Origin of the sequence: Bradyrhizobium centrosematis, assembly GCF_045571495.1 — a bacterium.
Taxonomy (GTDB): Bacteria; Pseudomonadota; Alphaproteobacteria; order Rhizobiales; family Xanthobacteraceae; genus Bradyrhizobium; species Bradyrhizobium centrosematis.
This window is the reverse complement of the sequence record NZ_CP120703.1, coordinates 2,745,273-2,802,361: the sequence shown is the minus strand read 5'-3', so window position 1 is coordinate 2,802,361 and position 57,089 is coordinate 2,745,273. Positions and strand designations below refer to the sequence as shown.

The following is a 57,089-nucleotide window of genomic DNA, read 5'->3' as shown; positions in this document are numbered from 1 at the left end:
CTGACGGTGACCGTGAACATCACCGACAAGGCCAACCTCTCCAACGAGACCCAGCGCAGCCGCACCAACAAGGAAGATTCCGGGATTACCGACTTCATCGGCTCGCAGACCATTACGCAGGCGAACAAGATCCTGCCCGGCCGCATCCTCACCGCCGACGCCACCGCCTCCAGCGACGGCAAGGGCTCGGTCAACCGCCAGGAAGCGTTGCAGACCAACGTCGCCGCGGTCGTCACCCAGGTGCTGCCGAACGGCAACCTCGTGGTCGAAGGCAAGCAGGAGATCCGCGTCAATTACGAGATCCGCGAGCTCGTGGTCGCCGGCATCGTCCGCCCCGAAGACATCCAGAGCGACAACACCATCGATTCCAGCAAGATCGCGCAGGCCCGCATCGCCTATGGCGGCCGCGGCCAGATCATGGACGTGCAGCAGCCGCGCTACGGCCAGCAGGTCATGGACGTGCTGCTGCCCTTCTAAGCCCCTTCAAGAGCTCCCACATCGTGTTCGCGAACCTAGGCGCGAACGACGGTGTACGACGCGGCCCTCGCTAGCTCCCCTGGCGAGGGCCGCATGTATTTTTGGATCACGGTTTAGGGCGATCGCCTACAATGATTCACATCCGCACAATTGTAGCGACGCCGCTGCCCCAAACTCCGTCATTGCGAGCGAAGCGAAGCAATCCAGAGATGCATCCGCGGAACGACTCTGGATTGCTTCGTCGCAAGAACTCCTCGCAATGACGGTGGGCGTCGCTGCGCTATGCACCCCTCACGTAAACTCCGCCTCCACCGCGCCCAGCCCGTCCAGCTCCATCCGCACCTTGTCGCCGGCCTTCAGCCACAGCGTCTTCACCAGGCTGCCGGTGAGAACCAGCTGCCCGGCATGCAGCCCCTTGCCCTCGGCGGCGAGGTGGTTGGCGAGCCAGGCGAGCGCGTTGTGGGGGTGGCCGAGCACGTCGGCGCCGGTGCCGTGACTGACCTCCTCGCCGTTGAGAATCGCGCGGCCCTTGACCGATTTCAGGTCCGGCGCCGACGAGCGCGGAACCGACGCCCCCAGCACGCAGCCGGCGGCGAAGAAATCATCGGCGATCAGCGTCGGCGCGCCCATCGTCTCCCACTTTACATAGCGGTCGTCGACGATCTCGATCGCGGGGTGGTAGGCCTCGACCGCCTCGCCGACCCATTCGGCCGTGAACGGCGCCTCGCCGGCGGCGAGGTCCCGCTTCAGCCGCACCGCGATCTCGCATTCGACGCCGACCCGGACATAGTTGGAGGCGGCAAGCTTGCCTCCGCTGTCATGCACCCCCTTCTGGAACACCCCGCCGCCGCAGGGATGCGGGATACCGATATAGTCCTGCATGACTTGGCTGGTGCAGCCGATCTTGTAGCCGACCAGCGGCCCCACATGCGCCAGCAGCAGATCGTGCAGCGCGCGCTGCACCTGATAACCTTCGGCCTCATCGGCGGGCGGACGTTCCAGCGCCGCGAGCGGCGCATGGTTGCGGCGCGCCAGCGCGATCGCCTTTGCGGCTGCGAGAATCTTGTCCATCGGCGCCGCCTCCCACGCTACGCATTCAGGGGCGACACTTCAGCATCCCCGCCCGGACGTGACAAGCGCGGGTGACGTTTGCCCCTCAGCCCTTGACGAGGCCGAGGCGGATCAGGCTCTCGGCGGTGGCGAGGATCGCCTCGTCGTTGGACCGGGGCTGCCAGCCCAGCACCGACCTTGCCTTGGCGCTGGTGGAATGCCGCACCCTTCCGAGCATCGGCACGACGGCACGCAGCAGCGGAATACGGCGCGCAGCCAGCCGGACCAGCCAGTCCGGCGCCTGGAGCCGCGGAACCCGCCGCGCCCTCGGTCCCAGTTCCCCCCGCAGCACCCTGCCGATGTCGAGGATCGACATCGCCTCGCCGGAGACGGCGATGAAGCGCTCGCCTCTCGCCTCCGGCGCCGTCATCGCCCGCAAATGGAGGTCGGCGACGTCGCGCACGTCGACAACGCCGAAATAGACCCGCGGCACCGCCGGCATGGCACCATCGAGCAGCGATTTGACGATCTCGATGGAGCCGGAGAAGTCCGGCCCCAGCACGGGCCCGAAAATGCCGGCGGGATTGACCACCGACAGCTCCAGCCCGCCCCCCTCGCGCGCGATGAAATCCCAGGCCGCCCGCTCGGCCAGCGTCTTGGACTTGATGTAGGGCTGCACGTCGCTGCCGGCGAGATTGGTCCAGTCGGTCTCGTCGAACGGCTTTTCCCGGGGCGGATGGCCGTAGCCGATCGCGCCCAGTGACGAGGTGATGACGACCCGTTTTACGCTGGCATCGCGCGCAGCCCGGAGCACCCGAAGCGTCCCGTCGCGGGCCGGGATGATCATCTCGTTCTCATCCTTGGGGACACTGGTCGACAGCGGCGAGGCGACATGGAGCACATAGTCGCAGCCCGTGACCGCCTCACGCCAGCCATCGTCCGCGGTGAGATCAGCCGTAAAGAAGCACAGGCTTTCGGGCGAGACCGCCCCGCCCTCACGCAGCATCGCCTGCACATCGGCCTGCCGGTCCGGCCGGCGCACCGTCGTTCGCACCCGATGGCCGGCAGCAAGAAGCTGCAGGATGACATGGATGCCGACGAAGCCGGACCCGCCGGTGACCAGAACAGTGCTCATTGCCGTTTTCCTTGCGTTGCGCAGGTCCACGAATTGGTTCCGCCACCCTGCTCAAGGCCGCATCTGGTCACTATCTGCATCCGCACAAGTAGAATGGATTTCGAGACCGGTATGGAAAACCTGACCAGTGTTTGCGGCGGCGACTGCGATTGCAGTCCCGATCCCGCCCTGCTCGCCGATTTCAAGCGCGCCATCCATGCGCTCGGCGGCAAGTGGAAGCTGGAGATTCTGTTTGCGCTGATGAACGGCCCGGTTCGTTTCGGCGCCTTGCGGCGATCGATCGGCGGCATCACCCAGCACATGCTGACCACGCAGCTGCGCGAGCTCGAACAGGATGGTCTGGTGTCGCGCACCGCCTTCGCGGAGAAACCGTTGAGGATCGAATACGAGCTGACCGATGCGGCCTACGGCCTGCTCCCGGCGTTTAAGGAAATATTGAGCTGGTCGAGGCTTTATGGGGATGCGCGCCTGGCAGTGTTGCAGGAAGCCTGATTGCAGCGATGCTTGATGCCGCTGCTTCGGTGTCTCACCATCCGACCAGATCTCGTTGATGCGACTCGTAAAACTTCGCCGCACCTGAAGTGAAGGCTGTTTCTCATGTGAACTCACGTGAGCGCAGAGGATTTGACTCTAGCGCATTGATCGCGATTCATTTTTCGTGGTCCGCGAGGGTCAGTCTCGCACGACATCGGCGTTGTAGCGAGGAACCCGCCACAACGCCGAGTGCAATGGCATCGCCTGCGTCAAACGCGTCCAAGCGCGGCGCGGATGGCGACCTCGACCGGCGAGTAGTCCCCGTCCATCCGCTCCAGCCGGTACGGCTCGGCGAGATGCAGCGGCGGCTGCGCCAGGAATCGCGGACGCTGTCCCCGATGCTTCTGCGCGGCATGGACCAGGAAGGGATGGCAGAGATAGACCGTGCCGGCCGCACCGGTCGCGAGCGCAACCGGACAGTCGGCTCCCATCTGCTCCAGCATCATGTGCGCCCGGCCCGCATCGCCAGCCGGCGCCAAATAGCGCGCCATCGGCAGGTGCGAGCCGACCCGGATCCGCGTTGGCGCATCGTCCTCACCGATGTCGGAGAACAGGAACAGCAGCAGCAGCGCCCGCCCCCGCGAGGTGATGTTGACGCGCCAAGCCGAGTGATCCCGCGCTTCGTCCAGGTTGTAATCCTCGCCGGGAAAGCTGAGATCGACATGCCAGCCCGCATCGCCGGGGTCGTCCGGATGCGGAAAGCGCACCGGAAAGGTGCCGATGTCGCGCCGCGGCCGCCATCGCCCCTGCCCGACGATCTGGTCGAAGGCGGCATGGAGCACTGGGGTGTTGATGGCATCCCGGAACGGCGGGTCACCATAATAAGGCAACCGCACCACGGGCCGGGTCCAACTGGCGGGGTCGTGCTCGCTGCAGGGCAGATCGCGCCACATGATGACGCGGGCTGCCTCGGCAAGCTCACGGGGGAAGGCATTGTCGATCCGGACAAAGCCGTCGCGGACGAATTGCTGGATTTGCGCGTCGTCCAACGCGCGGGGATAGGCAGTCATGATGATCTCTCAATTGCTCGCCAGCCCTCGTCGTCGGCTCGCTGCGGAACCGGCTGGCTCAATCGGTTGGGAAACCGCAAGTTGAACTTGCGGGACGCGATGCCTCCGCGGCGGAGGCGTCTGCGCTCAGCCCAGGAAGAAAACCGATGCGATGTTGAGGGTGCAAATCATCATGGCGGCGCAAATCTACGCGCGGGACCAGCGGCGTTCAAGCGACGCCGTGAGCCAAAAACAAAAGAGCCGCACGTGGCGGCTCCGTCTCTATTCGTCGCGATAGACCTTCTCGCGTTTCTCGTGGCGCTCCTGCGCTTCCACCGAGAGCGTCGCGATGGGCCGGGCTTCGAGCCGCTTCAGAGAGATGGGCTCGCCGGTTTCCTCGCAATAGCCGTAGGTGTTGTCCTCGATGCGCTGGAGCGCGGCGTCGATCTTGGCGATCAACTTGCGCTGGCGGTCGCGGGCGCGGAGCTCGATGGCGCGGTCGGTTTCGGACGATGCCCGATCGGCGAGATCGGGGTGGTTGACGTTCTCCTCCTGCAGGGCCTGCAGCGTCAGCTTGGACTCTTTGAGGATCTCATCTTTCCAGGCGAGGAGCTTCAAACGGAAGTACTCCTTCTGCCGGTCGTTCATGAAAGGCTCTTTGTCGGTCGGTCGGTAGTTTTTCAACTTTTCCAAGGGCGGCCTATCTGTCTAAGCAACGACTCGCAACGGAAACAGGGTCCGTTGAGCCGGGCCTTATATAGTGGCCTCCTGTGACAGACAATATTTCCCTGAGGCGCCGGCTGGCACCCCCAAACCCTTGCACAGGAAGGTTTATCCTGGAGGGCCTGGGGGCGGCTTCGGATCTAGTAGCCGACCGTGAAGCGCTGTCTCACATGGGCCGGGCGCTCGATCTCATCGGCGAGCGCAATGGCGTAATCAGCGAAGGTGATCCAGCTTTTGCCGTTCGCATCTGCGAGAAGCTGATCGGTCCCGAGCCGGAACTTGCCGGTGCGCTCGCCCTCGACGAACAGGGCGGACGGCGAAATGAAGGTCCAATTCAGCTCCTTTTCCTGCCGCAACAGGTCGAGAAAGGCCGAGCCCGCCTCCGCTTCCGCCTTGTATTGGGCCGGAAAATTAGGCGTCGTGACCAGCTTCACGCCCGGCGCGACCTCGAGGCTGCCGGCGCCGCCGACGACGAGGTAACGAGCAACGTTGGCGTCCTTCGCCGCGCCGATCAGCTTGCGCGCATCGCTGGCCAGGAAGTGCACGGAACTCACGGCGACGTCGTGGCCGGCCCACAGTCTGGCGAGGCCGGCCTGGTCGAGCACGTCCCCCTTGATCGGCGTGACGTTCGGCAGGACCGCGATCTTCTCGGGGTTCCGGGCGATGGCTGTGACCGCGTGGCCGCGGCGGGACAGTTCCTTTGTGATCTCCGATCCGGCCCGGCCCGAGGCGCCGGCGACTGCGATTTTCATGGAAGGCTCCTTAGCTCATATAGTAACCAATGGAGACTAGATATCGCAAAGACTGCTGGTGTTAAGAGAGCACTTTGTGCTTACCTGATTACGCGAGGGTAACCCTCCGCGCACCGCAAGCCACGACCCACGGATTCCCGAGGACCGACGATGAAACCCAACGTCTATGCAGCGAACTGCCCCACCCGCCAAATCCTCGACCGTGTCGGCGACAAATGGGCGGTGTTGATCCTGTTGCTGCTGCGCGAGGAGCCGATGCGCTTCAATCAGTTGCGCCGCACGATTGAAGGCATTTCGCAGAAGATGCTGAGTCAGGTTCTGAAGTCACTCGAACGCGACGGGCTGATCAGGCGTCGCGCCATCGCGACCGTTCCGGTGACGGTGGAGTATTCGATCACGCAGCTCGGGGTGACGCTCGCTGGCGCCGTCGATCCATTGCGCGATTGGGCCGAGCAGAATCTGAAAGACGTTCTCGCTGCCCAGCGCCGCTATGATGCGCAGTTGAAGGAAGAGGCGGCGTAGGCGCGCAAAGAAGCGTCAATGGGATTACCGTCATCTCCATTGCACGGAGCTGACGGGCGAGCCTTACCCCCGCCCGGCCTTTGCCAGCTCGACCTCGACGCGCAGCTCGATCTCCGAGAGCACGGAGTCCAGTCCGGGATCACCTGAGGACGACTTCAAATTCGCCGCGGCATCGCGCAGCCGCATCACCGTCGAGGCGTCGAGATTGCCGGACAGGAGCCCCATCTTGAGCTCGTCGAGCACGTCGAGCGCGGTGCGGCCGCGGGCCACCGAGCGCTTGCGGCGCTCCACCGGATCCTCCTCGACACCTTGCAAGGCAAGCAGCCCGTCGATGTTGGCGGCGGCCTTCGGTGCGGCAGCGCTCCGCGTCTCCTGCGCCGACGAGGTGTCGGGCAACACGAAGGTGCCGGAGCTGGTCCGCCTGGCCTGGCTGGCCGGCGTTCCAAGCGTGGTGCCGTTCGGTCCGTAGATGCGCATCGGAAAGAATCCGGGTGATCGATGCCGTCACCTTCGCTGTCTTATGGTTAACGGTGCGTAAACGGCCCGGCAAAATCTGCCGACAGGCGGCAGTTTCGCTCCTCAGGGACAACACCGGCTGACACCGGTCGAAACAGATTTATTCAACCTATTCAGCGACCTAACCCTACCGCTCCGGTTTGGCACAGCGCTCGCAAGGACAGCGCCGGACCAGCTCGTCATGGGAGTGTCGCGCCTGGTCTTGTCGATTTGAGGAGGCTTGTGAGAGCCTTGGGGAGCAGACGATGCCAGGCGTTCGTTGGGTGAGGATGGTTGGGGTGGCCTGCGCCGCGCTGTCGGCGCTGGTGCTGTCGGTCGCACCGGCGGCTGCGACCTCGCGCATCAAGGACCTCGCCAACATCGAAGGCGTGCGGCAGAACCAACTCATCGGCTACGGCCTCGTCGTCGGCCTCAACGGCACCGGCGACACGCTCAACAACATCCCCTTCACCAAGCAGTCGCTGCAGGCGATGCTCGAGCGCATGGGCGTCAACATCCGCGGCGCCACCATCCGCACCGGCAACGTCGCCGCCGTGATGGTCACCGGCAACCTGCCGGCCTTCGCCACCCAAGGCACGCGCATGGACGTCACCGTCTCCGCGCTCGGTGATGCAAAGAACCTGCAGGGCGGCACCCTGCTCGTCACTCCCCTGCTCGGCGCCGACGGCAACGTCTATGCGGTGGCGCAAGGCTCGCTTGCGATCTCCGGCTTCCAGGCCGAGGGCGAGGCGGCCAAGATCGTGCGCGGCGTCCCCACCGTTGGTCGCATCGCCAATGGCGCCATCATCGAGCGCGAGATCGAGTTCGCGCTCAACCGGTTGCCGAACGTGCGCCTGGCGCTGCGCAATGCCGACTTCACCACGGCCAAGCGCATCGCGGCCGCCATCAACGACTATCTCGGCGTCAAGACCGCCGAACCGATCGACCCCTCCACGGTGCAGCTTTCGATCCCGCCCGAGTTCAAGGGCAATGTCGTCGCATTCCTGACCGAAATCGAGCAGCTCCAGGTCGACCCAGATCTCGCCGCCAAGATCATCATCGACGAACGGAGCGGCATCATTGTGATGGGCCGCGACGTCCGCGTCGCCACCGTCGCGGTGGCGCAGGGCAACCTCACCGTCACGATCTCGGAGAGCCCGCAGGTGAGCCAGCCCAACCCGCTGTCGCGCGGCCGCACCGTGGTCGCGCCGCGCAGCAGCGTCACGGTCACCGAGGACGGCAAGAAGCTGGCGCTCGTCAAGAACGGCGTCTCGCTCCAGCAGCTCGTCGACGGCCTCAACGGCCTCGGCATCGGCCCGCGCGACATGATCAGCATCCTGCAGGCGATCAAGGCCGCCGGCGCGATCGAAGCCGACATCGAGGTGATGTGATGCAGGCTGGCATGATCAACTCGCCTCGCGTCGCCAGCTCGTCGGCCTTTTCGGTCGAGAGCCGCAACGGCCGGCCGGATTTCGAGCTGGCCGCCGCGCTGCAAAAGGTCTCGCCGCAGCAGCAGGCCAGGGCGCAGAAGACGGCTACCGATTTCGAGGCGATGTTCCTCAACAGCATGTTCTCGCAGATGACCTCGGGCCTGAAGGGCGAAGGTCCGTTCGGCGACACGCCCGGCACCGGCGTGTGGCGCTCGATGCTGACCGAGCAATATTCCAAGAACTTCGCCAAGGCCGGCGGCGTCGGCGTCGCCACCGAGGTCTACCGCACCCTCATCATGCAGCAGGCGAAAACCACCCGCACGGCATAAGGTCAAACGAGATGAACCATTTCAGCGCCTCACGTCAGCCGATGCAGGCCCAGCGTCCGAACACCGCGCCCGGCAGCACCGAGGCGCGCAAGCTCGCCGAAGACCTGATGGACGCAATGAGCGCCCTGCTCGGACTGATCGAGCGCGAGACCGAGCTCGTTCGCGCCGGCAAGGTTCGCGAGGCGATGACGCTCGAGAGCAAGAAGCAGGAGTTATCGCGCAACTACGTCGGCGCCGTCGGCCAGTTGAAGGCGAACCAGGCGCAGCTCGCGAAATCGGCGCCGGAGCTGCTCTCGACGCTGCATCGCCACCACGATGCGTTCCGCGCGATGCTCCAGGTCAATCTCACCGTGCTCGCGACCGCACATGCGGTCTCCGAAAGCGTCGTGCGGGGCGTCAATGCCGAGATCCAGAAGCGCAACGTGCCGAACACCTATACGGCCGCCGGCCGCCGCGCAGCCCCGGGCCCGCGCCACATCACCCCGCTCGCGGTCAGCCGCTCGCTCTGAATGCGCACGAGAACAATCGACAATTTTACGAAAAACCGCGCGGCGATGTCGTCGCGCGGTTAGGCACGTTTCCTTACCAGGTCTTCAGTCCTGGTGTTCCATGGTTGCGTTATGAGAGGGGTTGGGATTTGACTCAAGTAAGGCAACCAGGAGGCTGCCATGAGTACAGATTTCAGCATCCGGCCGGTGGGGATCCCGGCCCCCGCGCAGATCGTAACGACGTCCAATGCGGCGGCGAACGAGGCGGTGCAAACTGATCTCCCGGTGAGCCAGACGGTCGCCGCGGCGGACACCAGCGCGCCCATACGCAATGATCTGCCGAGCTACGAGAACATCTCGCGCCAGGTGGTGTTCGACCAGGCGGCCGCATCCTTTGTCTTCCAGGTCGTCAACGACAAGACCGACGCAGTGGTCAACCAGTTCCCCGACGAAGCGATGCTGCGCCGGCGGGCCTATTTCCATGCATTGGACATGAAGTCCGAGCCTTCGCGTCCGCTCAGCACTGACGTCAGCGCCTGACCATCACGTATCGACGTCGCGGGATCGGCGACGATGTTCTGTTCTGCGTCTGATCGGCACCGGTCAGCGCGACTTTCGCATGTCAATGAGCGAGAGACCGGCGATGCAACCTTCGATTTGGATGTGAACGCCAGATGCTCGTGATGTCGGCCATCACGAGTCCCCGTCAAGGCCGTCCGGACAGACCTGCGGCGATATTGCGGTTGATCTCGATCAGCGGGCGGAAGTGATCGAACTGCGGGCTCATCTGCAACGCTGCGGTCTGGCTCAGCACGAACACGCTGATGTTGGCGATCTTCTGGCGAACGTCGATCGGCTGCGGGTTGCTGTCCCGCATGGCTTCGCTCAGGAAGATCGTCCAGAGCTTGCGATTGAACATCAGCGCCTGCGTGGTCTGCTCGCTGAACGGGTCGGCGCTGTTGATCGCGTCCTGGAGCTTGTTGGCGGCCTTGAGCAGCGTCTGCGCCTCGATGTCGCGAGGAGATGCGGTTGTCGTTGCAACGCGCGCATAAGCCGAGGCAGCGGAATTCGACATCAATCACACCCTGGAGGTTACCTAGCGCGTTGTACGCGCTTAAGGATTTCTTTCCCAACCCTAGGCAGCACCGCTTAAGATTTGCTTACATGTGCGCTTGGAAGCACTCCGGAGAATTACGGGTCGCGGAGCTCTTCGTCACGCAACGCTAGATCCACGCACGCACCGTGTAAACTCGCTTCGCGTGATGCGCGCCGATCTCAGCTAATCTTGTCTTAGCGATCTCCCTCAAAAGAACGGCGGAGCGTTAGCCCCGCCGCAAAATCTCGAATGGCGACTTTGCGCTGCGAAACTAGCGGAGCAGCTGCAGCACGCTCTGCTGCGACTGGTTGGCGAGCGACAGCGCGGAGACCGCGATCGACTGGCGGGTCGACAGCGCCTGGCTGTTGGCCGCTTCCTCATTGGTGTCGGCGAGTGTCAGGTTGGCCGAGCCGGTCTGCAGCACGTTGATCAGGTTCTTGGAGAAGTCCTGACGCACCTGCACGATCGAGAGGTTCGAACCGAGCGTGGAGCCTTCGGAGCGCAACGTGCTCGACGCAGCATTCAGGCTGGTCAGCACCTTGTTGGTGGCGCCGTTGTCGATGAAGTCGACGCCGTTGACGAGATTGCTGAGGCCAAGGCCGGCAGCATTGAACACCACGCCGTTGATGCTGAGCGTCGAGCTGCCGGTCTCGTTGAAGACCAGCTTCAACGTGTCGCCGTTGAGCAGATTGACGCCGTTGAAGGAGGAGTCCTGCGAGGTGGTGTCGATCTGGGCCAGAATGTTGTTGAACTGGTTGACCAGGTTGGAGCGCGCGGTCTGCGCGACGGGATCCTGGACCGGCGGCTGCGCCGTGGTGAAGGCCAGGACACCGGTGATCGTGCCGCCGACAGTGCCGCCCGCGGTGCTCGAGCCGAGCGTCGAGGAGGCGTATTCGTTGACGGTGGTCACCGTCAGCACGCCGTTGGCGTCGATCGTTGCCGTCAAATGGTTGGCCTGAAGCTGAGCGTTGAGCTGATCCAGCGTCTTCACGGTGCCGTTGGTGCCGTCGCCGAAGGTGACGTTCACGGGCGTACCGCCGTTGAAGGAGGTGAAGGTCAGCGTCTTGCCGCTGATGCCGCCGACGCCCGAGGTGCGCGCCGCGGTGAAGGCGGTCGCCGTTCCCGTGTTGCCGCTGAGACCGAACGCGCTGAGCGCATTGCCGGTGCCCGTGATCGAGAGGTCGGCGTTGACGCCGGTGGAGAGCGCAAGCTGGCCGCTGCTGTTGACCGACGACGGGATCTGTCCCGCAGTGGGCGACAGCGTCGCCGCGCCGTTGAAGATGCTCGCGGTCTTGACGCCGGTGGCGAGGTCGATCGAGTTGAGCAGGTCGGTCAGCGTCGCACTCTGGAGATAGACGGTCGAATTGCCGTTGCCGTCCGTGACGACGTTGCCGCTGACGCCATAGCCGGTGGCCACGCTCGCTGCCGATTGCGGCGTCTGCGCGTTCTTGAAGGTGATGGTGTGGCCGTCGATGTTCAGCGTCGAGCCGTCCTGAACGAGAGTGCCGAGCGAGCCGGCGGTGGTCGACCGGTTCGCAGTCACGGTCGCATTGCCTGCGCCGGTCGCCGCCGTCAGACCGAGCTTGTTGAGGAAGTCAGCCTTGCCCGTCAGGCTCAAATCGGCGCCGGTCGAGCTCTTCAGCGTGACCTGGCCGCCCGAGATGGAGGATGGCGTCTGGATCGTACCGACCGTCGCGCCGCTCGTCGCGATGGTCGCCGCGCTTGCGCTGATGGTTGCAGTCTTGACGCCGCTGGCGAGGTCGATCGCGGTGAGAACGTCGTTGATTGTCGCGCCGGGCGCAGCCGCGGTTCCCTCATAAACGATCGAATTGCCGTTGCCGTCGGTGGCGATGTGGCCGCTGGCGTCGAGACCCCAGCCGGTCGGCTGCGTGCTCGGAGCGACGCCGGTGCGGAAGGTGATGGTCTTGCCGTTCACCGTGATGGTGTCGCCGTCGGCGGGCGGAGCGCCGAAAGTGGTGGACGTGGTGGTGCCGAGCAGCGTGGCGGTGCCGGACAGCGCGGTGGTGCCGTCGGCGGCAACCGCTGCCGTTCCGGTGAAGGTGCCGGCGCTCGAGCCCAGCGAGGCACCGAGTGCGGCGGTTCCCGTGACCGGGGTCACGCCGCCGGGCGCGCCGGTGTAGAGCACGTTGCTCTTGGCAGTCGCGCTGGCATAGGACGTCGTGCCGCGCAGGTCAGCCGGCGTCGCGCCGGGAATGGTGGTGGAGACGTTGGACTTGGTGGAGTAGCCGACCGTGGTCTGCAGCGCCTGGTTGGCGATCGACTTGGCGCTGTCGATCAGCTTCTGCAGCGATGTGATGCCGGTGTTGGCGGCCTGCAGCACCTGCACACCGTTATTGATCCCGTCGAGCAGGTTGCTGATATCGCTCGCCCGGTTGTCCAGCCCCTGCGCAGTGAAGAAGTTGGTGGGATTGTCGAGCGCCGTGTTGACCTTCTTGCCGGTCGACAGCCGCTCCTGCGTCGTGGCCAGCAAGTCGGCCGTCGACTGCAGCGACAACAGGTTCTGGCGAACGGACGCCGAGAGAACGATGTTGGACATTGGCGAGTCTTCCTCTTGAACCGGATACGAATCGGCCGCGCGGTCTGGAAAGCGGGCTTTTGTCCAGTTTTAGGAGGTGTCCTTTAAAGTATGGTTAACGCCGGTTTAAGGGACAGGGTTAATGGCCCGTGAACGCCCCTGCCCGCCTTCAGACGCAAAAAAGAGCGGCGGGGCACGGGGCCCCGCCGCTCGGTTTTATCTAGATATTTCAGCCGCTTATTAGCGGAGCAGCTGCAGCACGCTCTGCTGCGAGGTGTTGGCCAGCGACAGCGCGGAGACCGCGATGGACTGGCGGGTCGACAGCGCCTGGCTGTTGGCCGCCTCGACGTTGGTATCGGCCAGGGTCAGGTTGGACGAGCCGGTCTGCAGCACGTTGATCAGGTTCTTGTTGAAATCCTGACGGATCTGCACGACCGAGAGGTTCGAGCCGAGGCTCGAAGCTTCCGAGCGCAGCGTGCTCGAGGCAGCGTTCAGGTTGGTCAGCACCCTGTTGGCGGCGGCGTTGTCGATGAAGTCGACGCCGATCGTCAGCGAGGCGAGGCCGAGACCCTTGGAGTTGTAGGTCACGCCGGTGATGTTCAGGCTCGACTTGCCGGTCTCGTCGAACACCAGCTTGAGCTGGTCGCCGTTCAAGAGGTTGACACCGTTGAACGAGGAGTCCTGCGAGGTCGTGTCGATCTGGTTCAGGATGTTGTTGTACTGAGACACCAGGTTGGCACGCGCCGTCTGGGCAACCGCATCCTGGACGGGAGTGGAAGCCGTCGAGAAGGTCAGTGCGGAAGTCAGCGTCCCGCCGATCACGCCGCCCGCGACCGTCGAGCCGAGCGTCGAAGACGCATAATCGTTGGAGGCGGTGATGGTGAGCAAACCATTTGCGTCGATCGTCGCCGACAGGTTGTTGGCCTGAAGCTTCGAGTTGAGCTGATCGAGCGTCTTGACCGTGCCGTTGGTGCCGTCGCCGAAGGTGACGTTGACCGCCGTGCCGCCGTTGAAGGAGGTGAAGGTCAAGGTCTTGCCGGCGATGCCGCCGATGCCGGAGGTGCGCGCCGCGGTGAACGCGGTCGCATTGCCGGTGTTGCCGGCGAGGCCGAACACGTTCAACGCATTGCCGGTGCCGGTGATCGACAGGTCGGCGTTGATGCCGGTCGAGATCTTGAGCTGACCGGACGTGTTGATGGTCGAGTTCGACTGGCCGGTCGCCGTGGCCAGCGTCGCAGTGCCGTTGGCATTGACCGTCGCGGTCTGCACGCCGGTGGCGAGGTCGATCGCCTTCAGCACGTCGTTGACCGTGCCGCCCTGCAGATAGACCGTCGAGTTGCCGTTGCCGTCGGTGAGGACGTTACCGCTCGCACCAAAACCGGTCGGAACGCTCGGCGCACCGGTCGAGCCGGGGATCGGCGCGTTCTTGAAGGTGATGACGTGACCGTCGACGTTCAGCGTCGAGCCGTCGGTGATCGTTGCGCCCAGCGAGGCTGAGCTCGTGGTCCGGTTGACGTTCACGGTGGCGTTGCCTGCACCCGTCGATGTGGTCAGGCCCAGCGCCTTGAGCAGGTCCGCCCTGCCGGTGACGCTCAGATCCGCACCCGTCGAGCTCTTCAGCGTGACGGCGCCCGCAGCAACGCTCGAAGCGGTCTGGTTGACGCTGGTCGCGATCGTCGCAGCACCCGCGCTGATCGCCACCGTCTTGACGCCGCTGGCGAGATCGACCGCGGTCAAGAGATCGCTGACGGTCGCAGCCGGGGTACCGGCGGTGCCGAGATAGACCGTGGTGTTGCCGTTACCGTCGGTGACGAGGTTGCCGCTGACGCCTGCACCAGCAGGAACCGCACTTGAAGCCGGAGCGGAGCCGCTGCGGAAGGTGATGGTCTTGCCGTTGACGGTCAGCGTGTCACCGTCGGCGGGCTGGGCGTTGCCGAGCAGGCCGGTCGCGGTCGTGCCGTTGGTGGCGATCAGGGTGATCGCGCCGGTCAGGGCCGTGGTGCCGTCGCCGGCCGTTGCCGCCGTGCCCGTGAACGAGCCGATGGTGGCGCCGAGTGTGGTGGTGCCGTTCGCCGCCGTGGTGCCGCCGGCCGTGCCATTGTAGAGCACGTTGCTGCTCGCCGTCGCGCTGGCAAAGCTCGTCGTGCCGCGCAGGTCGGCCGCCGTCGCACCGGCGATCGTGGTCGAGACGTTCGATTTGGTGGAGTACCCAACGGTGGTCTGCAGCGCCTGGTTGGCGATCGACTTGGCGCTATCGATCAGCTTCTGCAGCGAGGTCAGGCCGGTGTTGGCGGCCTGCAGCACCTGCACGCCGTTGGCAATGCCATCGAGCAGGTTGTTGATGTCGCTGGCGCGGTTGTCGAGCGACTGTGCCGTGAAATAGTTGGTGGGATTGTCGAGGGCCGAGTTCACGCTCTTGCCGGTCGACAGACGGTTCTGTGTGGTGGCGAGAAGATCGGCGGTGGACTGGAGAGAGAGCAGGTTCTGACGAACCGACGCAGAGAGAACAATACCGGACATGACTCTTACCCTTCTGGCTTACGCGTCTTCGTTCGATCGCTTCTGGATCGAGTGACGGGGCCAGCGTGCCGCGACATGGCTAACAAAGGGTGAAACGCATGGCGCCCGCATAAGCGCCGGTTCACCATAAGCCAGTCGGACGTGTTGGCATCGCTCGCAATCCACCTGAAATCATTGGCAATTCCTGGCGCTTACGCTCCATTAACCATAACCGCTGGTTACTTTTTCGAGCGACCCCTGCCCTCCCGAAGTCTCCAAACCGTGCGCAAAAGAAAGCGGCGGGGCCGAAGCCCCGCCGCCGGATCTTGCTTTGCGATGTCGTCCGCGACTTAGCGGAGCAGCTGCAGCACGCTCTGCTGCGACTGGTTGGCCAGCGACAGCGCGGAGACCGCGATCGACTGGCGGGTCGACAGCGCCTGGCTGTTGGCCGCCTCGACGTTGGTGTCGGCCAGGGTCAGGTTGGACGAGCCGGTCTGCAGCACGTTGATCAGGTTCTTGTTGAAGTCCTGACGGACCTGCACGATCGTCAGGTTCGAGCCCAGCGCCGACGCTTCCGAGCGCAGCGTGCTCGACGCCGAGTTCAGGTTGGTCAGCACCTTGTTGGTGGCAGCGTTGTCAATGAAGTCGACACCGCTGGTCAGCGCAGCAAGGCCGAGACCCTTGGAGTTATAGGTCACGCCGGTGATGCTCAGGCTCGACTTTGCAGTCTCGTCGAACACCAGCTTGAGCTGGTCGCCGTTCAAGAGGTTGACGCCGTTGAACGAGGAGTCCTGGGCGGTCGAGTCGATCTGCTGGAGGATGTTGTTGTACTGGTTGACCAGATTGGCACGCGAGGTCTGGGCAACCGTATCCTGGACGGGGGTGGAAGCCGTCGAGAACGTGAGCGACGAGGTCAGCGTGCCGCCGATCGCACCACCCGCGGCGCTCGAGCCAATGGTCGAGGACGCATAGTCGTTGGTGGTGGAGATCGTCAGCAGGCCGTTGGCGTCGATCGTCGCCGTCAGGTTGTTGGCCTGAAGCTTCGAGTTGAGCTGATCGAGCGTCTTGACCGTGCCGTTGGTGCCGTCGCCGAAGGTGACGTTGACCGCCGTGCCGCCGTTGAAGGAGGTGAAGGTCAAGGTCTTACCGCTGATGCCGCCGATGCCGGAGGTGCGGGCCGCGGTGAAAGCGGTCGCCGTTCCGGTGTTGCCGGCGAGGCCGAGCGCGTTCAGCGCATTGCCGGTGCCGGTGATCGACAGGTCGGCGTTGACGCCGGTCGAGAGCTTGAGCTGACCCGAGGCGTTGATGGACGAGTTGGTCTGGCCGGAGGCGGTTGCAAGCGTCGCGGTGCCGTTGGCATTGACCGTCGCGGTCTGCACGCCGGTGGCGAGGTCGATCGCCTTCAGCACGTCGTTGACCGTGCCGCCCTGCAGATAGACCGTCGAGTTGCCGTTGCCGTCGGTGAGGACGTTACCGCTCGCACCAAAACCGGTCGGAACGCTCGGCGCACCGGTCGAGCCGGGGATCGGCGCGTTCTTGAAGGTGATGACGTGACCGTCGACGTTCAGCGTCGAGCCGTCCGTGATCGTCGCGCCCAGCGAGGCTGAGCTCGTGGTCCGGTTGACGCTCACGGTGGCGTTGCCACCACCCACCGACGTGCTCAGGCCCAGCGCCTTGAGCAAGTCGGCCTTGCCGGTGACGCTCAGATCAGCACCCGTCGAGCTCTTCAGCGTGACGGCGCCCGCAGCAACGCTCGAAGCGGTCTGGTTGACGCTGGTCGCGATCGTCGCAGCGCCGGAGCTGATCGACACCGTCTTGACGCCGCTGGCGAGATCGACCGCGGTCAAGAGATCGCTGACGGTCGCAGCCGGGGTACCGGCGGTGCCGAGATAGACCGTGGTGTTGCCGTTGCCGTCGGTGACGAGGTTGCCGCTGACGCCTGAGCCGGTCGGAACGGCGGTCGAGGCCGGAGCAGAGCCGCTGCGGAAGGTGATAGTCTTGCCGTTGACGGTCAGCGTGTCGCCGTCGGCGGGCTGGGCATTGCCGAGCAGACCGGTTGCAGTCGTGCCGTTGGTGGCGATCAGGGTGATCGCGCCGGTCAGGGCCGTGGTGCCGTCACCGGCCGTTGCCGCCGTGCCCGTGAACGAGCCGATGGTGGCGCCGAGCGTGGTGGTGCCGGTCGCCGCGGTGGTGCCGCCGGCCGCGCCGCTATACACGACATTGCTGCTCGCCGTCGCGCTGGCGTAGGAGGTCGTGCCGCGCAGGTCGGCCGCGGTCGCACCGGAGACGGTGGTGGAGACGTTGGACTTGGTGGAGTACCCAACGGTGGTCTGCAGCGCCTGGTTGGCGATCGACTTGGCGCTGTCGATCAGCTTCTGCAGCGAGGTGATGCCGGTGTTGGCGGCCTGCAGCACCTGCACGCCGTTGGCGATGCCATCGAGCAGGTTGTTGATGTCGCTGGCGCGGTTGTCGAGCGACTGGGCGGTGAAGAAGTTGGTGGGATTGTCCAGGGCCGAGTTGACGCTCTTGCCGGTCGACAGACGGCTCTGTGTGGTGGCGAGAAGATCGGCGGTGGACTGGAGAGAGAGCAGGTTCTGACGAACCGATGCGGAGAGGACGATACCGGACATTGAGTGTTACCCTTCTGGTACGCAACGCAACAAGAATTCGATTAGGATTAATCGATGCTCGGGACGGTGAACGCGGACGGCTAACAAAGCATGAAGCGTGTCGCGCCAGTCTTTGCGCGGATTCACCATATGCGCCTTCGGGGCCGGAACGTGCTCACTGATATCATCATGATAGGATGATGGTTTTTCGGGCAGCGCCGAGGCATTTGCGAGTTGTCAACCATAACTCAGAGTGAGCAATTGGCTGCATTCGAAAGCAGCTTCCCCTTTCGCCGGGCGGCATTCTGATGCCGGCCCAAAAACGAAAGCGGCGGGGCCGAAGCCCCGCCGCCGGATCTTGCTTTGCGATGCCGTCCGCGATTAGCGGAGCAGCTGCAGCACGCTCTGCTGCGACTGGTTGGCCAGCGACAGCGCGGAGACCGCGATCGACTGGCGGGTCGACAGCGCCTGGCTGTTGGCCGCTTCGGTGTTGGTATCGGCCAAGGTCAGGTTGGACGAGCCGGTCTGCAGCACGTTGATCAGGCTCTTGTTGAAGTCCTGACGAACCTGCACCACCGAGAGGTTCGAGCCGAGGCTCGAGGCCTCCGAACGCAGCGTGCTCGAAGCGGCGTTCAGGTTGGTCAGCACCTTGTTGGTGGCAGCGTTGTCGATGAAGTCGACACCGCTGGTCAGCGCAGCAAGGCCCAGACCCTTGGAGTTGTAGGTCACGCCGGTGATGCTGAGGTTCGACTTGCCGGTCTCGTCGAACACCAGCTTGAGCTGGTCGCCGTTCAAGAGGTTGACACCGTTGAACGAGGAGTCCTGCGCGGTCGTGTCGATCTGGTTCAGGATGTTGTTGTACTGGTTGACCAGATTGGCACGCGAGGTCTGGGCAACCGTATCCTGGACGGGGGTGGAAGCCGTCGAGAACGTGAGCGACGAGGTCAGCGTGCCGCCGATCGCACCACCCGCGGCGCTCGAACCAATGGTCGAGGACGCATAGTCGTTGGTGGTGGAGATCGTCAGCAGGCCATTGGCATCGATCGTCGCCGTCAGGTTGTTGGCCTGCAGCTTGGTGTTGAGCTGATCGAGCGTCTTGATCGTGCCATTGGTGCCGTCGCCGAAGGTGACGTTGACCGCCGTGCCGCCGTTGAAGGAGGTGAAGGTCAAGGTCTTACCGCTGATGCCGCCGATGCCGGAGGTGCGCGCCGCGGTGAAAGCGGTCGCCGTTCCGGTGTTGCCGGCGAGGCCGAGCGCGTTCAGCGCATTGCCGGTGCCGGTGATCGACAGGTCGGCGTTGACGCCGGTCGAGAGCTTGAGCTGACCCGAGGCGTTGATGGACGAGTTGGTCTGGCCGGAGGCCGTCGCAAGCGTCGCGGTACCGTTGGCATTGACCGTCGCGGTCTGCACGCCGGTGGCGAGGTCGATCGCCTTCAGCACGTCGTTGACCGTGCCGCCCTGCAGATAGACGGTCGAGTTGCCGTTGCCGTCGGTGAGGACGTTACCGCTCGCACCAAAACCGGTCGGAACGCTCGGCGCACCGGTCGAGCCGGGGATCGGCGCGTTCTTGAAGGTGATGACGTGACCGTCGACGTTCAGCGTCGAGCCGTCGGTGATCGTCGCGCCCAGCGAGGCTGAGCTCGTGGTCCGGTTGACGCTCACGGTGGCGTTGCCACCACCCACCGACGTGGTCAGGCCCAGCGCCTTGAGCAGGTCGGCCCTGCCGGTGACGCTCAGATCCGCACCCGTCGAGCTCTTCAGCGTGACGGCGCCCGCAGCAACGCTCGAAGCGGTCTGGTTGACGCTGGTCGCGATCGTCGCAGCGCCGGAGCTGATCGACACCGTCTTGACGCCGCTGGCGAGATCGACCGCGGTCAAGAGATCGCTGACGGTCGCAGCCGGGGTACCGGCGGTGCCGAGATAGACGGTGGTGTTGCCGTTGCCGTCGGTGACGAGATTGCCGCTGACGCCTGAGCCGGTCGGAACGGCGGTCGAGGCCGGAGCAGAGCCGCTGCGGAAGGTGATGGTCTTGCCGTTGACGGTCAGCGTATCGCCGTCGGCGGGCTGGGCGTTGCCGGCCAGGCCGGTTGCGGTCGTGCCGTTGGTGGCGATCAGGGTGATCGCGCCGGTGAGGGCCGTGGTGCCGTCGCCGGCCGTTGCCGCCGTGCCCGTGAACGAGCCGATGGTGGCGCCGAGCGTGGTGGCGCCGGTCGCCGCCGTGGTGCCGCCGGCCGCGCCGCTATACACGACATTGCTGCTCGCCGTCGCACTGGCGAACGACGTCGTGCCGCGCAAATCGGCGGCGGTCGCACCCGAAATGGTGGCGGAGACGTTGGACTTGGTGGAGTAGCCGACCGTGGTCTGCAGCGCCTGGTTGGCGATCGACTTGGCGCTGTCGATCAGCTTCTGCAGCGAGGTGATGCCGGTGTTGGCGGCCTGCAGCACCTGCACGCCGTTGGCGATGCCATCGAGCAGGTTGTTGATGTCGCTGGCGCGGTTGTCGAGCGACTGGGCGGTGAAGAAGTTGGTGGGATTGTCCAGGGCCGAGTTGACGCTCTTGCCGGTCGACAGACGGTTCTGCGTGGTGGCGAGAAGATCAGCGGTGGACTGGAGGGAGAGCAGGTTCTGGCGAACCGATGCGGAGAGGACGATACCGGACATGACTCTGTTACCTTTCTGGTAAACGACGCTACTGTTACACGTCTGCTTGGATCGCGATGGACCCAGCGACGGCGGACGGTGCCGCCGAGACCTCTAACGAAACATGAAATGAAACCCGTGCTTTTGCCGGGTCGCGCGTGATTCGGTCCGGGAAGCTGAGCGCGTCGTCGCGGCGCTGCACGAACTGGCCCTTGAAACGATTAAGCTTTTTAGCGCCTTTGGCGCGAATTTACAGCTCGTTAACTAGTTGCGAGCGAGAATCACGCCTTGATAGGCCGCAACGAACGCTCGGTTACGAAAGCGTTGATGGAGAACAGGCATGGCCCTCAAGGTCGAGCTCAGACCGCACGAACGTATCATCGTCGGTAACTGCGTGATTACCAACACGGACCAGCGCGCCCGCCTCCTGATCGACGGCGAGAACGTGCCGATCCTGCGCGAGCGCGACATCCTCACGCCGGAGACCGCCGACACGCCCGCCAAGCTCGTCTATCTGGCGGTCCAGCTCATGTACATCTCGCCGGATCCGCAGACCCAGCACGGCACCTACTTCAACCTTGTGCGCGACATCGTCACCGCAGTGCCGAGCGCCTGGCCGATCATCGAGGGCATCAACAACAACATCCTGAACGGTGACCTCTACCGGGCGCTGAAGGATGCCCGCAAGCTGATCGCCTATGAAGAGAAGCTGCGGAGCCAATTCGAAGCCACCCATCCCAAGACGGAAGCAGCCAAGGACGACGTGAGCTCCGCCGCCTGACCGCGCCGCCACGCCGCGCGAACGAACCCTTCCCGCCAACGGCAACGGCCCCGGATCATCTCCGGGGCCGTTGTCGTTTCAGCATGCACGGATGTCATTGCGCCGCGAGCGGCGGCGCCTCGACCTCGATCACGGCGGCGTCGCAGCGCCGTCCGCCAAACTCCAGCACCGCCGCGACCAGCGCATCGACGTCCGCCTCCTCGGTGCGGTGATTGACGATCGCGGCACGGATCGCGAACTGTCCGTTCAGCGTCGTGCTCGACGGCGCCGCACGTCCGGACTCCTGGATGTCGGCAACGATCTCGCGATTGACCGCATCGTCGGCGCGATAGCGAAAGCAGACGATGTTGAGATTGACCGGTGCCAGCAATTCCAGCCGCGGCTCGGCCAGCACACGCGCTTCGAGATACTTGGCGAGCGCACAGCTTCGCGCGATCGCGGCACCGAGCCGCTCGGTGCCGAACGTCTTCAGCGTGAACCAGGTCTTCAGCGCGCGAAAGCCGCGCGACAGATCGGGGCCGAGATCGCAGGGCCAGACCGCCCCCGCCGCAAGTCCCCTCGCCTCGCGGCGCAGATAGGCCGCGGGCTGCGCAAAGGCCTGCCGATGCTGCTCGCCATCGCGCACCAGCAGGAAGCCGGCGTCATAGGGCACCTGGCCCCATTTGTGGAAATCGAGCGCAATGGAATCGGCGAGCTCGATCCCGTCGAGCAGCGGCGCGAGCTCGGGCGAGAAGATCGCGAGCGCACCGAAAGCACCGTCGACGTGAAACCAGATCCCCTCCTCGCGGCACAGCTCCGCGACGGCCTTGAGATCGTCGATCGCACCAATATCGACCGTGCCAGCAGACGCGACGACCAGGAACGGCTTGAAGCCGACCTCGCGATCGACAGCGATCTGCGCGCGCAGCGCCTCCACATCGATGCGATGATCGGCATCGACGCCGATCTTGCGCAGCGCATCGGTGCCGAGCCCGGCAATGTCCATCGCCCTGGAGACGCAGCCATGCGCAGCCTGCGACGTATAGGCCGTGAGCAGCGCACCCTCGTTGCCGATGCCGAGCTGCCGCGCCAGCGTGCCGAGGGCAGCCGTGCGCGCCACCAGCACCGCCATCAGATTGGCCATCGACGTGCCCGTCACGAAGATGCCGCTCGCGCTGTCCGGAAAGGCGAACAGGCGGCGCATCCACGCGACGATCTGGCGCTCGACCTCGATCGGCATATGGTCCCGGCCCCCGAGATTGGCGTTGAGGCCGGCCGCAAGCATGTCCGCGAGCATGCCGACCGCGGTGCCGCCGCCATGCACCCAGCCCATGAAGCCGGGATGGACGTTGCCGGTCGCATACGGCGCAACGTGCTCGGCGAATTCACGGTAGACGTCGGCGAGGTCGCTCGCCGCGAGCGGCACGTCTGCCTTGAACGCCGCACGGGCGTCATCGGGGATCGGCCGCCAGACGGGGCGCGACCGCACGTTGGCGACGCCGTCGATCGTCTCATCCAGCATGCGATGGGCGAGCGCGCGAAATGCGCTCCAGTCCTGCGGATCGAGCGAGGTGTGCGCGACCGAGCTTTGCGCATTGCGGACGATCTCGTTCATCTGGCACTCCCCTCGCCTGCTCTTGCATGCCGCGACAGCATCGCCGAGAACGCCGCGAATATCTTGCGCATCTGCGGCGGCTTGTAAGGAAACACGGCTGGCGAATCCATATTGTGAACGACGGCGGTGTTGTCGGCTTCGAAGACCAGGAGCTCGCCATCCTGATTCTCGGCGCAATCGACGATGAAATAGTCGAGGCCGACGCGCCTGCTCATCTCGTCGAGCGCGCTTCGGTGGCGTGCGGCGAAAGCGTGATCGAAGTCGCGCATGAAGAGCGCCTCTTCTGCACGCTTCTCCTCGCTGAATGCCATGTTGGCGTTGAGATACCAGATATCCCAGCGATCGGCGATCGCCATGTGGCAGGCATAAGGTTGACCGTCGACCATCGCGAGACGATATTTGCGATAGAGCCCGTCGGCGTTCACATAGTCGACGAAACGCGCGACGAAGAAATCCTGTTCGTTCCGCTCGGCGAGATAGGCTGCGAGCGCCGCCGCATCGTCGAGCTTCGCGAGCCCGACGCCGGCATGCGAGCCGCGCGGCCGCGCGATCATCGGAAAGCGCAATTCAGCCGCGATGTCTCGGCAAGCGGTCTGCCCTCGCGACAGATCGGACAATTGCGCCCGCGTCGCGTGGATGGTCGCGGGAATGTCGAGACCCGGTACGCCGGCCAGCAGCCGATGCAGCTTGTCGCGATCGAGATTGCCGATGCGATCGGGGCGATTGAGCAGCGGCCGCGGCCAATGCGGCGCGGCCCTCGCGATCAGGGCGAGCGCTTCACGGCATTCCTCGGAATCGGAGGCGACCACAATGGCAACGTCGTGCTCGGGCAAGTTCTCCGGCAGGCCGACGCCGCTGACCACGTAAAGCGTCAACAGCTCGATGTCGGAGCCTTCGAGCAGAAAATCGATCGGCGTGTTGCCGCCCATATCGATGTCCGCCGCAAGCGCGAGCACACGCAAGCCCGGCTTCGGCGCCGCGCTCGGGGTGCGAAACAATTGATGGAAGGCCAGCACCTCCGACTGGATCGCAAGCCCCTGATTCTTGTCGCCGAGAAGCTGGGTGATCAAGGACAGATCGAGCCCTTCACCCGCCAGCGCCGTCCCTGCAGCGATCCGCGCCACCAGCTGGTCGCGCAACGGATGCAGGTCGACACCTTCGAAGGCCCGGCGCGTCAGCTGCGCAAAGCCGATGCGATCGGCATAGTTCGCCGCGGTCATGCGAAGCGGCGCGGAAACCGGATGCTGCATCTCACACCTCGAACGTGGAGTTTACCGGCAGGGCCGCGACTGCGCCACGATCAAGCAGCAGTTCGATCTTTACCAGGACATCGGCGATGCGATCGAGAACGTGCTGCAGATTGCGCTGCGCCTTCGCCGCGTCCGGCGACCAGGCCTCGGTCACGAGCCGGGCGCCGACACAAAGGCGCAACACGGCTTGCGATGCCTCGTCCTGCCGCTCCAAACGGACCGGCTGACCGATCAGGCTGCGCTGCGCCGCGACTTGCCGGTCCGCCGCGCTGCCGCTGATCGCTTCGCTCATGTCGCGCGCGAGCGCTTGATGAATGGCGTTGGTCACGGCGATCGAGACCGGCTTGCCGCCTCGCAGCAGCATGAACGAAAAGATGGTAGTTTGCGCAAATTCCTCGTCATCGACCGTCGCAGGGGTGGTCGAGGTTGGGACTGGATGAAGCGACGGCGACAACGCGATCATGCTGTCGATGCCCGCGGCGAGCTCGGCCAGCGCCTTGGCGCGGAAAGCCCCGGGCACGGCGTAGTAACTGCCGATTTCGGCGAGCGCTGCCTCCCAGCGCAGCCATTGACCGTAGTTCGGCCGGCGCTCGAAGCGCGAACGCAGCGCCGTCCAGGCCATCGGCCAATCGCAACGGCCGGCATAGTCGAAGAAGCCGGCCGCGATCCCGTCGATCCGGTCGAGCGACCGCGACAGCCCCTTCGGCACCAGCAGCGCACCGCTGAAGGCGGGCCCACCGAAGAACTTCGAGCCTGTCATCAGCACCATGTGGCCACGGTCGAGATAGGAACGCAGCCGGCGGCGGTCGAGCCGGGCCTGACAGGCGTCGACGACGATCTGGACCTTGCGCGGCCAGCGCCGCGCGATCTCATCGAGGCAGGCCGCGCTCGGGGCGCGCCAGCCGAGCTTCGATGCATCCATGATCTGCAGCAGCACGGGCGCGCCTTGTGCGATCGTGGTCTCGACCGCATGCAGCACCGCGGCGTCCGCATCCGCGCGCATTGCAATCGCGGGCCCGGTCTCAAGCAGCGGCAATGCGAGGCTGGCGCCGGCGAGCCCCGCAACTGCGCCGTCCTTGCGAACCGCAAGGCCGCTTGCCGTCATCGAGCTGAAATGGCGCCCGCGCGCGGTATAGGTGGTCCCGCTTCCGGTCTGGTCGGAGCCGACCACGATCGTCACCGGCGGCGCCCCGAGCACCGCGCGGGCCAGGAACAGGGCGTGGAGCTGGGAGTCCGTGCCGGAGGGCGAGAACACGATGTCGACGCGCGGTGGCAGCTGGAGATGGCCGCGCAGCTCGTCCCGCATCTCCTCGCAGCGCGCATCGAAGGCGATCTCGACCTCGTCGAACAGGCACTTGTGCATCAGCTCTTCGCGTGCCAGCGCGGCACGGTCATAGGCAGCTTGCGAGATCGTCGATGCGGTCGAGGAGGCGAAATTCCAGAGCTCCGGCTCCGGCGAGGCCCCACAGCCATACACGTTGACGCGATCCCTGGCGTCGAGTGCCAGCCGCGGATCTCCGCCGGAGACGAGCAGCGTGTCGAGTGGCGTGAAGAGATCGCGCAGATGGTAGCGCGAACCACTGTCGGATACGCGCTCCGGCTCTGACAGACGGGATGCGCCGGTGCTCATCCCGAAGGGCTCACGCGGCATCGGCCGCCGCGCCTGCGGGCGCCGGTGCGAATTGCGAGGCGATATCACCGTGGAACACCGACGGTCCGACGTGATCGAGCGAACTCTGAATGTCGGCCCAGATCTCGCCGCCGATATCGGTCCAGCGCTTGCAGAAGGCGAAATCCTCGGAAAGGTAAGTGCCGGTCGCCGGATCGATCATGCATTCGAACAACGCAAAGCGGTTCTGGCTCGCCGCCAGCGTGTCGTGCGAATGCTCGCGGAAGAACTGCAGGGGCGCATAGTCCGGATGGCGGCACATCGCCTCCAGCACATGGCGCCGGATCATCAGGAAACCCGTGCCGGCATAACGCACGCGGGTAAAACCGTTGACGACGACGATGCGATCGGGATCCTCGATCTCGATCACGTAGTCGAGGGAGGCGGCCGGAACGTCGGTCCGACCTGACTGGATCGCACGCGCGGCCTTGTCCCAATTGACCCGCTTGATCGGATAGCAGCCGGCGACGACGTCCGCGCCGCATTCGATGAGCCGGAACACCTGCTCCGGCTTGAACCCGATATCGGCGTCGATGAACAGGAAATGCGTCGCCTTGGGATCGTCAAGGAACATCGCGACCAGATTGGCCCGCGCGCGGGTGATCAGCGCGTCGCCGTCCCGCAGCAGCACCTTGAGCTCGAGATTGGACATGCCGTGCACGGCGCGCTGCAGCGCGAAGATCGAGCTCGCATAAATGCTCGACACCTGCCCGCCGAAGCATGGCGTTGCCACCACCAATTGCATCCTGTCCGACATCGGCAGCTCCGCCCCGCTCCAATCCTCACCAAGAGGTAAAGAGGCATGGTTAACGGCGCCTTAACGCGTCCTTACAGGAACTTGACGAGCGAGAGCTGCGCGAGGTTCGAGGTCACCTGGTAGGACGCCTGGAGCGCGTTCTGCAGCGCCAGGATTTCGCTTGCGACCTGGTCGGGCGAAGCGGATTCCGCCTGGTCGATGATGGTCTGGAGCTGCGCCTTGGCCTGGGTCTGGCGCGTGGAGGCGTCCTTCATCGTGTTCTGAGCCATCGCGATGTCGGTCTGGATGTCCTCGATACGCTGCTGACCGGGTTGCTGCGTCAGCGCCTGCGTCACCCGCAGGCTCAGCGCGGCGACCTGCCCGCCCGAATACTGCCCGGTCGGCGAGGTCGAGAACGTCCCGAACACTGCGATCGCCTGCAATTGCCGGCGGATCGCGTCCTCGTTGGCCTGGGCGCCATACTGCACCGTGACGGAATCGTCGACCCGGGCCATCGCGGTGGAGCGCGCCGAGCCGGGCCCGTCATTGCCTTGGTACCATTTCACCGTGTTGGCCGAGCCGTTGACCAGCGTCGTCGCCGAGCTCGCGGGCGAGGAGCCGACGCGCAGCGGGGGCTGGGTGGCGGTCACCGGCGTCGAAGCGAAACCGAGCGAAGCGAGCGCGCCGGTATTGGAGCTGTTGATGTTCAGGCTCGCCGCATCGTCGGTTTTGATCGTGATCGAACCGCCATGGACCGTCGAGGGCTTCGATGTCCCCGTGATCTGGTCGATCTTGCCGAGCAGGGTCTGGATGCTGTCGGTGACATTGAGCTGGTTGCCGGTCGCGCCTGAGGCGACGAAGGTCAGGGTGGTGCCGTTGATGGTGATGGTGTCGCCGGCCACGAAGCCCGGCGAGATCGAGTCCGAGGGGCTCGCACCGGACAACGCCGTCACGCCGGTGACCGGCGCCGGTGGCGCCGCCTGGTTGTTGACCGGTGTACCGATCGCAGAGCTTGCTGTGTTGAAGAAATTGTCGCCGGCGGTGACGGCGGACGCTGCGACCAGCGAGGTGTTGGCGAGCTTGGTGATCGCGGTGTTCAGCGCCGTGTTGAGGTTCGCCGCGGTGTTGTTCGGGTTGACCGGAACGCTCGCATCGATCGCGAAGCTGCCGAGCGGCGTCGGCGTCGCCGAGGACGCGGTGAGGTCGATCTGCTCGGTGGTGCCGTCCGGCAGGGTGAACTGGATGCTGAGCTTGTCGCCATTGTTCGGGTTGACGCCGTTGAGGTCGACCGAGAACGACACCGGCGAGCCGCTGGGGCCGGTGACGGTCGCGCCCGTCAGCGTCGAGGAGACCGCCTTGAGCTTGAGGCCGAACGGCGAGCCCGCGACGTCTTCCGAGACCTGGATCGAGCTCGGGGTTGGCTGGGTCTGCACCAGGCGGCCCATGCCGTTGGCGCCGAGATCGGCAGCCTGGCGCTCCGCCATCACGGTCTTGAAGCCCGCCTGCGTCGTGGTGCCGTTGATGATGTCGCCGGCATCCGCGACCGGCTGCGTGTTGACGGCGGTTCCGGAGAACAGATAGCGGTTGCCCGTCTGCGTGTTGAGAACGCCGACCATCGAGCCGAACTGAGCCGCGGCTGTGTTCTGCGCGATCGTCTGGCCGTTGACGTTGAGATCCTGCGCGGTGTTGGCCGAGCCCGTCTGCACCGTGCTGCGGATCTTGGTCAGCGACTGCAGCGCGGTGTTGGCGAGGTTGATGCTGACATTGACGTTGGTGATCGTGTCGGTATAGGCGGCGATGTTGGAGATCTGCGCGCGCCCGGCGATCGCAAAGCCCTCGTTGGTGCCCATTCCGGAATAGTTCTGCGACAGCTTGCCGGTCGCGAGCTGCGTCGACAGGTCGGTGAGCTGCTGATTGATGTTGCGGATCTGCGCGCCGAGAACCGACGAGGAGTAGTTGATGCTGCTGATCGACATGTTTCAGAGCCCTGTTACTTGTTACAATTGAGCCTGGATCAACGTGTTCATCATGCTCTGCACCACCGACATCACGTGAGCGTTGGCGGCATAGGCATTCTGCAGCTGGATCAGGTTCGACATCTCCGAGTCCAGATTGACCTTGGAGGTCGAGTCGAACTTGGCCTGCAGCGTCGAGACCACCACGCTCTGGCCCTGCTGGAGCTGGGTGGCCTGGGTCGCGGCATTGGCCTGCACGCTGAGGAACTGCTGCAGGTAGTTCGAGACGCTGCCGGTGAAGGGCTGGCTCGCCGAGCCTAAGCCGCTCTGCGGCGAATAGGAGAACACCGCCGAGGTGAGCTGCGAATAGAGATAGTCCGAACGCGTGGTGTCGCCGGCGGGCGTCACCGGCGAGGTGTTGTACACCGACATCCGGGTCGGGTCGGCGACCAGCTGGGTGTTCACGGCGATGCGTCCGGCAAGGCCGGTCATCTGCGAGCCCGAGGCGGTGATCGCGCCGGTATAGAGCGCCTGCCCGCCGTCGGTGAACAGCGGCAGCTGCGGATTGCCCGAGGTCAGCGACGAGATCGTCTTGCTGATCGAGGCCGAATTGACCTTGGCCAGGCCGCTATTGTCGTCCGTGATCCGCAGGGTCGTGGCGGTCGCCGGCGACGGCGCTGCGGCGAAGGTCAGGTGCGAGCTCGAGAGCGCCGTGTTGAGCGCCGAGGCGATCGCACCCATGCCCCCGGAGAAGTTCACGCCGATCTGCATCGGGTTGGCGTTGGTCGCATTTTGCAGCGGCAGCGCCGCCGGGTCGGTGACGTTGACCAGCGTGACCTGGCGCTGCGTATTGGTCGCAATATCGGTGTAGGTGAAGGTGGCGGTGTTGCCCGGCTGCGCACCGGCAAGGTCGATGTCGAAGCCGGCCGGCGGGCCGGACACCGCGGTGCCGGCCGTGGTCTTGTCGGACAATGCGCTCGACATCGTCGCGGCGAGCTGGTCGATCTGGTTCTGCGCCTGCACCAGCGTCTGGTCCCGCAGCATCAGATCGGCCGCGATCTGGCCGGATGACACCACGTTGTTGGCAATGACATCGAGCTGTGAGCCGTTCGGCAGCTTGATGGTGAGCGCGCCGACGCCGGACTTGGACGGGTCGATGTTGTAGAGCGAGGTCGCCGAGAGCGCGCCGGCCGAGGCAAAGGAGAACTGCGAGGCGAGCCCGGCACCGACCAGCTGGATGCCTGTCGTGGTATAGATGTTGGCCTGGTTCGAGCCGTCGGTGGTGACGCGGACGTCGACATATTTCGACAGCGTGTTGATGGCCTGGTCACGCTGGTCCATCAGCGTCGCGGCCGAGGGATCGTTGCCCGACAGGCCCTGAAGCTTGGTGTTGATGGCGGCGATCTGCTGCATCGCCGCGTTGGCGGCCTGTGCCGATGTGCCGAGATCCTGCTCGACGTTGGAGCGCAGCGACTGGATGCCCTTGGTGGTGACGTTGAGCTGCGTGGCCAGCGCCTGCGCCGCGCCGAGCGCAACGGTCTGCGCCGACGACGCGCCCGAGCTGGTCGAGAGCGCCTGCAGCGCAGTGGTGAACTTGTTCAGCGCGTCTTCGAGCGTGCCGCTGTTGCCGGGCGTGCCATAGACATTCTGAAGCTGCTTCAGGATGTTGGCCATCTGGTCGGCATAACCGCTGCCGCCGGTTTCGGTGCGCAACTGGTTCAGCACGAAGGTGTCGAGCTCCCGGCTGACGCCGGTCGTCATCGCGGTCGAGCCGAAGTCGCCGGTGGTGACCTCGATCTGGTTCGGTGTCTGGACGACGTAACCCGGCGTCTGCGAATTCGCGACGTTCGAGGAGACGATCGAGAGCGCGGCCTGGTTGGCACGCAGGCCGCTCATCGCACTGGCGAGGGCTGAACTCAAACCCATGTTACTTGCCGCCTTTGGTTACGTCACGCGCCGATCAGCGCAACACGTTCAAGAGGTCCTGCACCATCGAATTCGCGGTCGTGATCACCTTGGTGTTGGCCGAGTAGGCCTGCTGCGTCACGATCAGCTTTGTGAATTCGTCGGCGATGTCGGTGTTCGAGCCTTCCAGCGACGAGCCGCTGATGGTGCCCGAGGCGCCGTCGATGGCGTTTCCCGACTGTTCGGTCGCGGCATAGGCGCCGCCGTCCATCGCCTTGAGGTAATTGGTGCCGTTGAAATGCGACAGCTGCACCTGGGCGAGGTTGAGGTTCTGTCCGTTGGAGAAGGTGCCGACCACGACGCCATTGTTGTTGACGGCGACCGAGCGGAGCTGACCGGCGGCATAGCCGTTCTGGGTGATCGTGTTGATGGTCACCGCGCCGCTGGTGCTGGCATATTGCGTCAGGCCGCCCGAAGAGATGTTGAAGGCGACCGAGCCGAGCGACTGGCCGCTGACGGTGACGTTGTTGATGGTGATGCCCGAGCCGCTCGGCGAGGTCAGCGAGCCGTCCGCGGCAAAGGTGAAGGTCTGGCCGGTGTTGACCCAGCCGACCGTGGTGCCGGTCGCGTTCGGATCGGTCTGGTAGAACAGGTTCCAGCTATCCGAATGGCCCGCACCCAGCGAGGCACTGTCGGTCTTGGCCCAGCGCAATTGCAGGTTCACCGGCGTGCCGGCGGCGTTGTAGGCAGTGACCGCGCCGCCGCTGATCGATTCCTTGGTGAAGGTGGCGATGTCGTTGCCGATGACGCCGCCGGTGCCGGCGGTGCCGCCACCATCGCGGTTCTTGCTGATGGTCGAGGTGAAGCCGAGCGCGGAGAAGGCTGCGCTGTTGGAGCTGGACACCGAAAGGTTGGAGACGGTGCCGGTGTTCAGCGTGATGACGCCGCCGCTGCTGACCGACGATCCCGAGGCGCCGGAGAGCGCGTCGATCTTGCCGAGCAGGGTCGTGATGTTGTCGGTGATGTTGATCTGGTTCGGGCCCGAGGCGCCCGAGGCCATGAAGGTCAGGGTCTGACCGTTGACGGTGATGGTATCGCCGGCGGAGAAGCCCGACGTGAGCACCTGGGCGCCGCCGGCGGTGGCCGAGCCGCTCAGCACCGTTGCGCCCGAGATCGCTGGCGAGGACAGCACGTTGCCGCCGCGCGTCACGCTGCTGATGCCGAGCGCGGTGGCGGCCGTGCCGCTGCCGACCGCGACGTCGGTGCCGGTGCCGGTCGAGATCTGGATATTGCCGCTGGCGGAAAGCGTGGCGGTGACGCCGGCGCCGCCGGCGGTCTGGATTGCGTTCAGGATGCTGGCAACCGTGGCCGTCGTGCCCGCGCCGAGACCGATCGTGGTGTTGCTGCCGACCGTCGAGACCGTCGTGCCGCCGTTGAAGGTGATGGTGTTGCCGTTGATGGTCAGCGTCTGACCGCTCAACGCGGTGAGAATGCTGGAGGCGAGATGCGTGCCGGCCGTGTTGTCGAGCGAGGTGGTGGTGGACGCCACCGCAGACGAATTGTTCTGGAGCGCGACCGTGCCCGTGGCCGTCGTCGACGAATAGGCCGAGCGGACGTTGCCGGTCGCCGCCGCGCCCGACACCGTCGCGTTGGCATAGGGCGCCGGTGGCGTGCCGACCGGCAGCGGGTTGGCCGAGAAATCGGACGGGTTCAGACCGCCCGCCGCCAGCAGCGTCCCGGTCGACGCGGTCGTTTTTGCCACCGTGTTCGGCTGGGTCGGCAGGTTCGCCGCGTACTGGATCGAGGTGGTCGCCTGCGCCGGGATGAAGTTGTTCTGGAATTGCAGGACGTTCGCCACACTGCCGGTCGGGTTGCCGGTCTTCGGGTCGACCGTGACGCCCATCAGGTAATAGCCGGCGCCGTTGACCAGATTGCCGTTGGCATTGAGCTGGAAGTCGCCACGCCGTGTGTAGTAGGTCACCCCGGTGAAGACAGGCACGTTGTCGACGACGCCGCTCGCCTTCTGAATCGAGAAGAAGCCGTCGCCGGTGATCGCCATGTTGGTGGCGACGGTGGAGCCCGAGATCGTGCCCTGCGTGGTGATGGTGGCCTTCGCATTGGCCGTCACGCCGCCCGCGACCTGCTTGCTCGGAACCGAGGAGTCGGGAATGAGATCGACGAAGCTGGTGCCGATGCCCTTGTAACCGGTGGTGGATGAGTTCGCGATGTTGCCGGAAATGTTCTGCAGCGCGTAGGACTGCGCCTGCAGGCCACCCACCGAGGTGTTCATTGCATCGAAGATACCCATAACTTTGTCTCCAAATCCGATCTCGGCGGCCGGTCGACCATGGCCGCAGTCGGAGGAGACAGTCGCAAGGGCTATGCCAATGCGGGTATCCCTAGGAAATCAACGACTTAAAAAAATAGGCCCCGGTCGGATGACCGGGGCACAATTGCCGAGCCGGCAACAATTGCCGGGGAGTGACGTCATTCCGGAGCGGTCCGCAGGACCGAATCCGGAATCTCGAGATTCCGGATTCGATGCTGACGCATCGCTCCGGAATGACACCTCAACTACTTATGTCGCCGACGCCGCCGCGGGGTGGAAGACCAGCCCGAACCCGTCAATGCAATAGCGCAATCCGGTGGGCTTCGGACCATCGTCGAAGACGTGGCCGAGATGGCCGCCGCAGCGGCGGCAATGCACCTCGGTGCGGAGCATGCCGTAGGTCCGGTCCTCGGTCTTGCCGACATTACCGTCGATCGGCGCATAGAAGCTCGGCCAGCCGGTGCCGCTCTCGAATTTGGTCTCGGACGCAAACAGCGGCAGGTCGCAGCCGGCGCAGGCAAAGATGCCCTTGCGATGCTCCTTCAGCAGCGGGCTGGAGCCGGGCCGCTCGGTGCCGTGGTTGCGCAGGATTTCATATTGCTGGGGCGTGAGCTGGGCGCGCCATTCAGCCTCCGTCTTCGTGATCTCGAACTTTTCCGCGGCCTTCTCGCCAGCCTCGGCAGGCGTTCCTCTCAGCCAGCGGAAGGCCGAAAGGCCGAACAGGCCGGCAACAGTCGTTAGCAGGATGCGGCGGTCAAACATCTCATTCTCCGTGCGCGGACAGTCCACGCCCTGAGATACGGGCTTTAACGGTCGACGTTACACCTCCGGGCGGAATTTCGCTCAACTTATTGAGAGGCGGCGCCATCATGCGCGGCCGGTTCCACGGCTTCCGTTTGTTTCGGCGGCGGGGCCGGCCGCGGCCGCGCGCCGGACGGCACGCGGCGCGGACCGGTACCGGCGGCCCGGTTGGCTTCGGCGAGCCGTGCCTCGCGCTCCCTGTCCCTGGCCCTGGCACGTTCGCGGTAGCGGGCGAGCGAGCCTGCGGCGGCGGAACTCGCCCTGCCCCAGATTCCGACCAATTGGCCTGCGACCCGTCCGGTGGCGCCGCCGGCCCAGACCAGCTCGAACGGCGAGAACAGCTTCCAGCGGTCATCGCCCCACAGGATGCTGCGCGCGATCATCTGCCCGGCCATGGCCGAGGTGTTCATGCCCTGCCGGCCGAACCCGCTTGCCACCCACAGGCCTTTGCGCAACTGGCCGATCTGCGGCATGCCGTGCACGGTCTGGCCGGTCGCGCCGCCGAAGGTTTCGCTGACCTCGACATTGCCGAGCTGCGGAAAGATCGTGCGGATCCGCCGGCTGACGGCGCCCGCAAAGCGCTGCGGGCGCGCGGCCCAGGTGGTCTCGGGGCTCTCCCACATCAGCCGGTCGCCATCGACGACGCGGAAATGGTCGACCCCGTCGGAGTCCATCACCGATCCCTTGAAGGCGATGATCTCGTGCACACGCTCGCCGAGCGGCGCGGTGATTCCGGCATAGCGCCAGACCGGCAGCAGCGTCTCCGACAGCCGCGGCAACGGCGCGCCGAGATGGATGTTGCCCGCGAGCACGATGTGGGTGGCGCGCAGCCGCGCCGAGGGCGTGACGATGCGCTTGCGGATGCCGGAATGGTCGATGCTGACGACCGGCGTGTCCTCGAAGATGCGAGCGCCGGCCCGCCGCGCCAGCGCCGCGAGGCCGTGCACATATCTGCGCCCGTCGACCTGAAACGCCTTTGGATAATATACGCCGTGGAAGTAGCGATCGGTCTTGAGCAGCTCGCGGACGCGATCGACCTGCCAACCCTCGACCTCGGTGTCGAAATCCTCGTGCAGCATCTGCAAGCGGCTGATCAGCCGGTCGCCGGCATCGACGTTGGAGACTTCCAGCACGCCGTCGCTGGGGCCGATGCCCGGCATGTTCTCTTCGGTGGCGTTGGCCCGGACGAATTCTGCGCCCTCTTTCGACAGGGTCCACAAATCACGCGCGTGCTCGAAGCCGACGCGTTCGATCAGCTCGGTGAGCGGCAGCGCAAAGCCCGGCATCACCGTGCCGAGCTGGTTGCCGGACGCATTCCAGCCGATGTGGCGGCCCTCGAGCACGGCGACGCTGGCCCCGAGCCGGGACGCCTCCAGCGCGACGGTGAGCCCGGCAAGCCCGGCACCGATGACGCAGATGTCGGCGTCAAGGTCGAACGACAGCCGCTCACGGTCGCCAAAGCCGGCTTCTTCCTGGGACACGCTTGTGAAAGTCTCGCTCATGCAGTTTGTTTAGAGCATGATCCGGAAAACTGCGCAGCGGTTTTCCGATAAGATCATGCTCAAATAACAACTTGATACCAATCGGGCGCTTGTCACCTTGTCCTCAACCGGCGCCTGTAGATTATTCTGGACGTGGAACGATTCGAGCATGCCATGCGCCGTTTGATGCTGCTGCGTCACGCCAAGACTGAGACTGACGCGCCAAGCGGCCGTGACCAGGATCGCCGCCTCGACGAGCGCGGCCACAGGGATGCCGCCCGGATGGGCGATTGGATCGCTTCCCATCCCCCCTTCCCCGATACCGTGCTGGTGTCGCACGCCGTGCGCGCCCGGCAGACCTGGGACATCGCCTGGGCGGCAATGAAGGACCGCGTCCCGACGCCGCAGGTCGAGATCCTGCCGGAACTCTATGGCGCCGACCCCGCCCAGATCCTGGACGCCATTCGCACTGCAACCGCCCCGGCCGACCCGAAGCAGTTGCTGCTGGTCGCCCATAATCCCGGCATGCACGAGGCCGCGCTGATGCTGATGGGCAGCGGCGATCCTGATGGCGCCAGGGCACTCGCCGACAATCTGCCCACCGCGGGACTTGCGATCTTCGACTTTGACGTCAAGGATTGGGGTGACGTGGCCTACCGCCGCGGCAAGCTGGTGCTGTTCACAAGCCCCAAGCTACTTCGATAGGCTGCTTCGATCGGGATGAGATGGGCGGGCGCCGTCTCGACCGGTTGATCCAGCGCGATCAAGGGGGCTGAAGATTTGGAGGCGCAGATGTTCAAGTCCATCCTCGTGCCCATCGACCTCGCCGACACCGATCTCGCCAAGCCGGCGATCGCGACCGCGGCAACGCTGTCGCAGACCTGGAGCGGCACGGTGCGCCTGCTCAACGTGCTGCCGATGACGCCGGTGATGCTGGCCGAATACGTGCCGGCCGATTTCGACGAGCAGCAGCGCCAGACCTCGGAAGAAGCCCTCGCCATCGTCGCGCGCGAATCCGGCATCGAGCCAGGCCGCATCTCCAGCGTGGTGCGTCAGGGCGGCATCTACCACGAGATCCTGGAGGAAGCCGTGCACATGAAGGCCGATTTGATCGTGATGACCTCGCACCGGCCGGCGATGCGCACCTATTTCCTCGGCTCCAACGCCGGGCATGTGGTGCGCTATGCCAAGTGCTCCGTGCTGGTGGTGAGGCACTGAGGTTCGATCAATTTGCTCCTGGCCCAGGTGAGCGACTTGTCCGCCGCAGCTCATCGAGCGAAGGCGGAAGCGACACCCGGGACCACTCGCAATGAGCATCCCGGATATCGCTTCGCTCGTCCGGGCCACAAGACTTGTGGTGCCCGGCCTGCAAAACACCCGAGCGGTGGGTCAATTCGCCTCGCTGAAAATATTCCACTTTACCGAATTTCGGAAATCTCGTATGTATCGCGCAACCCGGCCCAAGGAAGAGGGGCGTATCGCGATCGTCACGAACGCGGGCCGGGCGGCGGTGGACGCTGATTGCATCGGCGCGAAGGGTTTTGCAGGGCGGGAAACTGAGAGCAAAACGCGTCGCGCATACGACCGGTGTCATCGGCGTACGGCAAAATCGTGTGGTCCTGGCGCCCGGGGTCTGTGCGCCAAGTCTTGCGGTGATGTAGGCGGCCCAACCGGGCAAGCGCATCAGTCATCCGCAAGGCGACGGGGGCAATAGTGCATCGCTCCCCGAGGAGAGCGCGACATAAGCCGTCAAACCACTGCGCAGGGAAGGCCGGGATGTCCTGGCTACACCTGTATGCCGCTGTGCAGCTTCTTGTTACGCAGGATTTCGCACAGTGGACCTCGGGTGCCAGCGGGCTCCCGGTCTTCCCTGCGCCCTCGTTCAATTGAGGGCAAGCAAGAAGCAAAGCTCGGGCGAAATGCGCCGCGAGGATGCGAAGGTGTGTCCGCAATGAAGCTGCAAATTGAAGGCGCGAGGAGCGCGCCACCTACTCCGTCATTGCGAGCGCAGCGAAGCAATCCAGAGTCTTTCCGCGGGTGGCATTTTGGATTGCTTCGCGGAGCCTGTCGTCGGGCCGCGCTTCGCGCGGACCCGTTGGCTCGCAATGACCATGTGGAAGCAATTGGGCGCCGAACACCGCTCTCGTGCCCGGACGCAGCGCTGCGTCGCGTCCGGGACACGGAACGAGCGTGACAGAACCGCCTTACAAATACCGCGACAGCTCAGCCTTGAATTGCCCGTAGACGGCGTCCTCGATCTGGCTGCGGGTGATCCCGATGTCGCGCAGGGCGCGCTCGTCGAGCTCGTTCAGCGTCTTGACGGCGGAGCGGCGCTCCAGGCGATCGAACAGGACGTGGATGGCGTGGGCGAGCGTTGCAAAAAATCCGCTCATCGAGGATGGGCGTAAACTCCGCCCGGCAGTTTGCGAAATCGAGGTCATTGTTCTTCTCCGGCCTTTCATTCCGCGCGGCGAAGCAGATGCCGTTGGCGCGGACGCACTCAGCGCCTGCACCTCATTTGCCGTCGGATTGCTCTCGCTCACCTCGGCTCAATCGCGGACCTTGATGGAACTTAAATGCTCCAGTACACTTCTCGGAGCAAGTAAAACATTGCTCTCGGTGCAATAATGTCGAAGTTCGAGTACGTGAAGCTTGCCGATGCCATTGCCTCGGATATCACTAACGGCACGTTAAGGCCCGGCGATCGGCTGCCACCGCAGCGCAATTTTGCCTACGACCGTGGCATTGCGGTCTCGACGGCGAGCCGGGTTTATACAGAGCTGCTCCGCCGCGGGCTCGTCGTCGGCGAGGTCGGCCGCGGCACCTTCATCTCCGGCGCCATCAGGCGCGAGGTCGAGACGCCAAGCGAGCCGGCCGAGGCCCGCATCAATTTCGAAGTCAATTACCCGCTGCTGCCGCAGCAATGGGCCATGATCGCGAAGAGCCTTGCGGGACTGGAGCGTGTCGATGCGCTCGAATCTGCGCTGCGGGTCTCGACCAGCACCGGCACCAAGAGCGCGCGCAATGCTGCCGCCGCCTATCTCGCGCGCAAGGATTTCGCGCCGCAGCCCGAGCAGATCGTCTTCACGGCCAATGGCAAGCAATCGCTCGCGGCGGCGCTCGCCGCGCTCGTCCCCACCGGCGGCCGCTGCGGCGTCGAGGCGCTGACCTATCCTTACGTCAAGAGCATCGCGGCGCGGCTCGGCATCACGCTGGTCCCGATCCCGATGGACGAATTCGGCGCGCGGCCCGACGCGATCCAGAAGGTGCATCGCGAGGCGCATCTGTCGGCACTCTATCTCCAGCCCATCATCCAGAACCCGCTCGGCGTCACCATGAACGCGACGCGGCGTGCCGACATCATGCGTGTCGCCGAAAAGCTCGACCTCACCGTCATCGAGGATGCCGTCTACGGCTTTCTCGCTGACGATACGCCGCTCGCCGCGCTCGGACCGGATCGCTGCATTGTGCTCGACAGCCTGTCCAAGAAAGTCGCGCCGGGCCTTGCGCTCGGCATCCTCGTGGCGCCGCCGCATTTGCGCGAAAGCGTGATGAGCGCGGTGCGCACCGGCGGCTGGATCGCCTCCGGCCATGCGCTCGCGGCCGGGCAGCGGCTGATGGCCGACGGCACCGTCGCCGAGCTCACACGCCTGAAACGCATCGACGCTGCACGCCGCCAGCAGACCGCGGCAAGGCTGCTCGCCGGCTATCAGCTCGCCGCCGACCCGCGCTCCTATCATCTGTGGCTGACGCTGCCGCCGCATTGGCGCTCGCAGACTTTCGTCGCCGCCGCAGCCCGGCGCGGCATCGCCCTAACGCCGTCTTCCACCTTCGCGATCGCGCACGGTCATGCACCGAACGCGGTGCGCCTCGCCCTCGCCCCGCCGACCTTCGAGCAGCTCGATTCCGGCCTGCGCACGCTGGTGTCGCTGCTCGGCACCAAGGAAGAGGATTTCGACTCCACGGAGTAGCTCTCAGGCCTCCGGCCAGTCCGCGATGAAGCCCTTCGCCTTGTACTGTCCGATCTTGTCCCATTCATGCAGCATGCGGCGGCTGAATTCGGCATCGGTGTGCCACTGCGCGCGCGGCGTCGCGAAGCTGTCGACGGTGAGCAGCATCTTGTCGACCTCCGGCCAGTGCCGGTGCAGCGTCATCGGATAGCGCCGTGCGGTCCATGTGTTGCCGAGACAGATCACGCTGCGGATGTTGGCAAGGCCGAGCGCCGCATCGATGATCGGCAGCGAGAAGATCACATTCTCCCCGGTGTTCATGGCCCGATGCTCTTCGAGGACAAGTTCCGCCGGAATGCCCGCTGCGATCATGGCCGCCTTGATGACCGTGCACTCGGATTGCTCCGAGCCCGGCGTCACGCCGCCGCTGACAATCGACCAGCGGAAATAGCCCTCGCGCCACAGCCGCGCGGCAGTGTCGGCCCGCAGCGCGACGTCCTCGCGCGTGCCGAACATGAACAGCAGATCGGCCGGGCGGAGCGGCGTGTCGACCAGGTGCGCGCGGTTGATCTCGGCGATCTCGTCGGCGGTGGGCCGACGCCTGCTGCGATCCATGAATGGGATCCATGACTGGCATGGCTGCAAGATGCGGCAGCAGCGCCGGCGCGCGAAGTCAAATTTGATTGCGGCCGATTGCAATCAGGGCAACAAGGCCATCAGGGTAACAGAGCCTGGGGCACGTGGTCGAAGCTGTAACTTTGCGGCCGGTTGCGCCGCACGAAGCCGCCGACCTGCCAGGCGAACAGCGCGGCAAAGCCGAGGATGAACAGCGCGCCGGCGACCTCGCCGATCACGAGCGCACGGATCAACAGACCCGCCATCGCGACTGTCAGCGCCGCAAGCAATGCCAGCGTCGCCGCATAAACCGTGCGGCTGAGGCCGGCGGTCAGCACCGCGCGGCTGTCGGCCTTCGCCAGCCGCGCATGCAATTCGACGATGAAGGCGCGAAAGCCGTTGTCCTGAGGCGCCATCAGCGCCGCGGTCTGCCAGCTCGTCGAGAGGATCGCGATGCGGCGGCCATTGCTGTGACTGACATCGGCGCGGAAGCGGTGCTGCTGCATCGACACCGGACGGAACGACAGCCGGATCGCGCTGATCTCGTCATAAGGCCACAGGCCGGATCGGCCGCCGATGTGCCAGGACAGCCCCTGCTCCGTCAGCTCGAAGCGATGCGCCGCGCCGATCAGCGACGCCTTGTAGGCATAGCTCGTGACTGGCGCAGCCTCGGCATTCGAACCCTGCATCCCGACAATCGATCCCGTCCGCGCCATCCCGCCCAGCGATCCGCTTGCGCGATCGCCCTCGCCCATCCTACAAGCGGGGCATGGTTGAGACGACCTTTTTTCCGCGCCGCCTGATTCTCGGTGCTGCCATGATCTCCGGCGTGCTGCTGGCACTCGCGGTGCACATGCTGGGCGCGCGCTATGGCCTCGACCTCGGCGGGCTCTGGCGCTCCGACACGCATGAGTTCATCCCCGCGGGCGCGGCGATCGCCTGGTGGCTGATTGCCACGGTCGGCTTTTCCGGCGGCTATTTCACCGCAACGCTGATGCAGAGCGCGGTCTCCGGCCAGATCCCGCAGCGCATGCGTCAGTTCCTGATTGCGGTGGGCGTGCTCCTGCTGGCGGGGGCTGGGCAGGCAGCCTCCGCACCGAGCCCGATCCCGACCGTCTCGGGCGTGCTGGCCGGGCTCGCCGCGCTGTGCCTCGGCGCCGTCATGGCGTTTTGCGGCGCCCATTTCGCGCTGCGCCGCGGCTGACCCTCAGGCCGATGCCCGCAGCCGCGGGCGGTCCAGCATGATCGTCACGTCGGAGGCCGGACGCGGCTTGCTGAACAGATAGCCCTGCGCCTGGTTGCAGCCCTCGCGCCTGAGCAGCTCGAGCTGCGCATCGTTCTCGACGCCTTCCGCCGTCGTAACGATGCCGAGGCTGCGGCCGAGGCCGGTCACGGCGCGGATGATCGCCATGGAGTCCTCGCGCGTCGCCAGCTCCGATACGAACGAGCGGTCGATCTTGATCTTGTCGAACGGGAAGCTGCGCAGATAGCTCAGCGACGAGTAGCCGGTGCCGAAATCGTCGAGCGAGATCCGCAATCCCATGCCGCGCAGCTCGTGGAGGGTGGTCAGCGTCGCCTCGCTATTCTGGAGCAGCACCGATTCGGTGATCTCGAGCTCGAGGCGGTGCGCATCGAGTCCCGAAGCGGCCAATGCTTCGTTGACGGATGCAATCAGGTTCGGATTCTTGAACTGCACCGGCGACAGATTGACGGCGAGGTCGACATCGTCCGGCCAGGTGGCCGCGTCGACGCAGGCGGAGCGCAGCACGAAATCGCCGAGCTGGACGATCAGTCCGGTCTCCTCGGCCAGCGGGATGAAGTCGACAGGAGCAATCAGTCCGCGCTGCGGATGGTTCCACCGCAGCAGCGCCTCGAAGGCGACGACGCGGCCGCTGACGACGTCGCGGATGGGCTGGTAATAGGGCTCGAACTCGCCGCGTTGCAGCGCCGCGCGCAGATCCATCTCCAGAAGGCGCCGTGCCTGCGCGCGAGCATCCATGCCGGTCTCGAAGAAGCGATAAGTGCCGCGGCCGTCCGCCTTGGCGCGATAGAGCGCGAGGTCGGCGTTTTTCAGCAACTCGTCGGCGTTGCTGCCGTCCTGCGGCGACAGCGAGATGCCGATCGAGACGCCGATCACGATCTGATGATCGTCAATGTCGTAAGGCGCCGAGATCACCTCGACGAGGCGGCGGGCGAGCGATCTCGCAGCCGTTTCCTCGGAGCGTCCGATCTGGACCACGGCGAACTCGTCACCGCCGAGCCGGGCCACGGTGTCGCTTTCGCCGACGCCGGCCGTCAGCCTGCGGCCGACCTCCTTCAGCAGCGCATCGCCGATGGGATGGCCGAGCGAGTCGTTGATGTCCTTGAAATGATCGAGATCGAGACAGAGCACCGCGAGCTGATCGCCTGACCTCGTCCGGCGCAGGCCCTGCTCGAGCTGCTCGTGGAACAGCACGCGGTTCGGCAGGCCGGTCAGCGCGTCATGGCGCGCCATGTGCGATATCTTGGCCTGCGCCTCCAGCCATTCGGTGATGTCCTCGAAGGTCGCAACCCAGCCGCCGCCCTGCATCGGCTGGTTGACCACCCGGATGGAGCGGCCGAACCGGTTGACGACATCGGTGGTGGTGCGGCCCTCGCGCGCGTCGGCGACGAGGCGGGCGAAGAATTCATCCGCATCGCCCTGCCACTGCCCCTTGGCCTGCTCGTCCCGTAATACGTCGACCAATAGGCGGCCGGTGAGTGCGATATCGGTGCGGCGAAGCATCGCCGCGTAGCGCTCGTTGAACAAGATGATCTTGCCGTCGGCGTCGAACATGCACAGCCCCTGCGACATGTTCTCGAGCGCCGTGTCCAACACCATTTGCTGGGCCCCCAATTGGCCCGTGGCACGGCGGTCGAGCAGCGCGGCCACGAGCGCGATCGCGATGATCGCAACCGCAGCGCTGGCGGTGAGGAAGGACAGCGAGGCCGGCGGGATCGACAGGCCGCTGATCGCAATCGTCGGATCCGGTGTCAGCAGCACGGCGCCCATGGCCGTGAAATGATGCGCGACGATGGCGACCGTCAGCAGGGCCGTCGCTGTCAGCGCATGGAAGAGGTCGTCGCATCGCGCCGCCACGAACAAGGCAAGTGCCGTAAAGAGGATTCCGGACAGCACCGAGACGGCGACCGTGCCACCGATCCAGTTTACCCGCGCCGGTATCTCCAGCGCCGCCATGCCGGTGTAATGCATCGCCGCGACACCGGCGCCGACGATGGCACCGCCAAGCACGATCCACACCGCACGCGCAGACGATACGGCGATGCTCAGCCCTACGAAAGTGACGGAGATCGCAAAGATCAACGACAGGATCGTCACCGGGATGTTGTAGGCACCCGTGCCTCCCGGCCCGTAGGCCAGCATCGCGATGAAATGCGTCGCCCAGATGCCGCATCCGCTGACGGCAGCATCGAGGCCGATCCAGGCCAGACGCCCGAGGCCCTGTGCCGCGCGCGCCCGGTGGAACAGGCTGATCGCTGCCGCGCTGGCGAGCAGACACACCGCGCCGCCAAGCGCGACCAGCCGCCAATCGTGCTCTTCGGTGAGACAGTAGAGAACTTGATACATCGGTGGGCCCCTCTGGACCCGCACTTGAACCGACAGAGGTGGACGATCGGTAACCCGCTATGTTCCCGGTCCACGAATGGTAAATGGAGCATGTGTAGGTTCGCTCACATTGTTCATCGCGCCGGCGCACCGAGGCCGATCACCGCCGCAGCCAGCAACAAGACCGCCGCTGAAATGACCAGCGACATATGCAGGCCGTCCATGAACGCGCCTGTCCCGGCGATCAGCGAACCAAACAACGCGACCCCGAGAACGCTGCCGGTCTGCCGCGTCGCGTTGAGCACGCCCGCCGCGATCCCGGAGCGCGCTTTGTCGACGCTGCCCAGCAAAGTCGAGGTTAGCGGCGGCACCAAGAGCCCGAGTCCACCGCTGATCGCAATCATCTGCGCGCAGATCATCCAATAACTCGTGTCGGCCGCGATCTCCAACAAACCGACACAGCCGAGCGTCGAGACGCAGGCACCGACCACGATGGTGGGGCACGGGCCGATGCGCTCGGCGAGGCGCGGCGCCAGCAGATTGACCGGCAGCACCGCCCCCATCATCGGAACGAAAGCGAGCCCGGTCCACCACGCCGACAGCCCGTTGACGCGCTGGAAATACAGGCTCAGCACGAAGATCAGGCCGTAGATCGCGACATTGACGAGCAGGCCGACCAGCGAGGTCAGGGCGAACAGTCTGTGGCCGAACAGCGACAGCGGCAGCATCGGCTGCGCCGCGCGGCTCTCGCGCCAGATGAAGAGAGCGGAGAGAACGGCGGCGCCGACAAAGGCCGCGATCACGGCCGGATGCCTCCAGCCCAGCGCACCGCCTTCGATGATCGCGCCGGCCAGCGCGCCTAGCGCCGCGATCGCAGCGAGCTGACCGGGCAGATCGATCTCGCGGGAGCGCGCCCGGGTGGTCTCGCTGGAATAGCGCCAGCTCAGCCACAGGCCGGCCAGCCCGATCGGCAGATTGACCAGGAAGATCGCGCGCCAACCGACCAGCGTGATCAGCGCGCCGCCGACGAAGGGGCCGGCGGTGAGCGCCAGGCTCGCGCCTGCAGCCCAGACCGCGACCGCACGGCCGCGGGCGCGGTCGTCGGCATAGGCATGATTGAGCAGAGCAAGCGAATTCGGCACCAAGATCGCCGCCGCCAGCCCCTGGACCAGCCGCGCGCCGATCAGGATGGCCGCGTTGGGCGACAGCGCGCAGGCGACTGAGGCCAGGGTGAAGATCGCGAACCCCGCCATGAAAACACGCTTGGCGCCGATGCGGTCGCCAAGCGCGCCGGCCGTGAGGATGAAGGCGGCGAACGCAATGGTGTAGGCGCTGACCACCCATTGCAGCTCGGCAACGCCGCCGCCAAGCGCCTTTCCCATCGCATCGAGCGCCGTATTGACGATGGTGACGTCGAGCTGCACCACGCCATAGCCGAGACTCATCGCGGCCAGCGTGAGAGAGGTCGCAAGACGCGAGCAGGCACGCGGTACCGAGGCTCCGTCCTGAAAATTTTCATGTTCAATGGTGGTGGCTCGCATGCTGCACCTCGATTGCAGCCCCTGCGAAATATACGTTATCACGGCGCTCCATGCTTCGATAACGACCGAATGGTGGATGCTCAACACAGCTGCCGCATGCTTGCGGTGAGGAAGCAAAGCGCCGCGCGAACGGCCGCGCGGCGCTTCCGTCGTTACACCCTCAGCTTTAGCTCGCCGCGCGCAGGTTCACCTTGCTCTCGGCGAGCGTCGTCAGCTTCTTGTCGGTCGCCTTCTCTTCCTCCAGCGTCTTGGCGAGCACGCTGGCGCAATCGTTGCGGCCGAGCTGCTTGGCCCAGGCGATCAGGCTGCCGTAACGGACGATCTCGTAATGTTCGGCAGCCTGCGCCGCGTTGATCAGCGCGGCATCGAGCACCGCCTTGTCGGCGACTTCGCCGGCAGTCTCGTCGGCTTCCTCGATGATGCCGTCGATCGCGGGGCAGTCGACCGCCTTCACGGCAACGCCATGCATCTTGAAGACTTCCTCGAGCCGCGAGACGTGCTGCTTGGTTTCCTCAAGGTGCGTCAAAAAGCCCTGTTTCAGCTGCGGGTCGGTGGCCTTGCTTGCCATTTTCGGCAGCGCCTTGGTCAGCTGCTGCTCGGCGTAATAGATGTCCTGGAGCTGGTGCACGAACAGGTCGTTCATGGTTTTGATGTCCTTTGTGAACAGTCCCATCGTTCGGTCCTCTCGGTTTCTGGAACACGAAGGCGGCGGCTCGTGCGAAAAAGCCGCTCATTCCGCCATGTTCGGTTGCTGATGGGGCCACAACGAGTGCGCGGCATCGACGTTCCAAAAAGACCGCATCGCTTGCGCTGGAACAATGCGGACCGCACCGGGATCTGCAATCATGCCGACATAAGAAACGCGCGCGCCGCGCCGGTTTCACGACTCATATGCTTAACGCGCCTCCGATGTGAACCGCATATGACAAAGCTGACCGGTCCGACGCAGAACCTATTGTTGTCAAGGGCTGCACAAGCCGCTGTTTTTGCCTTAAATGAGCTGGATCATGCCTAGCGATCGATGCCTGCCTTTGGCCATGATCGCACCCGACTGGCCAATGCCTGGCCCGGTCGGTCTTGCCCCCGCCGGGAGGATGAATGCACGGACTGCTGCCCGCGCTGAAGCGCGGCTTCAAGAGATGGATCGGTTGGCGACGGCTCGGAGTTGCCGCGAGCATTTTGATCATCGCCTTCGCGATCACCACGCTGGTGCGGACCCTGAAGGGCATCGATACCGGGGTCATCCTGACGGCGTTAACCGAGATTCCCCGCGGGAGTATCGGGATGGCGGCGGTCTGCGTGTTTTTCGCGTTCTGTACGCTGACCTTCTACGACTTTTTTGCACTGCGAACGATCGGCAAGAAGCACGTGCCCTATCGCATCGCGGCGCTCTCCAGCTTCACGTCCTATTCGATCGGCCACAACATCGGCGCCACCGTGTTCACCGGCGGGGCGATCCGCTTCCGGATCTATTCGGACTACGGGCTGAACGCGATCGACGTCGCAAAGATCTGCTTCCTGTCGGGCCTGACCTTCTGGCTCGGTAACATCTTCGTGCTCTCGATCGGCATGGCCATCCATCCGGATGCCGCCTCCTCGATGGATCAGCTGCCGTCGTCGCTCAATCGGCTGATCGCGCTCGGCGGCCTCGCCTCGATCGTCGCCTACCTGGTCTGGCTCTGCATGGGCGAGAAGCGGCGCGAGCTCGGCCAAAAGGGCTGGAAGGTGGTGCTGCCGTCGGCGCCGCTGACGCTGGTCCAGATCCTGATCGGCGTGGTCGATCTGGGCTTCTGCGCCACCGCGATGTACCTCCTGATGCCGGTCAATCCGCCGATCGACTTCATGTCGCTGGCCGTGGTGTTCATCCTGGCCACGCTGCTCGGCTTCGCCAGCCACGCGCCCGGCTCGATCGGCGTGTTCGATGCCGCCATGCTGCTGGCGCTGCCCGAGTTCGGCCGCGAGCAGCTTCTGGCTACGCTCCTGGTGTTCCGCATTCTCTATTTCGTGATCCCGTTCGGCCTCGCCATCTCCATCATGGGCACGCGCGAACTCTGGATGAACGTGGTCGAGCCCTGGCAGGAGCGGCGGCGGCTGGCGGAAGCCTGCGCGCAGGCCAACCTGCCGAAAGAGGTGACGCCGATGGAGCGCGAGCGGCTGCTGCGGCAGGCCAATAAGCGGTAAGGCACGCGGCTAGACAAAGGTTGCGGGCGGAAGCGCGATCGTCTCTTATTTCCGCCTCAACTTTGCCGTTGAAGACGCGGGCCATGATCCCTCTATTCCTTCGTACCCTTTCCGCAAGCGCCCTGTTGCTGGCCGGGCTTTTGACCATTTTGCCGGCCGAGCGTGCCGCCGCGCAGGATGCTGGCCCCCTGCAGATCAGCTGGGAGGTGCGTAACCGCTTCCGGCTGTTCCGGGAGGAGCGCGACTTCCTGCTCCATGTCGAGAATGCGCGTAACCGCAGCATCTTGGCCGCCGAGCAATCGCTGGAGCTGCAGAGCGAAGGCCGCGGCTGGGCCCGCAACATGGTCAACCGCCTCTGCATCGACCTTCAGGGCCGCGTCAACCAGCCCTGCACCCGCGACAATACCAAGGAAAACTACCTCACCCCGATCGACCATCCCGTCACCGTGCGCCTCGTTGGCGCCGTGCCGGTCGGCGCCACCTGCGCCTGGTCGTTCGACGACGGCGACGGTCCGCAACAATCGACCTTTGACTGCGCTGAGCCGATCAACTTGCGGGTCCGCTACGGCAAGCAGACGGTCGCAACCGTGGACGTCTCCTCCGGCTCCGACCCGACCCAGCGCGTCCAGACCGAGATCCAGGTCCGCGACATCTTTATCGCCGGCCTCGGGGACAGCATTGCCTCGGGCGAAGGCAATCCGGACCGCCCGCTGGCACTGTCGGACGAAGGCTTCTGCTTCCGCTCCTATCTCGGCACGGCCGGCGCGCAGTACTACCGGCCGAGCCGCCACGGCTTCAAGGGCGGCCGCGCCTGCGAGGCGCCGGACACGCTCGCAAACTGGCAGCGCTACAGCGCACTCTGGTTCAACGCGCCCTGCCACCGCTCGCTGTACAGCTACCAGACACGCACCGCGCTGACGCTCGCGGTGCGCTACACCCACATCGCGGTGACCTACCTGCCGCTCGCCTGCACCGGCGCCAGCATCGGTGACGGGCTGCTCGGCTCGCAGCGCGCCCGCGAATGTCCGCCCGGCAAGACCGGCGTCTGCAACACCAGCGTGACCGCGCAAGTCGCCGAGTTGCGCGAGGCCCTGACCGCGGCGAAGAAGCGTCAGCCCGACCGCACGCTCGACCTCGTGCTGCTCTCGGTCGGCGCCAACGACGTGTACTTCTCCGGCCTCGTCGCCGACGTCATCGTCGACACCGCGACCGAGCGGGCGCTGTTCCGCCGCTCCGGCGTGATGGCAAGCGTCGATGATTCCCGCGACGCGCTGGCGCGTGAGTTGCCGCAGAACTTCGTCAAGCTGCGCGAGGCACTGAAGCCGCTGGTCGGCGGCGACCTCTCGCATGTGGTCTACGTCTCCTACGCCAATCCCGCGCTCGCCGATGGCGGCGTGCCCTGCCGCGGCGGCCGGGCCGGCTTCGACATCCATCCGTCCTTCAACGCCGATCCGCAGCGCCTTGCCCGCGTCTCGACCTTCGTCGATACCGAGTTCCTGCCGCAATTGAAGGGGCTCGCCACCTGCACGCGCGGCGCACTGTGCCGCGATCAGGAGTCCGACCGCATGACCTTCGTCGATGCGCATCAGGCCGCGTTCGCCGATCACGGCTTCTGCGCGCATTCCGGCAATGATCCCGAATTCGACCGCAGCTGCTTTGCCGAGAACGGCCAGAGCTTCAATCCCGATATCGTCAGCGCGGCGAGCCAGCCGATGCTGTGCGGCCGCGGCGCCTCCGAGTATCGCGCCTATCTGCCCCGCGCGCGCTGGATCCGCGACGCCAATGACAGCTATTTCGCTGCGATGACCTATCCGCAAGGCTTGCCGGCGGCGAGCCAGCCGACCGACATTCACGACGCGACCTGGGGCGTGCTCTCCGCCGTCTATGGCGGCGCAGTGCATCCGAGCGCCGAGGGCCACGCCGCGATGGCGGATGCGGCGCTGCCGGCCGCAAGCGCCGTACTTGGGCTGGACGCCGTGCCACCGAACGTGACGCGCGGGTTGTTGCCGCAACTGTTGCCGAGCGCGCAGCAGTAGAAGCAAAGCGAGCTCTCTCCCGCTCGCAGCCGCCGTTCCATCAATCCAAAAACGGCATCGATCGATACTGCCTTGAACTTGGACACTTCGCCGCGCGCGCCTCTAGGAGTCGCCTTGAGGAAATGTTCAAGTTTCAAGGAGGCGCCTGATGAGCGCAGTGGTGTCCGCAACGGACGCGAGGAGATCTCGCGTCAGGCTGCTCATCGTGACCATGTTGTTCCTGGTGACCACGGTCAATTATGCCGACCGGGCCACGTTGTCGATCGCAGGTCCCGCCCTCTCCAAGGAGTTGCATCTCGATCCCGTCGCCATGGGCTGGATCTTCTCGGCATTCGGCTGGTCCTATGTCGTGGCGCAGGTGCCGGGCGGCTGGCTGCTCGACTGCTACGGCTCGCGCCTCGTCTATGCCTTCAGCATCGTCATCTGGTCGCTGTTCACGCTGATGCAGGGCTGGGTCGGCTTCCTCAGCGCCGGCGCTGCCGTCGTCGTTCTGTTCGCGCTCCGCCTCCTTGTCGGCGTCGCGGAAGCGCCCTCCTTTCCCGCCAATGCCCGCATCGTCGCGGCGTGGTTTCCGGGAAATGAGCGCGGCACCGCGTCGGCCTTCTTCAATTCGGGGCAGTATTTCGGCACCGTGATCTTCGCGCCGCTGATGGGCTGGATCGCGCACGCCTATGGCTGGCGTTTCGTGTTCTTCGTGATGGGCGCGCTCGGCATCGTCATGGGCCTCGTCTGGCTCAAGACCATCTACGGCCCGAAGGAGCATCCCTCGATCAACGAGGCCGAATTCGACTACATCAAGGAGGGCGGCGCGCTGGTCGATCTCGATGCGGCCAAGGACGATCTGCCGCGCGCGCATGCGCCCGAGGCCGGCTCCGGCTGGGATCACATCCGCCAGCTGCTCTCCAACCGCATGATGCTCGGCGTCTATCTCGGCCAGTACTGCATCAACACGCTGACCTATTTCTTCCTGACCTGGTTTCCGGTCTACCTCGTCAAGGAGCGCGGCCTGTCGATCCTGCAGGCCGGCTTCGTCGCGACGCTGCCGGCGCTGTGCGGCTTCATTGGCGGCGTGCTCGGCGGCATCATCTCCGATGCGATCCTGCGCCGGACCGGCTCGCTAACCATGGCGCGCAAGATCCCGATCGTCGGCGGCATGCTGCTGTCGATGTCGATCATCGCCTGCAACTATGTCGAGGGACAGGCGCTGGTGGTCGGCTTCATGGCGCTCGCCTTCTTCGGCAAGGGCATCGGTGCGCTCGGCTGGGCGGTCGTCTCCGACACCTCGCCGAAGGAAGCCGGCGGCGTCTCGGGCGGCCTGTTCAACACTTTCGGCAATTTGTCCTCGATCACCACGCCGATCGTGATCGGCTACATCCTCGCCGCGACCGGCTCCTTCAACGGGGCGCTGGTGTTCGTCGGTCTCAACGCGCTGGTGGCGGCGTTCGCCTATCTCGTCATCGTCGGCAAAATCGAGCGGGTGACGCTCAAACGTTCCTCCTGAGGGCTCCCATGGGAGCTTGACCAGGCAACTCAACGGCGGCCCGAAAAGCCGCCGTCTTTGTTTTGGGGGTGATCGATGCTAGAAGTGCCGGGGAAACGCCTTATTCATCTAAGGCATGTATCGATGTTCGACCTCAACCAGCTCCGCTGTTTCGTCACGGTGGCGGAGGAGTTGCATTTCGGCCGCGCCGCCGCGCGGCTGAACATGACGCAGCCGCCGCTGTCCCGGCAGATCCAGGTGCTCGAGCACATCATCGATGCGCCGCTGTTGGAGCGCACCAGCCGCTCGGTCCGCCTCACCCCTGCCGGACGCAGCTTCCTGCCGGAGGCGCGACGCATTCTCAAGCTGGCCGAAAGCGCTTCGCAGGTCGCCCGCCGCATCGCGCTCGGCAAGACCGGCTCGCTGAAGATCGGCTTCACCGCGGCCGCGGCCTATGGCTTCCTGCCCGAGCTCGTCGCCGCCTGCCGCGCCAGGCTGCCCGAGGTGGATTTCTCGCTGAAGGAGATGGTGTCGGGCGACCAGTTCGAGGCGCTGACCTCGGGCCAGATCGACGCCGGCTTGCTCAGGCCGCCGATCGCGCGCCCCGAGCTCGCCAGCCGCCGCGTCGTCGCCGAACCTCTGCTCGCGGCGATTCCGAAGAGGCATCCGCTCGCGAATGCCGACAGCGTCACCATCAAGGATTTCGACGACCAGCCCTTCGTGATGTATTCGCCCTATGAGAGCCGCTACTTCCACGACCTGCTGGTGGCGCTGTTCACCCGCGCCGACGTGCTGCCGCGCTACGTCCAGCATCTGAGCCAGATCCACTCGATCCTCGCCATGGTGCGCGCCGGCCTCGGCCTTGCCATCGTGCCGGCGGCGGCTGCGAGCCTGAAGATTTCCGACGTGCGGCTGCGGCCGCTGAAGCTGCGCACGCGCGTTCCCGTCGAGCTGTTCATGGTCTGGCGGCGCGAGGACGAGAATCCGCTGCTGTCGGCGCTGGTCAAAATCGCCGGCGAATTGTCCTCCGCGGAGGTGGCGGAAGATTGATGCTGATTTCGCATCGGTCGATATAGGCTTTGGCTTGGACCCGCATCGAACGGTCTCCTAAACCTCGGCGCATGGACGCGCAGCCCTCAAGGCTCGCGTCCTCCACGATACGCACGAAGGGAGCAGCGCCCGTGAGCAAGATGACCCCGCAGGAAATGGCCCAGAAGATCGGATCGGGCCTCCTGTCATTCCCCGTCACGCCCTTCAAGGCTGACTACTCCTTCGACGAGGCAACCTACCGCGCCAACATGGACTGGCTGTGCGGTTACGAGGTTGCCGGCCTGTTCGCCGCCGGCGGCACCGGCGAGTTCTTCTCGCTGACGCCGACCGAGGTTCCTGAAATCGTCAAGGTCGCCGTCGACGAGACCAAGGGCCGCGTGCCCGTGCTCGCCGGCACCGGCTATGGCACTGCGATCGCCCGCGAGATCGCGATCGGTGCGGAAAAGGCTGGCGCCGACGGTCTGTTGCTGCTGCCGCCCTATCTCACCCATTCCGAGCAGGAGGGCCTTGCCGCTCATGTCGAGGCGGTCTGCGCCGCCGTGAAGATCGGCGTCATCGTCTATAACCGCGACAACGCGATTTTGCAGCCCGATACGCTGGCTCGCCTGGCCGAGCGCTGCCCGAACCTCGTCGGCTACAAGGACGGCATCGGCGACATCGAGCTGATGACCCGCGTCTACACCAAGCTCGGTGATCGCCTCACCTATGTCGGCGGCCTGCCGACCGCGGAGACCTTCGCGCTGCCCTATCTCGACATGGGCGTGACCACGTATTCCTCGGCCGTGTTCAACTTCGTGCCGGAGTTCGCGACCAATTTCTACACCGCCGTACGCAAGCGCGACCACGCCACCATCCAGGCCGGCCTGAAAAACTTCATCCTACCGCTGATCGCGATCCGCAACCGCAAGAAGGGCTATGCGGTCTCGATCATCAAGGCCGGCATGAAGGTGATCGGCCGCGATTCCGGCCCGGTCCGTCCGCCGCTCACCGACCTCACCGAGCAGGAGATCGCGGAGCTGACCGCGCTGGTCGAGAAGCTTCCCGCCGCACGATCGTCACAACAGGCTGCAGAATAGCAGCGAACAAGAGGAGGAGCGTGTGATGGCCCAGACAGAGGTTTCTGGCGCACCGGTCGTCACGGCGATGCAGGTGATCCCGGTCGCGGGCCGCGACAGCATGCTCCTCAACCTCAGCGGCGCGCACGCGCCGTTCTTCACCCGCAACATCATCATCCTCACCGACAATGCCGGCCATACCGGCGTCGGCGAGGTGCCGGGCGGGCAGAAGATCTGGCAGACGCTTCAGGACGCCAGGGATCTCGTGATCGGCAAGACCGTCGGCGCGATGAACAACATCCTCGCCGACATCCGCACCGCATTCGCCGACCGTGATGCCGGCGGCCGCGGCAAGCAGACCTTCGATCTCCGCGTCATGATCCACGCAGTCACGGCCATCGAATCCGCGCTGCTCGATCTGCTCGGCCAGCATCTCGGCCTGCCGGTCGCCGCCCTGCTCGGCGAAGGCCAGCAGCGCAACAGCGTCGAGACGCTCGGCTACCTCTTCTTCGTCGGCGACCGGCGCAAGAGCAAGCTCGACTACGTCACGGGCGAAACTGGCAAGCCCGAGTGGTTCAACCTCCGCCACCAGGAGGCGATGACGCCGGAGACTGTTGTCCGGCTCGCCGAAGCCACCCACGACCATTACGGCTTCGCCGATTTCAAGCTGAAAGGCGGCGTGCTGCGCGGCGAGCAGGAGATCGAGGCCGTCACGGCCATCGCAAAGCGCTTCCCGAACGCACGGGTGACGCTCGACCCCAACGGCGCCTGGTCGCTGGACGAGGCGATCAGCCTCTGTAAAGGCATGCACGGCATCCTCGCCTATGCCGAGGACCCCTGCGGCGCCGAGGCCGGCTTCTCCGGCCGTGAGATCATGGCCGAGTTCCGCCGCGCCACGGGGCTGCCGACCGCGACCAACATGATCGCAACCGACTGGCGCCAGCTCTCCCATGCGCTCCGCCTGGGCGCGGTGGACATTCCACTGGCCGATCCCCATTTCTGGACCATGCAAGGCTCGGTGCGCGTCGCCCAGACCTGCCGCGACAACGGCCTGACCTGGGGCTCGCACTCCAACAACCATTTCGACATTTCGCTGGCGATGTTCACCCATGTCGGCGCCGCCGCCCCCGGCAAGGTCACCGCGATCGATACCCACTGGATCTGGCAGGACGGTCAGGCCCTGACGAGGGAGCCGCTCCTGATCAAGGGCGGCAAGATTTCGGTCCCGGACCGGCCGGGCCTGGGTATCGAAATCGACAGGGCCGCTATCGACGCGGCGCATGACCTCTACAAGCAGCATGGACTTGGCGCCCGGGATGACGCTATTGCCATGCAGGACCTGATCCCAGGCTGGACCTTCGAAGACAAGCGTCCCTGCCTCGTGCGTTAAAATACTTCAGGCATGATCCCGGAAAAGTGGACACCGGTTGTCCGATCAGGATCATGCCCTTGAACATGGAGGAAAAGATGACTGCGATCCTGAAGAACTTCATCGGCGGCGAATGGGTCGACGGCTCCGGCGTCACCAGGAACATCAACCCCTCCAACACCAACGACGTCGTCGGCGAATACGCCAAGGCCGACAAGGCGCAGACCGAGAAGGCCATCGCCGCCGCCAAGGCGGCCTTCCCCGCCTGGTCGCAGTCGACGCCGCAGGTGCGCTACGACGCACTGAACAAGATTTCGCTCGAGATCCTCGCCCGCAAGGAAGAGCTCGGCCGCCTGCTGGCGCGCGAGGAAGGCAAGACCCTGCCCGAGGGCATCGGCGAGGTCGCACGCGCCGGCCAGATCTTTGCCTTCTTCGCTGGCGAGGCGCTGCGCCTGATCGGCGAGAAGGGCGCCTCGGTTCGTCCGGGCCTCGACGTCGAGCTCACCCGTGAGCCGGTCGGCGTCGTCGGCATGATCACGCCCTGGAATTTCCCGATCGCGATTCCCGCCTGGAAGATCGCGCCGGCGCTCTGCTACGGCAACACGGTGGTGTTCAAGCCGGCCGAGCTGGTGCCGGGCTCGGCACATGCGCTGTCCGAGATCATCACCCGCTCCGGCATTCCCGCCGGCGTGTTCAACCTCGTGGTCGGCTCCGGCTCGGTGGTCGGCCAGACGCTGCTCGATCACCCGGATGTGGCCGCGATCTCCTTCACCGGCTCGGTGCAAACAGGGCGCAAGATCGCGCAGGCCTGCGTGCTCTCGAACCCGATGAAGAAATTCCAGCTCGAGATGGGCGGCAAGAACCCGCTGGTCGTGCTCGACGATGCGGACCTGAAGACCGCCGTCGATGTCGCCGTCAACGGTGCCTATTTCTCGACCGGCCAGCGCTGCACCGCCTCGTCCCGCCTGATCGTCACCGAGGGCATCCATGACCGTTTCGTCGCTGCAATGGCCGAGCGCCTGAACAGCCTGTCGGTCGACGATGCGCTCAAGACCGGCGTGCATATCGGCCCCGTGGTCGACCAGAGCCAGCTCGACCAGGACCTGCGCTACATCAAGATCGGCCAGGACGAGGGCGCCAAGCTCGCCTTCGGCGGCGAGCTGCTCAAGCGCGAGACCCCCGGTCACTATTTGCAGCCGGCGCTGTTCACCGAGGCCAACAACAACATGCGCATCGCGCGCGAGGAAATTTTCGGCCCTGTCGCCGCCGTCATCCGCGCCAAGAACTACGAGGAGGCGCTGGCGATCTCCAACGATACCGAGTTCGGCCTCGCCTCCGGCATCTGCACCACCAGCCTGAAATACGCCTCGCACTACAAGCGCAACAGCGAGTCCGGCATGGTGATGGTCAATCTGCCGACCGCCGGCGTCGACTATCACGTGCCGTTCGGCGGCCGGAAGGGCTCGAGCTACGGCGCCCGCGAGCAGGGCTCCTACGCGCGCGAGTTCTACACCACGGTGAAGACGGCCTATACGTTCCCGGGCTGAGACATCGTCGGGATCGTAGGGTGGGTTAGCGCAGCGTAACCCACCAATATCTGTGTCCGCGGAAGCAGAAGAGGTGGGTTACGCTGCGCTAACCCACCCTACAAATCCGGAATCCTCGATGGACCAGGACGTCGCAGCGAAAGAGCAGCCCCGCTACATCAAGCTCAACGAGCGCGACAATGTCGCGATCGTGGTCAATGATTTCGGGCTTCCCGCCGGCTCCCGCTTCGCCAGCGGTCTGACGTTGCGCGCGTTCGTACCGCAGGGGCACAAGACGGCTTTGGTCGATATCGCGGAAGGCGCACCGATCATCCGCTACGGCGAGATCATCGGCTATGCGCTGTCGCCGATCCTGGCCGGCGAATGGGTGGACGAGGCGCGCATTCGCATGCCGGAAGCCCCTGCCCTCGACAAGCTCGAGATCTCCACCGCCGTCCCCGCGCCGCTGCCGCCGCTCGAAGGCTTCACCTTCGAAGGCTATCGCAATCCGGACGGCTCGGTTGGCACCAAGAACATCCTCGGCATCTCCTCCTCCGTGCAATGCGTCAAGGGCACGATGGAATATGCCGTCAAGCGCATCCGCGCCGAGCTGCTGCCGAAGTACCCTAACGTCGACGACGTCGTGCCGCTGACGCACGCCTATGGCTGCGGCGTCGCCATCACCGCGCCCGACGCGGTGGTGCCGATCCGCACGCTGCAGAACCTCGCGCTCAACCCGAATTTCGGCGGCGAGATCTTGGTCGTCGGCCTCGGCTGCGAGAAGCTCGCACCCGAACGGCTGGTGCCGGAGGGCGTGAACGATGCCATCGTGCGGATGCAGGACGAGGCCTTCGACGGTTTCGGCGCGATCGTCGAGGCGATCATGACTCAGGCCGAGGCACGGCTGAAGGTGCTCAACACCCGCAAGCGCGAGACCTGCCCGGCGTCCGACCTCGTGATCGGCCTGCAATGCGGCGGCAGCGATGCCTTCTCCGGCGTCACCGCGAACCCCGCCGTCGGCTTCGCCGCGGACCTCCTGGTGCGCGCCGGCGCCACCGTGATGTTCTCCGAAGTCACGGAAGTGCGCGACGCCATCCAGCTGCTGACGCGACGCGCCATCAACGAGGACGTCGGCCGCGCGCTGGTGCGCGAGATGGCCTGGTACGATTCCTATCTGGCCCGCGGCGGCGCCGACCGCAGCGCCAACACCACGCCCGGCAACAAGAAGGGCGGCCTTGCCAACATCGTCGAGAAATCATTGGGCTCGATCGTGAAGTCCGGCTCGAGCGCCATCACCGGCGTGCTTTCGCCCGGCGAGAAGGCGACGCAGAAGGGTATGCTGTTCGCCGCAACGCCGGCCTCCGACTTCATCTGCGGCACGCTGCAACTCGCCTCCGGCATGACGCTGCAGGTGTTCACCACCGGCCGCGGCACGCCCTACGGCCTTGCCGCAGCGCCCGTGATCAAGGTCGCAACGCGCAGCGAGCTCGCACGGCGCTGGAAGGACCTGATCGACTTCGATGCCGGCAAGATCGCAACCGGCGAGAAGACCATCGAGGAAACAGGCTGGGACCTGTTCCGCCTGATCCTCGACGTCGCCTCTGGCCGCACCAAGCCGTGGTCGGACCGCTGGGGCATTCACAACGACCTGACGTTGTTCAATCCGGCCCCGGTGACCTGAGAGCCGACCAGCAGCTTTCCACGAAACCGTCCGGAAACATTGGTGCGAAAAGCTTCTTCCCCGGTTTCGTTCGTTCGCCTCACGCAACCATTATGTTCGCTGAGGGCCCATCGAAAGTCCGCATACGAGCGAACCTCTTCCTGCATCGTCAAGACCAAACCTCCGATTGCCATCTTCAACGGAGATTTTTCCAATGCGTGTTCTCACAACGATT

The 57,089-nt window shown here is 65.2% G+C and carries 47 protein-coding genes (2 of these 47 cut by a window edge); 21 read left to right on the top strand and 26 right to left on the bottom strand.

The genetic code is table 11. The features are described 5' to 3' along the window. On the top strand, positions 1–477 hold the 3' portion of the coding sequence (flgH, locus tag P6U31_RS13350; RefSeq protein WP_407188912.1) for a flagellar basal body L-ring protein FlgH. 285 nt of this gene lie to the left of the window's left edge; the window shows 477 of its 762 coding nt (coding positions 286–762); its start codon lies off the left edge, out of view; the stop codon is at positions 475–477. Positions 478–768: 291 nt separating this feature from the next. On the opposite strand, the gene P6U31_RS13345 is transcribed toward flgH, so the two are convergent. Together P6U31_RS13345 and P6U31_RS13340 are read right to left on the bottom strand one after the other, a co-directional pair. Then, entirely contained in the window at positions 769–1,548 is a 780-nt protein-coding gene (locus P6U31_RS13345; protein WP_407188911.1) for a 2-keto-4-pentenoate hydratase, read from the bottom strand. 85 nt (positions 1,549–1,633) lie between these two features. Next, the gene (locus P6U31_RS13340; protein WP_407188910.1) at positions 1,634–2,662 is read right to left on the bottom strand and encodes an SDR family oxidoreductase; all 1,029 of its coding nucleotides are present in this window, start codon (positions 2,660–2,662) and stop codon (positions 1,634–1,636) included. A 93-nt stretch (positions 2,663–2,755) separates the two neighbouring features. On the opposite strand from P6U31_RS13340, the gene P6U31_RS13335 reads away from it, so the two are divergent. Continuing rightward, positions 2,756–3,154: a winged helix-turn-helix transcriptional regulator gene (locus tag P6U31_RS13335; protein ID WP_407188909.1), complete on the top strand. Its 399-nt coding sequence runs from the start codon at positions 2,756–2,758 to the stop codon at positions 3,152–3,154. Between the two features lie 251 nt (positions 3,155–3,405). Here the strand turns inward: P6U31_RS13335 and P6U31_RS13330 are convergent, their stop codons facing one another. The 3 genes from P6U31_RS13330 to P6U31_RS13320 all read right to left on the bottom strand — a co-directional run bounded on the left by P6U31_RS13330 (position 3,406) and on the right by P6U31_RS13320 (position 5,660). Continuing rightward, on the bottom strand, positions 3,406–4,206 hold the full coding sequence (locus tag P6U31_RS13330) for a phytanoyl-CoA dioxygenase family protein (RefSeq protein WP_407188908.1): 801 nt from the start codon (positions 4,204–4,206) through the stop codon (positions 3,406–3,408). 261 nt (positions 4,207–4,467) lie between these two features. Next, complete coding sequence (gene dksA / locus P6U31_RS13325; protein WP_085966600.1) at positions 4,468–4,833, bottom strand: RNA polymerase-binding protein DksA; 366 nt, start codon at positions 4,831–4,833, stop codon at positions 4,468–4,470. A 215-nt stretch (positions 4,834–5,048) separates the two neighbouring features. Beyond that, the gene (locus P6U31_RS13320; RefSeq protein ID WP_407188907.1) at positions 5,049–5,660 is read right to left on the bottom strand and encodes an NAD(P)-dependent oxidoreductase; all 612 of its coding nucleotides are present in this window, start codon (positions 5,658–5,660) and stop codon (positions 5,049–5,051) included. A gap of 150 nt (positions 5,661–5,810) precedes the next feature. On the opposite strand from P6U31_RS13320, the gene P6U31_RS13315 reads away from it, so the two are divergent. Beyond that, positions 5,811–6,182 carry a winged helix-turn-helix transcriptional regulator gene (locus P6U31_RS13315; RefSeq protein WP_407188906.1) on the top strand — a complete coding sequence of 124 codons (372 nt, stop codon included), beginning with the start codon at positions 5,811–5,813 and terminating at the stop codon, positions 6,180–6,182. A gap of 63 nt (positions 6,183–6,245) precedes the next feature. On the opposite strand, the gene P6U31_RS13310 is transcribed toward P6U31_RS13315, so the two are convergent. Further along, on the bottom strand, positions 6,246–6,659 hold the full coding sequence (locus P6U31_RS13310) for a flagellar assembly protein FliX (RefSeq protein WP_128926731.1): 414 nt from the start codon (positions 6,657–6,659) through the stop codon (positions 6,246–6,248). 284 nt (positions 6,660–6,943) lie between these two features. Here P6U31_RS13310 and P6U31_RS13305 point away from each other — a divergent pair, with 284 nt between their 5' ends. The 4 genes from P6U31_RS13305 to P6U31_RS13290 all read left to right on the top strand — a co-directional run bounded on the left by P6U31_RS13305 (position 6,944) and on the right by P6U31_RS13290 (position 9,464). Further along, a complete protein-coding gene (locus tag P6U31_RS13305; RefSeq protein WP_407188905.1) occupies positions 6,944–8,068 on the top strand; it encodes a flagellar basal body P-ring protein FlgI in 1,125 nt (374 codons plus the stop codon). Next, positions 8,068–8,436 carry a flagellar assembly peptidoglycan hydrolase FlgJ gene (gene flgJ, locus P6U31_RS13300; protein WP_407188904.1) on the top strand — a complete coding sequence of 123 codons (369 nt, stop codon included), beginning with the start codon at positions 8,068–8,070 and terminating at the stop codon, positions 8,434–8,436. Before P6U31_RS13305 ends, flgJ begins: the two co-directional genes overlap by 1 nt. Before the next feature lie 11 nt (positions 8,437–8,447). Beyond that, positions 8,448–8,945, top strand: a complete 498-nt coding sequence (locus P6U31_RS13295; RefSeq protein ID WP_407188903.1) for a hypothetical protein — start codon at positions 8,448–8,450, stop codon at positions 8,943–8,945. Positions 8,946–9,104: 159 nt separating this feature from the next. Next, positions 9,105–9,464 carry a hypothetical protein gene (locus tag P6U31_RS13290; RefSeq protein ID WP_407188902.1) on the top strand — a complete coding sequence of 120 codons (360 nt, stop codon included), beginning with the start codon at positions 9,105–9,107 and terminating at the stop codon, positions 9,462–9,464. A 166-nt stretch (positions 9,465–9,630) separates the two neighbouring features. Here the strand turns inward: P6U31_RS13290 and flaF are convergent, their stop codons facing one another. From flaF to P6U31_RS13265, 5 genes are all read right to left on the bottom strand, one after another. Further along, entirely contained in the window at positions 9,631–9,999 is a 369-nt protein-coding gene (flaF, locus tag P6U31_RS13285) for a flagellar biosynthesis regulator FlaF (protein ID WP_063682345.1), read from the bottom strand. A gap of 292 nt (positions 10,000–10,291) precedes the next feature. Next, on the bottom strand, positions 10,292–12,577 hold the full coding sequence (locus P6U31_RS13280) for a DUF1522 domain-containing protein (RefSeq protein WP_407188901.1): 2,286 nt from the start codon (positions 12,575–12,577) through the stop codon (positions 10,292–10,294). A gap of 219 nt (positions 12,578–12,796) precedes the next feature. Then, positions 12,797–15,076 carry a DUF1522 domain-containing protein gene (locus tag P6U31_RS13275; RefSeq protein ID WP_407188900.1) on the bottom strand — a complete coding sequence of 760 codons (2,280 nt, stop codon included), beginning with the start codon at positions 15,074–15,076 and terminating at the stop codon, positions 12,797–12,799. A 329-nt stretch (positions 15,077–15,405) separates the two neighbouring features. Beyond that, entirely contained in the window at positions 15,406–17,685 is a 2,280-nt protein-coding gene (locus P6U31_RS13270; protein ID WP_407188899.1) for a DUF1522 domain-containing protein, read from the bottom strand. 360 nt (positions 17,686–18,045) lie between these two features. Beyond that, positions 18,046–20,325 carry a DUF1522 domain-containing protein gene (locus P6U31_RS13265; protein ID WP_407188898.1) on the bottom strand — a complete coding sequence of 760 codons (2,280 nt, stop codon included), beginning with the start codon at positions 20,323–20,325 and terminating at the stop codon, positions 18,046–18,048. Between the two features lie 319 nt (positions 20,326–20,644). Here P6U31_RS13265 and flbT point away from each other — a divergent pair, with 319 nt between their 5' ends. After that, the gene (flbT, locus tag P6U31_RS13260; protein ID WP_128926740.1) at positions 20,645–21,085 is read left to right on the top strand and encodes a flagellar biosynthesis repressor FlbT; all 441 of its coding nucleotides are present in this window, start codon (positions 20,645–20,647) and stop codon (positions 21,083–21,085) included. 94 nt (positions 21,086–21,179) lie between these two features. On the opposite strand, the gene P6U31_RS13255 is transcribed toward flbT, so the two are convergent. The 9 genes from P6U31_RS13255 to P6U31_RS13215 all read right to left on the bottom strand — a co-directional run bounded on the left by P6U31_RS13255 (position 21,180) and on the right by P6U31_RS13215 (position 34,826). Continuing rightward, on the bottom strand, positions 21,180–22,679 hold the full coding sequence (locus P6U31_RS13255) for a pyridoxal phosphate-dependent decarboxylase family protein (RefSeq protein ID WP_407188897.1): 1,500 nt from the start codon (positions 22,677–22,679) through the stop codon (positions 21,180–21,182). After that, complete coding sequence (locus tag P6U31_RS13250) at positions 22,676–23,929, bottom strand: RimK family alpha-L-glutamate ligase (RefSeq protein ID WP_407188896.1); 1,254 nt, start codon at positions 23,927–23,929, stop codon at positions 22,676–22,678. Before P6U31_RS13250 ends, P6U31_RS13255 begins: the two co-directional genes overlap by 4 nt. Before the next feature lies 1 nt (position 23,930). Then, a complete protein-coding gene (locus P6U31_RS13245) occupies positions 23,931–25,580 on the bottom strand; it encodes a hypothetical protein (protein WP_407188895.1) in 1,650 nt (549 codons plus the stop codon). Beyond that, the gene (locus P6U31_RS13240; RefSeq protein ID WP_407188894.1) at positions 25,570–26,355 is read right to left on the bottom strand and encodes a hypothetical protein; all 786 of its coding nucleotides are present in this window, start codon (positions 26,353–26,355) and stop codon (positions 25,570–25,572) included. Before P6U31_RS13240 ends, P6U31_RS13245 begins: the two co-directional genes overlap by 11 nt. Positions 26,356–26,426: 71 nt before the next feature. After that, positions 26,427–28,310 (bottom strand): flagellar protein, encoded by a 1,884-nt coding sequence (locus P6U31_RS13235; RefSeq protein WP_407188893.1) that lies wholly within the window; start codon positions 28,308–28,310, stop codon positions 26,427–26,429. Positions 28,311–28,331: 21 nt separating this feature from the next. Further along, positions 28,332–30,215, bottom strand: coding sequence for a flagellar hook-associated protein FlgK (flgK, locus tag P6U31_RS13230; RefSeq protein WP_407188891.1), 1,884 nt, complete (start codon positions 30,213–30,215; stop codon positions 28,332–28,334). Between the two features lie 34 nt (positions 30,216–30,249). Then, positions 30,250–32,502: a flagellar hook-basal body complex protein gene (locus tag P6U31_RS13225; RefSeq protein ID WP_407188889.1), complete on the bottom strand. Its 2,253-nt coding sequence runs from the start codon at positions 32,500–32,502 to the stop codon at positions 30,250–30,252. Positions 32,503–32,772: 270 nt separating this feature from the next. After that, positions 32,773–33,285 (bottom strand): peptide-methionine (R)-S-oxide reductase MsrB, encoded by a 513-nt coding sequence (gene msrB, locus P6U31_RS13220; RefSeq protein ID WP_407188887.1) that lies wholly within the window; start codon positions 33,283–33,285, stop codon positions 32,773–32,775. An 86-nt stretch (positions 33,286–33,371) separates the two neighbouring features. Next, positions 33,372–34,826, bottom strand: a complete 1,455-nt coding sequence (locus P6U31_RS13215; RefSeq protein ID WP_407188885.1) for an NAD(P)/FAD-dependent oxidoreductase — start codon at positions 34,824–34,826, stop codon at positions 33,372–33,374. 153 nt (positions 34,827–34,979) lie between these two features. Here P6U31_RS13215 and P6U31_RS13210 point away from each other — a divergent pair, with 153 nt between their 5' ends. Continuing rightward, positions 34,980–35,510 (top strand): SixA phosphatase family protein, encoded by a 531-nt coding sequence (locus tag P6U31_RS13210; RefSeq protein WP_407188883.1) that lies wholly within the window; start codon positions 34,980–34,982, stop codon positions 35,508–35,510. Positions 35,511–35,597: 87 nt separating this feature from the next. Further along, complete coding sequence (locus P6U31_RS13205) at positions 35,598–36,023, top strand: universal stress protein (RefSeq protein ID WP_128926751.1); 426 nt, start codon at positions 35,598–35,600, stop codon at positions 36,021–36,023. A 986-nt stretch (positions 36,024–37,009) separates the two neighbouring features. On the opposite strand, the gene P6U31_RS13200 is transcribed toward P6U31_RS13205, so the two are convergent. After that, on the bottom strand, positions 37,010–37,198 hold the full coding sequence (locus P6U31_RS13200) for a DUF1127 domain-containing protein (protein WP_407188881.1): 189 nt from the start codon (positions 37,196–37,198) through the stop codon (positions 37,010–37,012). Between the two features lie 234 nt (positions 37,199–37,432). On the opposite strand from P6U31_RS13200, the gene P6U31_RS13195 reads away from it, so the two are divergent. Next, positions 37,433–38,776: a PLP-dependent aminotransferase family protein gene (locus P6U31_RS13195; RefSeq protein ID WP_407188879.1), complete on the top strand. Its 1,344-nt coding sequence runs from the start codon at positions 37,433–37,435 to the stop codon at positions 38,774–38,776. A gap of 3 nt (positions 38,777–38,779) precedes the next feature. On the opposite strand, the gene P6U31_RS13190 is transcribed toward P6U31_RS13195, so the two are convergent. Both P6U31_RS13190 and P6U31_RS13185 read right to left on the bottom strand, forming a co-directional pair. Continuing rightward, the gene (locus tag P6U31_RS13190) at positions 38,780–39,370 is read right to left on the bottom strand and encodes a YdcF family protein (RefSeq protein ID WP_407188877.1); all 591 of its coding nucleotides are present in this window, start codon (positions 39,368–39,370) and stop codon (positions 38,780–38,782) included. 101 nt (positions 39,371–39,471) lie between these two features. Then, positions 39,472–40,059 (bottom strand): hypothetical protein, encoded by a 588-nt coding sequence (locus P6U31_RS13185; RefSeq protein WP_407188876.1) that lies wholly within the window; start codon positions 40,057–40,059, stop codon positions 39,472–39,474. Between the two features lie 80 nt (positions 40,060–40,139). On the opposite strand from P6U31_RS13185, the gene P6U31_RS13180 reads away from it, so the two are divergent. Continuing rightward, positions 40,140–40,574, top strand: a complete 435-nt coding sequence (locus P6U31_RS13180) for a hypothetical protein (protein WP_407188874.1) — start codon at positions 40,140–40,142, stop codon at positions 40,572–40,574. Positions 40,575–40,577: 3 nt separating this feature from the next. On the opposite strand, the gene P6U31_RS13175 is transcribed toward P6U31_RS13180, so the two are convergent. The 3 genes from P6U31_RS13175 to P6U31_RS13165 all read right to left on the bottom strand — a co-directional run bounded on the left by P6U31_RS13175 (position 40,578) and on the right by P6U31_RS13165 (position 45,170). Continuing rightward, complete coding sequence (locus P6U31_RS13175) at positions 40,578–42,977, bottom strand: EAL domain-containing protein (RefSeq protein ID WP_407188873.1); 2,400 nt, start codon at positions 42,975–42,977, stop codon at positions 40,578–40,580. 113 nt (positions 42,978–43,090) lie between these two features. Beyond that, entirely contained in the window at positions 43,091–44,497 is a 1,407-nt protein-coding gene (locus tag P6U31_RS13170; RefSeq protein ID WP_407188871.1) for an MFS transporter, read from the bottom strand. A 166-nt stretch (positions 44,498–44,663) separates the two neighbouring features. Further along, positions 44,664–45,170 (bottom strand): ferritin-like domain-containing protein, encoded by a 507-nt coding sequence (locus P6U31_RS13165; protein WP_407188869.1) that lies wholly within the window; start codon positions 45,168–45,170, stop codon positions 44,664–44,666. Between the two features lie 425 nt (positions 45,171–45,595). Here P6U31_RS13165 and P6U31_RS13160 point away from each other — a divergent pair, with 425 nt between their 5' ends. From P6U31_RS13160 to P6U31_RS13120, 9 genes are all read left to right on the top strand, one after another. Further along, complete coding sequence (locus tag P6U31_RS13160) at positions 45,596–46,678, top strand: YbhN family protein (protein WP_407188867.1); 1,083 nt, start codon at positions 45,596–45,598, stop codon at positions 46,676–46,678. 83 nt (positions 46,679–46,761) lie between these two features. Further along, the gene (locus P6U31_RS13155; RefSeq protein WP_407188865.1) at positions 46,762–48,714 is read left to right on the top strand and encodes a hypothetical protein; all 1,953 of its coding nucleotides are present in this window, start codon (positions 46,762–46,764) and stop codon (positions 48,712–48,714) included. A 148-nt stretch (positions 48,715–48,862) separates the two neighbouring features. Next, positions 48,863–50,215, top strand: coding sequence for an MFS transporter (locus P6U31_RS13150; RefSeq protein WP_407188863.1), 1,353 nt, complete (start codon positions 48,863–48,865; stop codon positions 50,213–50,215). A gap of 123 nt (positions 50,216–50,338) precedes the next feature. Continuing rightward, entirely contained in the window at positions 50,339–51,244 is a 906-nt protein-coding gene (locus P6U31_RS13145) for a LysR substrate-binding domain-containing protein (protein WP_407188861.1), read from the top strand. A 131-nt stretch (positions 51,245–51,375) separates the two neighbouring features. Then, positions 51,376–52,320: a 5-dehydro-4-deoxyglucarate dehydratase gene (gene kdgD, locus P6U31_RS13140; RefSeq protein WP_407188859.1), complete on the top strand. Its 945-nt coding sequence runs from the start codon at positions 51,376–51,378 to the stop codon at positions 52,318–52,320. Positions 52,321–52,345: 25 nt separating this feature from the next. Continuing rightward, the gene (gudD, locus tag P6U31_RS13135) at positions 52,346–53,689 is read left to right on the top strand and encodes a glucarate dehydratase (RefSeq protein WP_407188857.1); all 1,344 of its coding nucleotides are present in this window, start codon (positions 52,346–52,348) and stop codon (positions 53,687–53,689) included. Positions 53,690–53,766: 77 nt separating this feature from the next. Beyond that, the gene (locus tag P6U31_RS13130) at positions 53,767–55,215 is read left to right on the top strand and encodes an aldehyde dehydrogenase family protein (protein WP_407188856.1); all 1,449 of its coding nucleotides are present in this window, start codon (positions 53,767–53,769) and stop codon (positions 55,213–55,215) included. A 118-nt stretch (positions 55,216–55,333) separates the two neighbouring features. Next, the gene (garD, locus tag P6U31_RS13125) at positions 55,334–56,875 is read left to right on the top strand and encodes a galactarate dehydratase (protein ID WP_407188855.1); all 1,542 of its coding nucleotides are present in this window, start codon (positions 55,334–55,336) and stop codon (positions 56,873–56,875) included. A gap of 193 nt (positions 56,876–57,068) precedes the next feature. After that, a protein-coding gene (locus tag P6U31_RS13120; RefSeq protein ID WP_407188854.1) for a hypothetical protein crosses the window boundary here: on the top strand, positions 57,069–57,089 show its 5' portion. Its footprint extends 249 nt past the window's final position; only the first 21 of its 270 coding nucleotides appear in the window; its start codon is at positions 57,069–57,071; its stop codon lies off the right edge, out of view.

Excerpts from the sequence above, each read along its gene's own strand:
- P6U31_RS13345 (WP_407188911.1), bottom strand. The coding sequence starts at position 1,548 with ATGGACAAGATTCTCGCAGCCGCAAAGGCGATCGCGCTGGCGCGCCGC.
- P6U31_RS13340 (WP_407188910.1), bottom strand. The coding sequence starts at position 2,662 with ATGAGCACTGTTCTGGTCACCGGCGGGTCCGGCTTCGTCGGCATCCAT.
- P6U31_RS13335 (WP_407188909.1), top strand. The coding sequence starts at position 2,756 with ATGGATTTCGAGACCGGTATGGAAAACCTGACCAGTGTTTGCGGCGGC.
- P6U31_RS13330 (WP_407188908.1), bottom strand. The coding sequence starts at position 4,206 with ATGACTGCCTATCCCCGCGCGTTGGACGACGCGCAAATCCAGCAATTC.
- dksA (WP_085966600.1), bottom strand. The coding sequence starts at position 4,833 with ATGAACGACCGGCAGAAGGAGTACTTCCGTTTGAAGCTCCTCGCCTGG.
- P6U31_RS13320 (WP_407188907.1), bottom strand. The coding sequence starts at position 5,660 with ATGAAAATCGCAGTCGCCGGCGCCTCGGGCCGGGCCGGATCGGAGATC.
- P6U31_RS13315 (WP_407188906.1), top strand. The coding sequence starts at position 5,811 with ATGAAACCCAACGTCTATGCAGCGAACTGCCCCACCCGCCAAATCCTC.
- P6U31_RS13310 (WP_128926731.1), bottom strand. The coding sequence starts at position 6,659 with ATGCGCATCTACGGACCGAACGGCACCACGCTTGGAACGCCGGCCAGC.
- P6U31_RS13305 (WP_407188905.1), top strand. The coding sequence starts at position 6,944 with ATGCCAGGCGTTCGTTGGGTGAGGATGGTTGGGGTGGCCTGCGCCGCG.
- flgJ (WP_407188904.1), top strand. The coding sequence starts at position 8,068 with ATGCAGGCTGGCATGATCAACTCGCCTCGCGTCGCCAGCTCGTCGGCC.
- P6U31_RS13295 (WP_407188903.1), top strand. The coding sequence starts at position 8,448 with ATGAACCATTTCAGCGCCTCACGTCAGCCGATGCAGGCCCAGCGTCCG.
- P6U31_RS13290 (WP_407188902.1), top strand. The coding sequence starts at position 9,105 with ATGAGTACAGATTTCAGCATCCGGCCGGTGGGGATCCCGGCCCCCGCG.
- flaF (WP_063682345.1), bottom strand. The coding sequence starts at position 9,999 with ATGTCGAATTCCGCTGCCTCGGCTTATGCGCGCGTTGCAACGACAACC.
- P6U31_RS13280 (WP_407188901.1), bottom strand. The coding sequence starts at position 12,577 with ATGTCCAACATCGTTCTCTCGGCGTCCGTTCGCCAGAACCTGTTGTCG.
- P6U31_RS13275 (WP_407188900.1), bottom strand. The coding sequence starts at position 15,076 with ATGTCCGGTATTGTTCTCTCTGCGTCGGTTCGTCAGAACCTGCTCTCT.
- P6U31_RS13270 (WP_407188899.1), bottom strand. The coding sequence starts at position 17,685 with ATGTCCGGTATCGTCCTCTCCGCATCGGTTCGTCAGAACCTGCTCTCT.
- P6U31_RS13265 (WP_407188898.1), bottom strand. The coding sequence starts at position 20,325 with ATGTCCGGTATCGTCCTCTCCGCATCGGTTCGCCAGAACCTGCTCTCC.
- flbT (WP_128926740.1), top strand. The coding sequence starts at position 20,645 with ATGGCCCTCAAGGTCGAGCTCAGACCGCACGAACGTATCATCGTCGGT.
- P6U31_RS13255 (WP_407188897.1), bottom strand. The coding sequence starts at position 22,679 with ATGAACGAGATCGTCCGCAATGCGCAAAGCTCGGTCGCGCACACCTCG.
- P6U31_RS13250 (WP_407188896.1), bottom strand. The coding sequence starts at position 23,929 with ATGCAGCATCCGGTTTCCGCGCCGCTTCGCATGACCGCGGCGAACTAT.
- P6U31_RS13245 (WP_407188895.1), bottom strand. The coding sequence starts at position 25,580 with ATGCCGCGTGAGCCCTTCGGGATGAGCACCGGCGCATCCCGTCTGTCA.
- P6U31_RS13240 (WP_407188894.1), bottom strand. The coding sequence starts at position 26,355 with ATGTCGGACAGGATGCAATTGGTGGTGGCAACGCCATGCTTCGGCGGG.
- P6U31_RS13235 (WP_407188893.1), bottom strand. The coding sequence starts at position 28,310 with ATGTCGATCAGCAGCATCAACTACTCCTCGTCGGTTCTCGGCGCGCAG.
- flgK (WP_407188891.1), bottom strand. The coding sequence starts at position 30,215 with ATGGGTTTGAGTTCAGCCCTCGCCAGTGCGATGAGCGGCCTGCGTGCC.
- P6U31_RS13225 (WP_407188889.1), bottom strand. The coding sequence starts at position 32,502 with ATGGGTATCTTCGATGCAATGAACACCTCGGTGGGTGGCCTGCAGGCG.
- msrB (WP_407188887.1), bottom strand. The coding sequence starts at position 33,285 with ATGTTTGACCGCCGCATCCTGCTAACGACTGTTGCCGGCCTGTTCGGC.
- P6U31_RS13215 (WP_407188885.1), bottom strand. The coding sequence starts at position 34,826 with ATGAGCGAGACTTTCACAAGCGTGTCCCAGGAAGAAGCCGGCTTTGGC.
- P6U31_RS13210 (WP_407188883.1), top strand. The coding sequence starts at position 34,980 with ATGCGCCGTTTGATGCTGCTGCGTCACGCCAAGACTGAGACTGACGCG.
- P6U31_RS13205 (WP_128926751.1), top strand. The coding sequence starts at position 35,598 with ATGTTCAAGTCCATCCTCGTGCCCATCGACCTCGCCGACACCGATCTC.
- P6U31_RS13200 (WP_407188881.1), bottom strand. The coding sequence starts at position 37,198 with ATGAGCGGATTTTTTGCAACGCTCGCCCACGCCATCCACGTCCTGTTC.
- P6U31_RS13195 (WP_407188879.1), top strand. The coding sequence starts at position 37,433 with ATGTCGAAGTTCGAGTACGTGAAGCTTGCCGATGCCATTGCCTCGGAT.
- P6U31_RS13190 (WP_407188877.1), bottom strand. The coding sequence starts at position 39,370 with ATGGATCGCAGCAGGCGTCGGCCCACCGCCGACGAGATCGCCGAGATC.
- P6U31_RS13185 (WP_407188876.1), bottom strand. The coding sequence starts at position 40,059 with ATGCAGGGTTCGAATGCCGAGGCTGCGCCAGTCACGAGCTATGCCTAC.
- P6U31_RS13180 (WP_407188874.1), top strand. The coding sequence starts at position 40,140 with ATGGTTGAGACGACCTTTTTTCCGCGCCGCCTGATTCTCGGTGCTGCC.
- P6U31_RS13175 (WP_407188873.1), bottom strand. The coding sequence starts at position 42,977 with ATGTATCAAGTTCTCTACTGTCTCACCGAAGAGCACGATTGGCGGCTG.
- P6U31_RS13170 (WP_407188871.1), bottom strand. The coding sequence starts at position 44,497 with ATGCGAGCCACCACCATTGAACATGAAAATTTTCAGGACGGAGCCTCG.
- P6U31_RS13165 (WP_407188869.1), bottom strand. The coding sequence starts at position 45,170 with ATGGGACTGTTCACAAAGGACATCAAAACCATGAACGACCTGTTCGTG.
- P6U31_RS13160 (WP_407188867.1), top strand. The coding sequence starts at position 45,596 with ATGCACGGACTGCTGCCCGCGCTGAAGCGCGGCTTCAAGAGATGGATC.
- P6U31_RS13155 (WP_407188865.1), top strand. The coding sequence starts at position 46,762 with ATGATCCCTCTATTCCTTCGTACCCTTTCCGCAAGCGCCCTGTTGCTG.
- P6U31_RS13150 (WP_407188863.1), top strand. The coding sequence starts at position 48,863 with ATGAGCGCAGTGGTGTCCGCAACGGACGCGAGGAGATCTCGCGTCAGG.
- P6U31_RS13145 (WP_407188861.1), top strand. The coding sequence starts at position 50,339 with ATGTTCGACCTCAACCAGCTCCGCTGTTTCGTCACGGTGGCGGAGGAG.
- gudD (WP_407188857.1), top strand. The coding sequence starts at position 52,346 with ATGGCCCAGACAGAGGTTTCTGGCGCACCGGTCGTCACGGCGATGCAG.
- P6U31_RS13130 (WP_407188856.1), top strand. The coding sequence starts at position 53,767 with ATGACTGCGATCCTGAAGAACTTCATCGGCGGCGAATGGGTCGACGGC.
- garD (WP_407188855.1), top strand. The coding sequence starts at position 55,334 with ATGGACCAGGACGTCGCAGCGAAAGAGCAGCCCCGCTACATCAAGCTC.